51 protein-coding genes and 1 pseudogene (2 of these 52 running past the window's edge) are annotated in these 57671 nt (G+C 33.5%); 19 read left to right on the top strand and 33 right to left on the bottom strand.

Features of this window, described 5'->3' with window-relative positions:
- Together ACNQF9_RS09165 and ACNQF9_RS09160 are read right to left on the bottom strand one after the other, a co-directional pair.
- A protein-coding gene (locus tag ACNQF9_RS09165) for a hypothetical protein (RefSeq protein WP_417959818.1) crosses the window boundary here: on the bottom strand, positions 1–136 show its beginning. The gene continues 293 nt to the left of window position 1, outside the view; only the first 136 of its 429 coding nucleotides appear in the window; it begins with the start codon at positions 134–136; the stop codon falls past the left edge of the window.
- A 1095-nt stretch (positions 137–1231) separates the two neighbouring features.
- Complete coding sequence (locus tag ACNQF9_RS09160; protein WP_470303282.1) at positions 1232–2116, bottom strand: IS982 family transposase; 885 nt, start codon at positions 2114–2116, stop codon at positions 1232–1234.
- A 624-nt stretch (positions 2117–2740) separates the two neighbouring features.
- Between ACNQF9_RS09160 and ACNQF9_RS09155 the strand changes: the two genes are divergently transcribed.
- From ACNQF9_RS09155 to ACNQF9_RS09100, 12 genes are all read left to right on the top strand, one after another.
- Positions 2741–3541: a sulfite exporter TauE/SafE family protein gene (locus ACNQF9_RS09155; RefSeq protein WP_417959820.1), complete on the top strand. Its 801-nt coding sequence runs from the start codon at positions 2741–2743 to the stop codon at positions 3539–3541.
- A 338-nt stretch (positions 3542–3879) separates the two neighbouring features.
- Positions 3880–5280 carry an MBL fold metallo-hydrolase gene (locus ACNQF9_RS09150; protein WP_417959822.1) on the top strand — a complete coding sequence of 467 codons (1401 nt, stop codon included), beginning with the start codon at positions 3880–3882 and terminating at the stop codon, positions 5278–5280.
- Positions 5281–5291: 11 nt separating this feature from the next.
- Positions 5292–5609 (top strand): rhodanese-like domain-containing protein, encoded by a 318-nt coding sequence (locus ACNQF9_RS09145; protein ID WP_417990100.1) that lies wholly within the window; start codon positions 5292–5294, stop codon positions 5607–5609.
- A 204-nt stretch (positions 5610–5813) separates the two neighbouring features.
- Positions 5814–6194 (top strand): DUF202 domain-containing protein, encoded by a 381-nt coding sequence (locus tag ACNQF9_RS09140; RefSeq protein WP_417959824.1) that lies wholly within the window; start codon positions 5814–5816, stop codon positions 6192–6194.
- A gap of 67 nt (positions 6195–6261) precedes the next feature.
- Positions 6262–7476: an MFS transporter gene (locus ACNQF9_RS09135; RefSeq protein ID WP_417959825.1), complete on the top strand. Its 1215-nt coding sequence runs from the start codon at positions 6262–6264 to the stop codon at positions 7474–7476.
- A 67-nt stretch (positions 7477–7543) separates the two neighbouring features.
- Positions 7544–8113 (top strand): TlpA family protein disulfide reductase, encoded by a 570-nt coding sequence (locus ACNQF9_RS09130; RefSeq protein WP_417959826.1) that lies wholly within the window; start codon positions 7544–7546, stop codon positions 8111–8113.
- Positions 8114–8209: 96 nt separating this feature from the next.
- Positions 8210–8779, top strand: coding sequence for a YeeE/YedE family protein (locus tag ACNQF9_RS09125; protein WP_417959827.1), 570 nt, complete (start codon positions 8210–8212; stop codon positions 8777–8779).
- A gap of 10 nt (positions 8780–8789) precedes the next feature.
- Entirely contained in the window at positions 8790–9287 is a 498-nt protein-coding gene (locus ACNQF9_RS09120) for a DUF6691 family protein (RefSeq protein ID WP_417959828.1), read from the top strand.
- A 93-nt stretch (positions 9288–9380) separates the two neighbouring features.
- Positions 9381–10367 (top strand): c-type cytochrome, encoded by a 987-nt coding sequence (locus ACNQF9_RS09115; RefSeq protein WP_417990099.1) that lies wholly within the window; start codon positions 9381–9383, stop codon positions 10365–10367.
- 16 nt (positions 10368–10383) lie between these two features.
- The gene (locus tag ACNQF9_RS09110) at positions 10384–10809 is read left to right on the top strand and encodes a DsrE family protein (protein ID WP_417990098.1); all 426 of its coding nucleotides are present in this window, start codon (positions 10384–10386) and stop codon (positions 10807–10809) included.
- A gap of 103 nt (positions 10810–10912) precedes the next feature.
- On the top strand, positions 10913–12607 hold the full coding sequence (locus ACNQF9_RS09105; protein ID WP_417959831.1) for a bifunctional metallophosphatase/5'-nucleotidase: 1695 nt from the start codon (positions 10913–10915) through the stop codon (positions 12605–12607).
- A gap of 121 nt (positions 12608–12728) precedes the next feature.
- On the top strand, positions 12729–14159 hold the full coding sequence (locus tag ACNQF9_RS09100) for an OprD family outer membrane porin (protein ID WP_417959832.1): 1431 nt from the start codon (positions 12729–12731) through the stop codon (positions 14157–14159).
- A 9-nt stretch (positions 14160–14168) separates the two neighbouring features.
- On the opposite strand, the gene ACNQF9_RS09095 is transcribed toward ACNQF9_RS09100, so the two are convergent.
- A complete protein-coding gene (locus ACNQF9_RS09095; protein ID WP_417990097.1) occupies positions 14169–14861 on the bottom strand; it encodes a LytR/AlgR family response regulator transcription factor in 693 nt (230 codons plus the stop codon).
- Entirely contained in the window at positions 14858–15889 is a 1032-nt protein-coding gene (locus ACNQF9_RS09090; protein WP_417990096.1) for a sensor histidine kinase, read from the bottom strand. Before ACNQF9_RS09090 ends, ACNQF9_RS09095 begins: the two co-directional genes overlap by 4 nt.
- Positions 15890–16052: 163 nt before the next feature.
- Here ACNQF9_RS09090 and ACNQF9_RS09085 point away from each other — a divergent pair, with 163 nt between their 5' ends.
- From ACNQF9_RS09085 to ACNQF9_RS09075, 3 genes are read left to right on the top strand one after another with little or no spacing between them, the layout of a single operon-like run.
- On the top strand, positions 16053–17438 hold the full coding sequence (locus tag ACNQF9_RS09085) for a TolC family protein (protein ID WP_417959837.1): 1386 nt from the start codon (positions 16053–16055) through the stop codon (positions 17436–17438).
- 12 nt (positions 17439–17450) lie between these two features.
- A complete protein-coding gene (locus ACNQF9_RS09080; protein WP_417959839.1) occupies positions 17451–20735 on the top strand; it encodes an efflux RND transporter permease subunit in 3285 nt (1094 codons plus the stop codon).
- Complete coding sequence (locus ACNQF9_RS09075; RefSeq protein WP_417990095.1) at positions 20725–21816, top strand: efflux RND transporter periplasmic adaptor subunit; 1092 nt, start codon at positions 20725–20727, stop codon at positions 21814–21816. The genes ACNQF9_RS09080 and ACNQF9_RS09075 overlap by 11 nt, the downstream gene beginning before the upstream one ends.
- A 496-nt stretch (positions 21817–22312) precedes the next feature.
- Here the strand turns inward: ACNQF9_RS09075 and ACNQF9_RS09070 are convergent, their stop codons facing one another.
- The 27 genes and pseudogenes from ACNQF9_RS09070 to ACNQF9_RS08940 form a co-directional block, all read right to left on the bottom strand.
- On the bottom strand, positions 22313–22756 hold the full coding sequence (locus ACNQF9_RS09070; RefSeq protein WP_417959841.1) for a universal stress protein: 444 nt from the start codon (positions 22754–22756) through the stop codon (positions 22313–22315).
- Positions 22756–22854 (bottom strand): annotated as a pseudogene (locus tag ACNQF9_RS09065) (heavy metal-binding domain-containing protein); the annotation flags it as partial. The gene ACNQF9_RS09070 and the pseudogene ACNQF9_RS09065, both read right to left, overlap by 1 nt.
- Before the next feature lie 39 nt (positions 22855–22893).
- On the bottom strand, positions 22894–23316 hold the full coding sequence (locus ACNQF9_RS09060) for a membrane or secreted protein (protein WP_417959842.1): 423 nt from the start codon (positions 23314–23316) through the stop codon (positions 22894–22896).
- A 75-nt stretch (positions 23317–23391) separates the two neighbouring features.
- Positions 23392–23727, bottom strand: coding sequence for a four-helix bundle copper-binding protein (locus tag ACNQF9_RS14345; protein ID WP_470303281.1), 336 nt, complete (start codon positions 23725–23727; stop codon positions 23392–23394).
- Between the two features lie 205 nt (positions 23728–23932).
- Entirely contained in the window at positions 23933–26587 is a 2655-nt protein-coding gene (locus tag ACNQF9_RS09050) for a multicopper oxidase domain-containing protein (RefSeq protein WP_417959845.1), read from the bottom strand.
- 38 nt (positions 26588–26625) lie between these two features.
- Positions 26626–27111 carry a DUF305 domain-containing protein gene (locus ACNQF9_RS09045; protein ID WP_417959847.1) on the bottom strand — a complete coding sequence of 162 codons (486 nt, stop codon included), beginning with the start codon at positions 27109–27111 and terminating at the stop codon, positions 26626–26628.
- A 27-nt stretch (positions 27112–27138) separates the two neighbouring features.
- A complete protein-coding gene (locus tag ACNQF9_RS09040) occupies positions 27139–28008 on the bottom strand; it encodes a DUF2911 domain-containing protein (protein ID WP_417959848.1) in 870 nt (289 codons plus the stop codon).
- 47 nt (positions 28009–28055) lie between these two features.
- Complete coding sequence (locus ACNQF9_RS09035; protein WP_417959849.1) at positions 28056–28766, bottom strand: PepSY domain-containing protein; 711 nt, start codon at positions 28764–28766, stop codon at positions 28056–28058.
- A 115-nt stretch (positions 28767–28881) separates the two neighbouring features.
- Entirely contained in the window at positions 28882–29946 is a 1065-nt protein-coding gene (locus ACNQF9_RS09030) for a YncE family protein (RefSeq protein WP_417959850.1), read from the bottom strand.
- An 11-nt stretch (positions 29947–29957) separates the two neighbouring features.
- A complete protein-coding gene (locus ACNQF9_RS09025; RefSeq protein ID WP_417990094.1) occupies positions 29958–31202 on the bottom strand; it encodes a hypothetical protein in 1245 nt (414 codons plus the stop codon).
- A 34-nt stretch (positions 31203–31236) separates the two neighbouring features.
- Entirely contained in the window at positions 31237–33825 is a 2589-nt protein-coding gene (locus tag ACNQF9_RS09020; protein ID WP_417959852.1) for a heavy metal translocating P-type ATPase, read from the bottom strand.
- Between the two features lie 77 nt (positions 33826–33902).
- Complete coding sequence (locus ACNQF9_RS09015) at positions 33903–34463, bottom strand: helix-turn-helix domain-containing protein (protein WP_417990093.1); 561 nt, start codon at positions 34461–34463, stop codon at positions 33903–33905.
- A gap of 29 nt (positions 34464–34492) precedes the next feature.
- Positions 34493–35707 carry a heavy metal-binding domain-containing protein gene (locus tag ACNQF9_RS09010; RefSeq protein WP_417990092.1) on the bottom strand — a complete coding sequence of 405 codons (1215 nt, stop codon included), beginning with the start codon at positions 35705–35707 and terminating at the stop codon, positions 34493–34495.
- Positions 35704–36957 carry a heavy metal-binding domain-containing protein gene (locus ACNQF9_RS09005; RefSeq protein WP_417990091.1) on the bottom strand — a complete coding sequence of 418 codons (1254 nt, stop codon included), beginning with the start codon at positions 36955–36957 and terminating at the stop codon, positions 35704–35706. The genes ACNQF9_RS09010 and ACNQF9_RS09005 overlap by 4 nt, the downstream gene beginning before the upstream one ends.
- Before the next feature lie 2 nt (positions 36958–36959).
- Positions 36960–38213, bottom strand: a complete 1254-nt coding sequence (locus ACNQF9_RS09000) for a TolC family protein (protein WP_417990090.1) — start codon at positions 38211–38213, stop codon at positions 36960–36962.
- The gene (locus ACNQF9_RS08995) at positions 38200–40137 is read right to left on the bottom strand and encodes an efflux RND transporter permease subunit (protein WP_417990089.1); all 1938 of its coding nucleotides are present in this window, start codon (positions 40135–40137) and stop codon (positions 38200–38202) included. Before ACNQF9_RS08995 ends, ACNQF9_RS09000 begins: the two co-directional genes overlap by 14 nt.
- Positions 40134–41432 carry an efflux RND transporter permease subunit gene (locus tag ACNQF9_RS08990; RefSeq protein WP_417990088.1) on the bottom strand — a complete coding sequence of 433 codons (1299 nt, stop codon included), beginning with the start codon at positions 41430–41432 and terminating at the stop codon, positions 40134–40136. The genes ACNQF9_RS08995 and ACNQF9_RS08990 overlap by 4 nt, the downstream gene beginning before the upstream one ends.
- 8 nt (positions 41433–41440) lie before the next feature.
- Positions 41441–41911 carry a heme-binding domain-containing protein gene (locus ACNQF9_RS08985; protein ID WP_417990087.1) on the bottom strand — a complete coding sequence of 157 codons (471 nt, stop codon included), beginning with the start codon at positions 41909–41911 and terminating at the stop codon, positions 41441–41443.
- 1 nt (position 41912) lies between these two features.
- Positions 41913–42647 carry a DUF3347 domain-containing protein gene (locus tag ACNQF9_RS08980; RefSeq protein ID WP_417990086.1) on the bottom strand — a complete coding sequence of 245 codons (735 nt, stop codon included), beginning with the start codon at positions 42645–42647 and terminating at the stop codon, positions 41913–41915.
- A 98-nt stretch (positions 42648–42745) separates the two neighbouring features.
- On the bottom strand, positions 42746–43555 hold the full coding sequence (locus ACNQF9_RS08975) for a hypothetical protein (protein WP_417990085.1): 810 nt from the start codon (positions 43553–43555) through the stop codon (positions 42746–42748).
- Positions 43555–44085 (bottom strand): heavy-metal-associated domain-containing protein, encoded by a 531-nt coding sequence (locus tag ACNQF9_RS08970; RefSeq protein ID WP_417990084.1) that lies wholly within the window; start codon positions 44083–44085, stop codon positions 43555–43557. The genes ACNQF9_RS08975 and ACNQF9_RS08970 overlap by 1 nt, the downstream gene beginning before the upstream one ends.
- 116 nt (positions 44086–44201) lie before the next feature.
- Positions 44202–45254 carry a YncE family protein gene (locus tag ACNQF9_RS08965; RefSeq protein ID WP_417990083.1) on the bottom strand — a complete coding sequence of 351 codons (1053 nt, stop codon included), beginning with the start codon at positions 45252–45254 and terminating at the stop codon, positions 44202–44204.
- Positions 45255–45273: 19 nt separating this feature from the next.
- Positions 45274–46146, bottom strand: coding sequence for a DUF3347 domain-containing protein (locus ACNQF9_RS08960; RefSeq protein ID WP_417990082.1), 873 nt, complete (start codon positions 46144–46146; stop codon positions 45274–45276).
- Positions 46147–46303: 157 nt separating this feature from the next.
- Complete coding sequence (locus ACNQF9_RS08955) at positions 46304–46672, bottom strand: hypothetical protein (RefSeq protein WP_417990081.1); 369 nt, start codon at positions 46670–46672, stop codon at positions 46304–46306.
- A gap of 1096 nt (positions 46673–47768) precedes the next feature.
- Positions 47769–48137 carry a hypothetical protein gene (locus ACNQF9_RS08950; protein WP_417990080.1) on the bottom strand — a complete coding sequence of 123 codons (369 nt, stop codon included), beginning with the start codon at positions 48135–48137 and terminating at the stop codon, positions 47769–47771.
- A 208-nt stretch (positions 48138–48345) separates the two neighbouring features.
- The gene (locus ACNQF9_RS08945; protein ID WP_417990079.1) at positions 48346–49074 is read right to left on the bottom strand and encodes a hypothetical protein; all 729 of its coding nucleotides are present in this window, start codon (positions 49072–49074) and stop codon (positions 48346–48348) included.
- Between the two features lie 128 nt (positions 49075–49202).
- Positions 49203–50237: a hypothetical protein gene (locus ACNQF9_RS08940; protein ID WP_417990078.1), complete on the bottom strand. Its 1035-nt coding sequence runs from the start codon at positions 50235–50237 to the stop codon at positions 49203–49205.
- A 228-nt stretch (positions 50238–50465) separates the two neighbouring features.
- Here ACNQF9_RS08940 and ACNQF9_RS08935 point away from each other — a divergent pair, with 228 nt between their 5' ends.
- From ACNQF9_RS08935 to ACNQF9_RS08925, 3 genes are read left to right on the top strand one after another with little or no spacing between them, the layout of a single operon-like run.
- Positions 50466–50987 (top strand): RNA polymerase sigma factor, encoded by a 522-nt coding sequence (locus ACNQF9_RS08935; protein ID WP_417990077.1) that lies wholly within the window; start codon positions 50466–50468, stop codon positions 50985–50987.
- Between the two features lie 45 nt (positions 50988–51032).
- The gene (locus tag ACNQF9_RS08930; protein WP_417990076.1) at positions 51033–51932 is read left to right on the top strand and encodes a FecR family protein; all 900 of its coding nucleotides are present in this window, start codon (positions 51033–51035) and stop codon (positions 51930–51932) included.
- A gap of 8 nt (positions 51933–51940) precedes the next feature.
- Positions 51941–54478, top strand: a complete 2538-nt coding sequence (locus ACNQF9_RS08925; RefSeq protein WP_417990075.1) for a TonB-dependent receptor — start codon at positions 51941–51943, stop codon at positions 54476–54478.
- 511 nt (positions 54479–54989) lie between these two features.
- Here ACNQF9_RS08925 and ACNQF9_RS08920 read toward each other — a convergent pair.
- Together ACNQF9_RS08920 and ACNQF9_RS08915 are read right to left on the bottom strand one after the other, a co-directional pair.
- Entirely contained in the window at positions 54990–55316 is a 327-nt protein-coding gene (locus ACNQF9_RS08920) for a helix-turn-helix domain-containing protein (RefSeq protein ID WP_417990074.1), read from the bottom strand.
- Between the two features lie 389 nt (positions 55317–55705).
- Positions 55706–56470: an XRE family transcriptional regulator gene (locus tag ACNQF9_RS08915; RefSeq protein ID WP_417990073.1), complete on the bottom strand. Its 765-nt coding sequence runs from the start codon at positions 56468–56470 to the stop codon at positions 55706–55708.
- 88 nt (positions 56471–56558) lie between these two features.
- Here ACNQF9_RS08915 and dinB point away from each other — a divergent pair, with 88 nt between their 5' ends.
- Positions 56559–57671: the 5' portion of a DNA polymerase IV gene (dinB, locus tag ACNQF9_RS08910; protein ID WP_417990072.1), read on the top strand. Its footprint extends 48 nt past the window's final position; 1113 of the gene's 1161 nt are visible here — the first part of the coding sequence; it begins with the start codon at positions 56559–56561; its stop codon lies beyond the right edge, outside the window.

Here is a 57671-nt window from a genome sequence, read left to right as displayed (position 1 = left end):
TTTTGTAGTCGCCTGAATTTTGTATTATTCCACCGTGTGGCGTTTTGGAATGATTTTCGTTTACTTGTGCATTAGAAATTGTTGTTCCTGCCACTAGCAAGAATATGCCTATTGCGATTGATTTAATTGTTTTCATTATGGATGTTTTTAGAGTTAAAAAAGATTGATTGCATTACAGATCGACACTAAAAACGCTATGAGAGTTTTGTGAAGTCTAAAAAGATTTTAGTTATGGAGTAACCTAAAACTCTTAAACGTCTAGTTAGTGATGAATGGTAATGGAATTGATACAAGGTATCGTTCGCTATAAGTAAATAGCAAAGTATATTTTAAAATAGCAATCAGAAATATTTAAGATATAACTAATTACGATTAAAAATAAAATTAATTAACTCAACTTAGGGGGAAGCCAGATAGAGGCAAAAACGCTGGAGATGTAAAAATCCTGACTAAAAGATACAGTACTATTTACAGAAATAGTATTTGGTTTACGAAATGAAAACTGGGTTATGTTTTCAAAAGTAAGTACAGTATTAACAGATGGGTTAATAGTTTTAAAAGGCAAACTTTGGTGATTGTCTTTTCCCTGATTAGAATGATGTTCACTATCATTGTAATGAATTACTAAGAAATCAAGTAATGAAATATACTGACCACTAGTATCCTCTTGGTGATTTGAAAAATGTTGTATTAAGTTGGGTAATTTCAATAGCTGTCCTATCTCTGTGTTAGCACACAAAAAAACAAAAAGGAATGATATGGTAATTATTTTTTTCAAGATTGTAAAAGTAATAAATTTTATTGATTACCAATAAATTAAAAAATAAATAGTAAGTAAATCTTAATTTACTAAAACATTGAAAGGAACTTTGACTAAGAAGTATAAATTTTATTGATTATTAGATCTCATATGATATCATCCTTTTAAATTTTTGTTTGATGTTGTTTCTGTTATTCAATAACTGTCTTTTATCTTTTTTTGAAAAGTGACTCTTGGCAGTAGCTACTGTTTGATCTTTTGGATATGCATCTATTTTGAATAATTGTTCTAAATTATGAAGCGGTCACATAAATGCGAAAACAATATTTCGATTTTATCCCTTAATTTTTTGAAAATGTAAGCTTTGGGTTTGCAGTCTTTTTATTTTTTTTTGAGAGTCGAGAAAAAAATTTCCATCCGTCCCACATACTCTTTTAACGAATAATAATAATAATAACCCGTTGGGTTTAATTAAATGATTTGATTTTTGATATTATTTATTGGTCTATCAAAGATAAATTTATTGATATATTGAACCAATGTTAATGCTGTTATTTTTGCTAAAATTCTTGTTTTAAAACCTTCAAAAGTTTTAGCATAATTATTTCTAATTCTGAACTGGTCACATAATTGCGAAAATAATGTTTCGATTCTTTTCCTTGACTTTCGAAAAATATAAGGCTGTGGTTTATAATCTTTTTGATTTTTCCTTTTTGGCGTTTCTAATTTGATGTTTACTGTTTGAAATAAATCTAATTGAATGCTTTGAGATAAATAACCTCTATCTCCAAGCAACACGCAATCAGACATTTGTTGTTTTATATTTTTTAAAAAATGAACATCATGAACCTCTGCTTTTGTAATATCAAAGGAATGAAAAATCCCATTAATGGAGCAAACTCCATGTAATTTATATCCGTAAAACCAGCTGTTTTGAGAAGCACAAAACCCTTTTGAAGGAGCTGTTTCGAACTCATTTTTACAGATTTTAATTCTCCTATGACGAGCAAATTTACAAATCTCCAACGGCATACTATCGACTATATAATAATCTTCAAATTCTAAAAACCGTGAGGCTAATTTTGTTCTTACTTCTTCTGAAAATAAAAACAATTTTCGTCTTCTTTTATTGAATTGACTTCGCTCGATTAAATTAGGAATTTGTTGCTTATCAATCTCTTTAAATAAAGAATTCTCACTATCAATTGACATAAATTCAGCTGTCAAACTCAATGCAACTACTTCTAAATCAGACATTTTTTGTTTTCTACCAACATCCCATTTATATTCTATTTCACAATTCAAAGAACTTATAACTTCTAAAACTCTAAAATTTTTTTTTACTATATTTGACATAGATATTGGTTGTTTGGCGACTTCAATATGCTGAATTTCAGTATCTTGACCAATATCTAATCAATTTATTTTGCTTTAAATAATTACACCCAACGGGTAATAATAATAATAATAATACAAATGACATACAAATAGTTTTTTGCTGCTTCAGATATTCCATCCTGTCGAATCAGTAAATTAAAATCACGGTATTAGTTTTTGAGCGGTAAAATAAAAATCTATGGAAAAGATGAAGAATGTAGTGAATTTTTATGTATTATTTACATCCTGGTAAAACCTCTGCTGCTGCTATAATTTGTGCAACCAAAAATTAAAAAAGCCAAATTATGGCAAAAGTAGCTGTATAAGTTGAGTTAATTATGCTACCACTGCAATTAGTGGATGTTGCAATATCACAGTGGGTATGAATTTGTACTTAATACATATTTACGTATGCTTCAGTAAGTCTTGACTGTTTACGTATAGAGAAGCTATTTCTAATTTACTCAAAAAAAGTAGAACAGCTTTGAGTCATAAAAATGCATCGGAATAATACTAAACTTTTAGATTTAATCTTTCTATGTGATAAATGTTACAAACTGTAAAATTTTAACTAGCAATATTTGCAGTATAAAATTTATATTTATGGACTTTATAGGTTATTTTTCGTCGATTCTTATTGGCGTAGCTTTAGGACTAATCGGGGGAGGTGGCTCAATACTTACTGTGCCCGTTTTAGTTTATTTATTTGCAGTTGAACCAGTATTAGCAACAGCTTATTCGTTGTTTATTGTTGGTTTAACCAGTGCAGTAGGAACTGTTGGCTATTTCAAAAAAGGTTTGGTTAACATAAAAACAGCAATTGTTTTTGGTATCCCATCAATTATCGCCGTTTTTACAACAAGAGCAATAATAGTTCCTGCAATTCCTAAAGAGCTGTTTTCTGTGGGAAATTTTATTTTGACTAAAGACCTTTTTTTAATGCTGTTTTTCGCTGTTATAATGATTATTGCTTCTTATAGCATGATTAAAAAAGATAAAAAACTCGCTTCTGAAGAACCACACGAACAAAAATTCAATTATCCACTTATACTTATAGAAGGAGTAATTGTAGGAATAATTACCGGATTTATAGGAGCTGGTGGTGGATTTTTAATTATACCGGCTTTGGTTATTTTGAGTAAACTTCCTATGAAAGAAGCGGTTGGGACTTCATTAGTAATCATTGCTGCAAAATCATTAATAGGTTTTTTTGGCGAAGGTGGAAAAAGTCTTATTGACTGGCAATTTCTATTTACAATTTCAGGTTTTGCAATTGCTGGAATTTTTATTGGAACGGCAATGTCTAAAAAAATAGATGGTACTAAATTAAAACCTGCATTTGGATGGTTCGTTTTGGTGATGGGAATTTATATTATTACTAAGGAGTTATTTCTAAAACAATAAAAGTCAAAGTGATACAGAAGCAAATTAAAATAAAATTATTTTCTTGTTTTTAAAACAAATCCAAAAAAAATGGCTAATCATTATCAAATATTAATTATTAAAGATGGAGGAATCCGGGAATTTCTGTCACTGCACAATTACTTATTAATAGAAATTTAATCGAACAAAATCATATTGTACAAGAAAAGCAGACAAAAATTGTATCCATTTGCCACGATGCTCATATTGGTAAAATCGTACAATTATAGTTGTCAACCGCTATGTAACATTAGTCACCAATTTTAATAAAATCATGACCTAATTTTGTCCAATAAATTAGAAACTAAAAAAAAAACGATATGTATTTTCAACACATTTATGACAAGAGTCTTGCTCAGGCAAGTTATTTTATTGGTTGTCAAAAAGCAGGTGTAGCCGCAGTTATCGATCCTAAAAGGGATGTTGACACCTACCTTGAAATTGCCAAGCAGAACAATATGAAAATTACTCATATTTTAGAAACACACATTCATGCTGATTTCCTTGCAGGTTCCAGAGAATTAGCCGCTTTGACGGGAGCAGGAATGTACCTTTCAGCGGAAGGCGGGCCCGATTGGAAATATGAATTCCCTCATGTTGACTTGAGAGATGGTGATGTTCTAAAAGTAGGAAACTTAAAAATCGAAGTAGTTCACACGCCAGGACATACTCCGGAAAGCATCAGTTTTCTGTTAATAGATACTCCCGCAAGCGATGAACCCGTAATGTTATTTACCGGTGACTTTGTATTTGTTGGAGACATAGGAAGACCAGATTTGCTTGAAAAAGCAGCAGGAATGAAAGGAACACAAGACATTGGTGCCAAACAAATGTATCAATCCATTAATAAATTTGATGCATTACCTGATTATATTCAAGTATGGCCAGGTCATGGAGCAGGTTCCGCTTGTGGAAAAGCATTAGGAGCCGTTCCAAGCACCACTGTAGGATATGAAAAAATAAGAAACTGGGCTTTTCAGCATAAAAATGATGAAACTGGATTTGTAAAATATTTATTGGAAGACCAACCGGAACCGCCAAAATATTTTGCGATGATGAAAAAACTAAATAAAGTTGATCGTCCGCTTCTTACAACTGTTCCAAAATTAAAACAACTGAATTATAGCGAATTAACAGCAGTTTTAGAAAAAGGAATCAAATTGATTGATGCAAGAGATAAAACGAAATTTTCTAAAGGATTTATTCCGGGAAGTATCAACATTCAGGGTAATAATTCATTTGCCACTTGGGCAGGATGGTTTCTTACGTATGAGGAACCTTTTATGCTGCTTGCCGATGAATCACAATTAGATGATTTGACCAGAAAACTAATGCGAATTGGATTAGACAATATTCACGGGTACATTTCTTCTACGAAAATATGGGAAGAAAATGGCGGTTCTTTGGAGAAAGTAAATCAAATTACAATAGAAGAATTTAAAGCCTTACAACAAGAAAAAGATGTTCAAGTTGTGGACCTTCGTGGTGTTGCGGAATACAATGCAGGTCATATCAAAGGAGCTGACAATGTATTTGTAGGTACTTTAGTAAATAATCTGGACAAAATAAGTAAAGATAAAAAAGTATTAATTCATTGCCAAGGCGGTGACAGGGCAGCAATTGCCTATTCATTATTAGCGCGAAATGGTTATAAAAATGTGCTCAACTATTCTCCGGGAATGAATGAGTGGATGAGCCAAAATAATCCTATTAAATACTAAAAACCTCAATTATGTTCGGAATTTTTAAAAATATATTTTCAAAAAAAGACACTACACAAATGGAAAAAATAATAAATGAAGGTGCTTTCCTAGTGGATGTTCGCACACCGTCAGAATTCGCAGAAGGTCACGTAAAAGGTTCAACAAATATTCCTTTGGATCAAGTGGCAAGCCAATTAGAAAAATTCAAAGAAAAAGATCATATTATTGTTTTCTGCCGAAGCGGTAATCGAAGCGGTCAAGCCAAAATGATTTTGGAGCAAAATGGTTTCAAAAACGTTACAAATGGCGGTACTTGGCAAGATGTAAACGAAGTTATAAGTAAATAAGCAGCGATAGTTTTAAAATAGTGTGCAGTTTAAAATAAGAGATTTTTTGTTTTAAGCTGCATTCTTATTTATGCAGCAGCAGAGATTTAAGGGAAATTAATGCGATTGGATTGCTAACGGATTCACTAAAAATCGTTACAGCATTTGAATTTTCAAATTGACTTAAATAAAGTGTAATTTTGATAGTCTTTTTATAAAAAATTAATGCTTTTTAACTTTTTAAAAAACAAAAATGACTTTACTACTTTTTACAAACAATTACACACATACAATGCTATGGAAGAGAAAAAACCAGCAAACAAAGACTTAATTTTAAGAGAAAAATTAGCGTTGCAACGAACAACTTTGGCCAATCAATCCACATTTCTTGCCTTTTTGAGAACGTCAATGTATTTTTTGATTGCAGGTTTGAGTTTGAGAAATCTGCTCAAAATTGAAAATAGTTTACTGATTGAAATCGCACTTTTTGTCACTTCATTTATCATTTTTGTTTTTGGAATCGTGAACTATTTTAAACACAAAAAATCCATAGCAGAAAATAAAAAACACATAGGTGACTACCAATTAGAATATTACAAATTATAAGAACTTACACTTTTTTGTTCCTAACTTCTTTTTCAAACGAAGATTTTAAATTAATAAATTACCTCAATTGAAAACAAATACAACCAAACTTGGACTGAAAGAAAATTGGAAACAGTTTACTATTTTGGTTATTGTCAATGCCTTTGTCGGCGGAATGATAGGAATGGAACGAACCATTATTCCAAAATTTGCTGAGATTGAATTTGGCATTGCTTCAAAAACGGCTATTCTCTCTTTCATCGTTGCTTTTGGAATTACAAAAGCCATTACCAATTATTTTACAGGCAAACTGGCGAACCGTTTCGGGAGAAAAAATTTGCTTTTATTCGGTTGGATTCTGGCCATTCCCATTCCTTTTATTTTAATTTATGCAGAATCTTGGAACTGGGTGATTTTTGCCAATATTTTATTGGGAATTAGTCAAGGACTTACCTGGAGCAGTACAGTGGTGATGAAAATTGATTTAGTTGGAGAAAAAGATCGTGGACTTGCGATGGGACTCAACGAGTTTGCCGGTTATTTTGCCGTTGGATTAGTTGCTTTTCTGTCAGGCTACATTGCACAAAAATATGGCATTACGCCCTACCCTTTTTACTTGGGAATTGGGATTTCGATAATTGGTTTTTTATTGACTTTGTTTTTTGTGAAAGACACCCGAGTATTTGTTCACCAAGAAAACACAACGAATAAAACTGAAAAATTAGATAATATTTTTCTCGAAACCACTTTCAAAAACAAAACATTAAGCGCCATTACACAAGCAGGATTAATCAATAACCTGAATGATGGCATGATTTGGGGACTTTTACCTATTGTGTTGCTTTCTTTGAATTATGATTCACAGAATATTGGAATTATAACCGCTATTTATCCTACTGTTTGGGGTTTTGGACAATTGGTAACCGGAAAAATATCTGATGTGTATTCGAAAAAAAAGATGTTGTTTTGGGGAATGTTACTTCAGGGAATTGCGATACTTTTTATTCCTTTTGCTGTAGCATTCTATCAGTTGGCCGCCATTTCAGCATTTTTGGGTTTCGGAACGGCGTTAGTTTATCCTACTTTTTTATCCGCCATTGCACAGGCGACAAATCCGCATCAGAGAGCAGAAAGTATTGGTACATTCAGGCTTTGGAGGGATTTAGGATATGCGATAGGCGCGATTATTTCAGGAATAACAGCTGATTTATTCGGTGTAAATTATGCCATTATATTGATAGGAGTTATCACCATTGCATCATCACTGATTATTGAAATCCGAATGCCGAAAGACTCTTTATAAAAAACAACCCGCTAATTTTAATCTAAAATCGTTTCTTTTTAGAAAATAATAATAATAATTTAAAAAAATGGAGCCAAAAAAATCAAAAAAATCGACTGTTCAAAATATTGTTTTTATCGTATTAATAGCACTGCTTCTGTTCAGTCCGTTGGGCACTTTTGTAAAAGTACAACTGAATCGATTAATTGCCTTTTCACCTAAAACAATTTCCGTTATGGATCAAAAAGAATTGTCAACTTATCAATGGCAATTAAAAGACGCCACCGGAAAGACGGTGTCATTGGACGCATACAAAGGAAAAATAATATTCATTAATTTCTGGGCTACTTGGTGTCCACCTTGTATTGCTGAAATGCCAAGCATTCAAAAATTATATGTTGATTATCAAGACAAAATAGTCTTTTTGTTTGTGACAACGGATTCCTTCGAAAAAGCAAATGCTTTTATGATTAAAGAAAATCTGACGCTTCCTGTGTATCAATCGGTAACCAATCCTCCATTAGAAATGCAATCGGCAACAATTCCGGCAACCTATCTTATTAATCAATCAGGAAATGTAATCGTAGCCAAAATTGGAACAGCAAATTGGAATAGTAATTCGTTTCGAGAAATGCTAAACGAGTTATTAAAAAAATAAAATTACTGTCATTTTTCACATTTTTTTTCTTGTGTGACAAAAGTAACACAACTACTCATTTATAAATATAACCTTTGTTATAATAAAAAAATAAATATGAAATTTTTAGAATTAATCAGAGAGCCTTGGCCTTGGTATATTGCAGGCCCATTAGTTGGACTTACAGTTCCGGCTTTGTTAATCATTGGAAACAAATCATTTGGAATTAGCGCCTCATTACGTCACACTTGCGCCATGTGCTTACCGGCAAACATAAAATTTTTCAAATACGATTGGAAAAAAGAAATCTGGAACATGTTTTTCGTTTTCGGTATTATATTGGGTGGTGTTATCGCGTACAGCTTTTTGTCAAATCCAAATCCAATTAATATTGATGGAAATCTAAAAACCGAATTGGCAGGCTACGGCATAACTGAAATTTATGGAATGTTACCAGAACAATTATTCTCGTGGGAAAGTTTATTTACACTCAAAGGCTTTTTTATGATGGTTATTGGTGGCTTTTTTATTGGTTTTGGTTCTCGTTATGCGGGAGGTTGCACCAGCGGTCACTCTATTTCCGGTTTATCTAATTTGCAAATGCCATCGCTTATAGCAACATGTTGTTTCTTCATTGGAGGATTGATTATGGCAAATGTTATTTTACCATTTATTCTTTCACTTTAAATTACGAATTATGAATATTAAAGATCAAAATACAGATTTCGAAACGCGTTCTTTAGATACTTCTTGTATTAATGAGAGTCAATTAGAACATAAGTGGTACCACAATTTAAAATATTTAATCATTGGTATTTTGTTTGGTATTGTTTTCATTAAAGCAGAAATTATCAGTTGGTATCGCATTCAGGAAATGTTCCGTTTCCAATCTTTTCACATGTATGGTGTAATAGGAAGCGCCGTTGTGGTGGGTATAATATCCGTTTTCCTAATTAAAAAATTCAATATTAAAACCATTTATGGAGAAAAAATCGAGTTCCATGACAAAACGTTCAACAAAGGTCAAATCTACGGAGGATTTATCTTTGGATTGGGTTGGGCAGTAACAGGTGCTTGTCCTGGACCATTATTTGCACAAATTGGAACGGGTGCAACAGTAATGATTGTAACTCTGTTTTTTGCAATAGTGGGAACTTGGGTATATGGTTATTTTAGAGATAAACTGCCTCATTAATACCCTATGAATCCAGAAAAACAAAATACAGTCCAATTTAAATCGCTCATAAAAAGGCTAATTTATCTGTTTACAACCATTATCTTCCTAATAATGGCTTTGTTCGTTGTTTTGTTTTTTAATACATCAATCACTGCCTGGTTTCAAAAAAATGATACGCAAATTGATTCACTTTTTGTAGATGCTGAGAAAAAAGTGATTTTGCAAAATGAAACGGCAAAATTCTGGAAACCGGCTGATATCGCTCTGATTAAAGATTCAACTTTAAAACAAGAAGTCGAATATGGAAAAGATCTAATTGCGCATACGGCTAAATACTTGGGTCCAAATGGTAGTGTGAAACAGATCACTAATGGGATGAATTGCTCCAATTGCCATCTGGACGCCGGAACAAAACCTTGGGGAAACAATTATGGTTCCGTATATTCGATGTATCCAAAAATGAGAGCGAGAAGCGGCCAGGTGGAAAATCTATACAAAAGAGTGAACGACTGTATGGAAAGAAGCTTAAACGGTCAACCGCTAAAAGAAGATAATAAGGAAATGAAGGCCATGATAGCGTACATGGAATATATTGGCAGTAAAGTTCCTAAAGGAATAGAAGCAAATGCGTCTGGAATCTATGATTTGGAGTATTTAGATCGCGCCGCTGATCCTGTAAAAGGAAAAGCACTATATGATGCCAAATGTGCCAGCTGCCACCAAAAGAATGGTGAGGGGATTTTGGCAGCGGATAAAAAAGAATATACGTATCCACCACTTTGGGGTAAAAATTCGTATAATAGTGGTGCAGGATTGTTTAGAATCAGTCGTTTTTCGGGGTACATAAAATACAATATGCCATTGGGCGCCTCCTATGAAAACCCTCAATTATCCGATGAAGAATCTTGGGATATTGCTGCCTATGTAGAAAATCTGGAAAGACCGTCGAAAGATTTAAGTCAAGACTGGCCCGATATTTCCAAAAAACCGGTGGATCATCCTTTTGGTCCATTTTCAGATTCATTTACGGAAACACAACATAAATTTGGACCTTTCAAACCAATAAAAGCCGAAAAAAAGAAAAACGAAAAAAAATAATCTTAAAAACCCAATTATGAAAAACCTAACCATTTTATTTGTTCTTGTATTAAGTATGATTTCCATTGTTTCGATGGCACAAAAAAAGCCGAATAAACACAAAATCGTTTTTCAGTTTACCAATGCTGCTGATACTTTACAACAAAAAGCAATAATAAACCAGCTGACAAACCTAACAACGCATTGGCCAAAGTCAAAATACGAGGTGGTGATTCACAGCATGGGTTTACCATTTGTAATGTCAGGGAAATCAAAGCAAATACAAGCTATAAAAGTACTTCGGGCTAAAGGTGTTCGTTTTTTAGTATGCGAAAACACCTTAAAAAGTCAAAAAGTAACTAAAGAACAATTGATTTCAGAAGTAGAATATGTACCAGTAGGAATAGCAGAAATTGTAGAAAAACAAGAACAAGGCTGGACGTACATTAAGGGCGGATTCTAAAGTAAAAATGTAAAATATGTTTTGTACCCTGCTACACTATAAATTTGGCTGTAGTTTTTCCTGTAAAAATCTTCTAAAAACCAAACCTGAAAACCTAAAAAAGATGAGTAATAACCGAAGAATTTTCCTAAAATCAGTTGGAACATTAAGTCTGGGAGCGGCGATTATTTCGCCCCTTTCTGCTATTGCAAATACAAATCAAACGGAAGAAATGATACTGCGGAAAGAAATTGACCGAAGCAAACCGCAAACGATTTCTATTCTTCAAACCACCGATGTGCATTGTCAGATTCATCCGCATGATGAGTTATTTTGGGAAAATGGGAAAGCTGTTTTTAGAAAAACGGGCGGTTATGCCTACATGGCAACTTTACTGAAACAACTCAAAAAGAAAAACCCAAATACCTATACCATTGACACTGGCGACATGTTTCAAGGTAGCGAATTAAGCGTAGAAACTACCGGTGAAGCTTTTGTTCCAATTTTAAATGCGTTGAATTACGACTTATATCTTCCCGGGAATTGGGAAGTGATTTACGGCAAAAAGAGAATGCAAACCCTTTTAGGTTCTCTGAATGCGCCAAAAATCTGTACCAATATGTACCATGATTTAGGCGAAGGGAAAAGAGGAGAACTTATTTTTCAACCCTATACGATTTGGCATATTGCCGGCGCAAAAATTGGTTTTTTAGGCTACACCGATCCATTGGTACCCTTGAGACAGAGTCCAAATTATAGCAAAGGAATTTTATATACCAATCCCGAAGAAAATCTGGCCCATTATGTAGATGTGTTACGAAATCAGGAACAATGCAGTTATGTAATTATAATTGCACATTTAGGTTTATCGCAGCAAATAGCATTGGCAAACCGACTGGAATGTGAAGGTGTAAACTACATTCTGGGTGGCGACACACACGAAAGAGTTCGTAAACCAATTGTTTGTAAGTATTCAAAAGTGGTGGAACCGGGAGCATTTGGTTCATTTATTGGAAAATTAGATTTGACCATTTTAAACGGAAAAGTGGTTAGTGACAGTTATGAATTAATAGAAGTCGATTCTCCAAAAATAAAACCCGACGCTAAAATCGAAAAATTATTAAAAGAGAAAGAATCCGTTTATCAGGAACAAATCAATAAGGTTATTGGATACAGCACAATTCCTTTGTATCGCTATTTTGTAGTGGAAAATCCTATTGACACAATGATTCTGAATGCCTTAAACTGGAAATTTCCTGATATTGCAATTAATCTTTCTAATGGATTCCGCTTTTGTCCACCAAAAACTACAGCAGATCAAACCGGAAATATTCCCATCACAAACGGTTTTATTTTTGATATGTTACCCGTTGACAGCACCGTAAGAACAGCAAAAGTAACCGGAAAGCAATTGAAAAACTGGCTGGAAAAAGAATTAAACAATGTTTTTGCTGATGAAGCTTCAAAACGTTTTGGTGGCTGGGTGGTAAAATTCAAAGGAATGGAAGTGCGCTTTAATGCTTTTGCCGAAATGGACAAAAGAGTTCAAAGTATTACGGTGAAAAATATGCCATTATATCCTGAAAAATTATATTCAATCATGGCCTGCGAGCGTGACGGAGATCCTGTGGATATGCTTTGCAGAATGAAAGGCGTCATGGATGCCAAAAACACAAATGCAACCTTACATTCGGTAATGCGAGATTATTTAAAACAAAATTCTCCTGTTACACCTACACCGCAAAAAAACGCAATAATTCTTGATGCTCCTGAAACACTCTTAACTCAAGTTACCGGTGTTGATTATACTTTCACATAGTACTTAAGTCATAAAGTCGAATGTTTAAACATTCGGCTTTATTTTTTGGGCCAATGTGATAAAAGTTACCTCCCATTTATAGGACTCAGATTATTTTTGTAAAAAAATTAAAGACTTACAAATGAAATCTTTTTTCTCTATATTAATCTCAACTTTTTTACTTTTAATAAGTTTCCATTCCTCGGCACAACATCAGGAAGTTTCGGATAAGCCAGCCGTTTGGAAAGAGAAAAATAATGAAAAAATTGATTCCACCTCGATTTTAAATGCTTTCAAAAACGGAAACTTCAGTGGCCATTTTCGCTATTTTTTTATGAGTACCAACAATGAAAGTGGCTTATCTGATTATTATGCCAATGCTCTTGGTGGCGGCGTAAAATTTGAAACGGCTAAATTTCATAATTTTCAATTTGGGGTCAGCGGTTATTACATTTATGATATCGGTTCTTCTGATTTTTCTAAAAAAGATCCGGTAACAAATTTATCCAACAGATACGAAGTAGCGCTTTTTGATTTTCAAAACGTATCAAGTAAAGGCAATTTAAGTAGGTTAGAAGAATTATATTTAAAATACAACTACAAAAATTCTAATGTAACCCTTGGAAAACAACTGCTGAATACGTCTTTCATAAATCTGCAGGACGGCAGAATGCGGCCTACTGAAGTCGATGGAATATGGATCGATTTTAATGAACTCAAAAAAACTAAAATAAATGTAGGTTACCTATACGGAATTTCGCCACGAAGTACCATGAAATATTTCAGAGTTGGAGAATCCATAGGAATTTACCCAACAGGTGTCAATCCCGATGGAGCAAAATCCGATTATGCAGGGAATTTAGACAGTGACGGAATTTATATAGTTGGTATACAAAATGAATCGATAAAAAATTTAAAAACACTTTTGTGGAATCAGTACGCAGAGAATATATTCAATTCGGCACTATTCCAAATGGACTATAAATACAATTTAAATCCAAACTCGACACTGCTTTTCGGATTTCAGACAATTTACCAAAACGCCTTGAATTTCGGCGGAAATGAAAATCCACGCAAAACCTATTTTGAAAAAAATGGCAATTCGCAAACTTTTGGAGGAAGATTAGGCTGGCAGAATAAAAAAATAGAAATTACTTTAAATTACAACCGAATAACTGCAAAAGGAAGGTATTTAATGCCCCGAGAATGGGGACGAGACCCGTTTTACACCTTTATGGCCAGAGAACGGAATGAAGGTTTTGGAGATGTGCATGCGGTAACGACCAAAATACAATATACGAATCCTAAAAAGACATTCAAATCACATTTGGCGGTAGGTTATTTTGATTTACCGGATGTGAAAAACGTTGCATTAAATAAATACGGATTGCCTTCTTATGTGCAGACCAATGCTGATTTTCGCTACCAATTTCAGGGAATGTTAAAAGGGTTTGATGCGCAATTATTGTATGTACACAAGTTCAATGCGGGTGAAACCAATACTAACAAAAATTATATTTTAAATAAAACGAATATGAGTAATATCAATTTTATACTCAATTTCAATTTTTGATTGTAAAAACTATATTAAATTTAACCGCTCCGTCAATGCCCTTCTATAGGTAATGCCAACCGGAATTTTCTCATTATTGATGACAACCGTATTCCGTTCCCAATCCTTAATTTTAGCAATGGCTATTATGTAGGATTTATGAACCCGCATGAAAAGTTCCGAAGAAAGACTATTTTCCAGTTCATTTGTGGTCATTGAGGCAAGATAAACTTTTTTTAATGTAAAAATTTTGACATAATTACCGCAGCTTTGGGCAAAAAGAATGTCATTTACATTCAAATCAAATAGGAATCCATCAATTTTTACTGCAATAATAGGATTCATTATTACCGTCTTTTCATCAGTGTACGTGGCAAAAAAGCGTTCTATCGATTTTAAAAAACGCGGGAAATAAATAGGCTTTAATAGGTAATCAAATACGCCGAATTCATAACTCTCCAATGCAAATTCTGAATAAGCAGTGGTCAATATTGTTTTGGGCGAATCATTCAGCGTTCTCAAAAGCTCCAGTCCAGTAATCTCAGGCATATCAATGTCTAAAAACATCAGATCAACCGTATTGAATCGAAGATAATTTAAAGCTTCAATGCCATTGTAACACTGCTGCACCAGTTCCAATTGCGGGTTTTGGCTGATATAGTTCACCAACACATAATGAGCGGCAGGTTCATCATCAACAATAATACATTTTCTTACGTTCATGTTTGGCGTAGTTCAATTACTAAATTAACGGTATAATCATGCTCGTTTGGAGTGATTTCTAGACGGTGTTTTTTTAAATATAATATTTTCAATCTTTCTCTCGTATTTTTCAAACCAATATTGGTAGAAACAACTTCTTTTTTTTGCTGTGGAACCGAATTGGATACATTAATATACAATTTTCCTTTGTTAACCCTTATATGAATAGTTACAAAACACTTTTCTATGGTAGCGGCTCCGTGCTTGAAAGCGTTTTCAATAAAAGTGATCAAAACCATGGGTGCAATTTCATACTGTTCTTCATGATCGCATTCGTAATCAAAAATAATACTGCAGCGGTAACCTACTCTTTCTTTTTCGAGCTGAATGTAACTGGAAATAAATGCAATTTCATTTTTTAAAGAAACGAATTCTTTGTTGCCCTGCTCCACCTGATACCGCATCAGCTGCGACACTTCCATAATCATTTCCGAAGTGCGTTCAGGATATTGCAGGCTAATTCCATAAAGCGTATTCATCGTATTAAACAAAAAATGCGGATTAAACTGATTTTTTAATGCATTAAGCTGAACCTGATTGGACAACAGAGCCTTGTTAGTCTTGTTCTTTTGGTCCCGATAATGTTCTAAAATCTGTATAGTTCCCAAAATACAAACTAGGGTTCCGGACAAGGTAGCAAACTGAAACTGATAAGTTTTTTGATGGGATGATTTATATAAAAAGCAGTTTTTATAAATAAACTCGGTTGATACTTCATATAAAAAGACAGTGAACAACGCAATCAACCCAACGGTAAGAATTAGATATAAAACCGGTTGATGTTTTTTTAATAAAACCGGAAGTAGAAAAACACGATTAAGTTGTGCATGAAAATACAGCACGAAAAAATAGAGCAAACCGTTACTAAAACCTTTCCAACTTTGTATAAAAACCCAGTCGTTGAGTGTAAAAAGAATAAAAGAAAAAACTAAAATAGCCGTTTCCTGTTCCCATTTATTTTCTAAAATCGGTTTAAATTTCCATTTCATTTCCAGTTAATTAAAGTTCCAAAGGAACGACATATAATTTGAATAGGCACCGATTGAGTGACCAATTCAATTCGTCATTTATAAAAAGTGTACGTCATTTATAACTGTCAAAAAAGAAGTAATCAGGCTAGATTTGCAGATCAAATTTATACTAAATACAACAATGACAACAAAAAAAATAACTCTTTTTATATTTCTGATTTTCTTTTCCCAAGGATTTTCTCAGACGCTTCCGCTAAAAGAGGCGCTGGAAAACGGAATTGCTAATTACGGAATGATAAAAGCAAAAAGCAACTATGCCGATGCTTCCAAAGAAACGATCAAACAGGTTCGCAGAGAATATCTGCCCAATGTTACGCTCTCAGGCCAACAGGATTACGGCACCGTTAACGGGCAAAACGGACCGCTCTATGGTTTTGGTGGTCTTGGAGCGGCTTCTTCAGGCCTTCCGTTGGAAAAGCAAAATTGGAATGCAGCTTTCGGCGCCTTGTATTTGGTCAATGTCAATTGGGATTTTTTCTCTTTTGGAAAAATGAAACATAAAATCAATCTATCCAAAGCGGATTCCCAGCGTTACGAAAAAGATCTGAATCAGGAAAAATTCCAACATAAAATTAAAATTGCAGCCGCTTACCTCAACTTATTGGCGAGTCAGCGATTGTTGATTTCCCAAAGAAAAAATCTGGAGCGCGCCATGGTCTTTCAGAATATTACTGCAGTGAGAGTAAAAAACGGACTCTTGGCCGGAGTAGATTCCACACTGGCTTCCGCCGAAGTCTCCCGATCCAAAATAACCCTGAACCAAGTGAAAGATCAGATTAAGGAACAAAACAACAAGCTCACTGCGTTGATGGGCGTTTCCATTCAGGAGTTTGTACTCGATACTACATTTGTCACAACAATACCAAAAGCAATACTATCACAGGAAACTTCTAATGAGAATTTGAATCCGATATTGGAATATCATAAAAGCAGGGTAGCTTTCAGCGAACAACAGCTTCGCTTTTTTAAAAAGGAATACTATCCCACCTTCAGTTTATTTGGTATATACCAGGGCCGGGCTTCCGGTTTTAACTCCGATTATGCTGTAAATCAGAATTCTTTTTCCCAAAATTATTCAGACGGCATTTATCCCTCCCGACAAAATTATCTGTTCGGCGTTGGCGCTACCTGGAACCTGACCACTATTGCTCGGGTAAGTAAAAAAGTTAGTGCCCAGAAATTGATTTCCGAAGGTTTACAGGAAGAATACAATGTAATCGACCAGCAATTAAAAACACAGTCGGATGCGGCTGATGCCAAAATAAAATATGCATTGGAAAATTATGTTGAAGCTCCAAAACAGGTTCAGGCAGCGCAACAGGCCTATTTGCAAAAAACCACTTTGTATAAAAACGGAATGACCAATCTTTTAGACGTTACACAGACTTTATACACGTTGAACCGTGCGGAAACCGACAGCGATATTATTTATACCAATGTCTGGCAATCCCTTTTGATAAAAGCCGCGGCCACGGGAAATTTTGACTTATTTATGAATGAATTTTAATTATGTAAAACAATGAATTTAATACGTTTTGCTCTTCGCAAACCCATCTCAATAATGGTACTGGTTGCCGGACTATTCTTTTTCGGAATTGGTGCTGTACGTGATATTAAAGTAGACATTCTGCCTGAAATGAATCTGCCCGTTATTTATTTAGCCCACTCATTTGCAGGTTATACGCCCAATCAGATGGAATCCTATTTTGCCAAAAATTATGTCAACGTGATGATTTTAGCCAATGGTGTAAAAGATATCGAGACCAAGAATATTCAGGGGCTCACTCTGATGAAAGTGACCTATTATGAAGGCACTAATATGGCTCAGGCCGCTGCTGAAATCAGTGCGCTGTCCAACAGAATCCAGTCCAGATTTCCGCCAGGTTCCCAGCCGCCCTTTATCATTCGGTTTGATGCTTCCTCGTTGCCCATCGGTCAATTGGTTTTGAGCAGTAAAACCCGTTCCAATAATGAACTTCAGGATTTGGCAAACGTATATGTTAGGGCTTCGTTCACGGCAATTCCGGGATTATTATCACCGCCTCCTTTTGGCGGAAGCCCCAGAACCATTGAAATTAATGTAGATCCTGATTTGCTTCGTGCGCATCAACTGACAGCGGATCAGATTGTGGAAGCCATCCGTACCAACAATCAAACGGCTCCTTCGGGGAACCTAAGAATTGGGGACATAAATTATATCATTCCGACAAATAATACCATTAAAGAAGTAAAGGATTTTGAAAAAATACCTTTACTCAAAGGCGGTGTCCAGAATTTATATCTTGGCGATGTGGCTCAAGTGAAAGATGGCGCCGATATTACTGCAGGATACGCTTTGGTCAATGGAAAACGTTCTGTATATATTAGTATTGCCAAGGCCGGTGATGCTTCGACTTGGGATGTTGTTCAAAAATTAAAATCACAACTCCCTAAAATCCAGAGTACTTTACCCGATGATGTTACACTGTCGTATGAATTTGACCAGTCGGTTCATGTGATTAACTCGCTGAAAAGTTTAATTATCGAAGGGATAATCGGTGCCGTTCTTACAGGGCTAATGGTTTTATTGTTTCTTGGAGATCGGAGAGCAGCATTGATTGTCATACTCACAATTCCCATTGCGATTATTTCGGGTGTATTATTCTTAAAACTATTCGGACAAACCATCAATCTGATGTCCTTAAGCGGCTTGGCTCTTGCGATTGGAATCCTGGTCGATGAAAGCACGGTAACTATCGAGAATATCCATCAGCATTTGGATATGGGGAAACCCAAGGCCTTGGCTATTTGGGATGCCTGTAAAGAAATAGCCATGCCCAAGTTGTTAATCCTGCTTTGTATTTTGGCCGTTTTTGCACCCGCATTTACGATGACCGGAATTCCCGGCGCCTTGTTTCTGCCATTGGCATTAGCGATTGGATTTTCGATGATTGTCTCTTTTTTACTTTCGCAAACCTTTGTTCCGGTGATGGCCAACTGGCTGATGAAAGCACATCCCAAAAAACCGCATCCATCGAATATTACCGATAATGAAGCCGAATTTAATATATCCGGTCTGACTATAGAATCCGAAGAAGACACTTTTGACCAGAAAAAAATCCTAGTACAAAGAGCCGATTTTAACGATGATGGCAAAATTAACTTTTTTGAACGATTCAGAAACTGGTACATGCGATTCGTCAATCGCCTTTTTGACTATAAAAAACCCGTTGCGCTGTTGTATCTTTTCCTATCAGCCGGTTTAGTAATTTTGCTGTTGAATATTATCGGACAGGATGTATTTCCAAAAGTCAATTCGAGTCAATTCCAAATGAGACTTCGGGCGCCGGATGGAACCCGTCTGGAAAGTACCGAAGATAAAGCAGTAACAGTGTTGACCGAACTGGAAAAAATGATTGGTAAAGAACATGTTGCAATATCCTCCGTTTATGTGGGTCAGCATCCAGCCATTTTTTCCGTTTCACCGATATATTTGTTTACTGCCGGACCTCATGAAGCCGTCTTCCAAATTGGATTAAAAGATTATCATGTGGATATGGATGTTTTTAAAGATGAATTCCGTCAGCGCATTAAAAAATTACTACCCAATGTCAAAATTTCTTTCGAACCCATCGAACTGACGGACAAAGTGCTGAGTCAGGGTTCTCCTACTCCTATTGAAATCAGGATAGCCGGAAAAAATAAAAAGCGAAATGAAGCCTATGTCACGAAACTCATCGCAAAACTGAATAAAATTGACTATCTGAGAGATGAGCAGATTGCCCAGCCCATAAAATATCCGGCGCTTGACATCACGATTGACAGAATACGTGCCGCTCAATTAGGGATTGACATGAACGACATTTCGCGTTCCCTTATTGCTTCCACATCTTCGTCCCAATATACCGAGAAGAATATCTGGGTAGATGAAAAAGCTGGATTCTCCTATAATGTTCAGGTTCAGGTTCCTTTAAACAAAATGAAAAGTAAAAATGATCTGAAAGAAATTCCGTTGCTTAAGAACGCATCCCGTCCAGTTTTAAGTGATGTGGCTACTATTACACCTTCTTTCACTTATGGAGAAAATGACAATATTGGAGCCATGCCTTATATTTCTGTGACGGCAAACATAGATCACGTTGATTTAGGAACCGCTACCAAAGCTGTTCAGCAAAGCATTGAATCTCTTGGCGAACTTCCGCGAGGATTGTTCATAGAGCAAATTGGTTTAAGCACGGTTTTAAAGGAAACCATGACCAGTCTGCAGACTGGTTTACTGATTGCAATAATGGTTATTTTCCTGATGCTTGCTGCAAATTTCCAGTCTTTTAAAATCTCAATGGTCATCTTAACTACGGTTCCCGCCGTCGTTTTAGGTTCCTTATTGCTATTGGTGAGCACTGGTTCCACTTTAAATTTGCAATCCTACATGGGAATTATTATGTCGGTGGGTGTTTCTATTGCCAATGCCGTGCTGTTAATTACCAATGCAGAACAGCTTCGAAGACAAAATGGCAATGCTTTGCAGTCAGCACGTGAGGCCGCTTCGCTGAGGCTGCGTCCCATTATTATGACCAGTATTGCCATGATTGCCGGAATGCTCCCGATGGCCATCGGACATGGGGAAGGCGGCGATCAAATTTCTCCGTTGGGAAGAGCCGTGATTGGCGGATTGGTATTTTCCACCTTTACAGTACTTCTTATTTTACCGCTAATTTTTGCGTGGGCAATGGGTAATACTCCAGTACACTCTTTATCCTTAGATCCAGAAGACAAAGAAAGCCAACATTATATCTCATCTTTACACCCTCAAAATGAAAAATAAATTATTTAAAAAATCGTTTCTGCTTTTAGTCTTGGCCACTGTTTTAACTGCCTGCAATACTTCTGAAAAGAAAGAAATTGCAGCCATAGAAACCGCTCCGGTTATTGAAACATTTACCATCAGCAAAGAAAAATTAGCTACTGTAATTCGCATTCCGGCGGAACTGACCGGTTTCCAACAAGTGGATATTTATGCCAAAGTAAGCAGTTTTGTTAAAGAACTCAAAGTTGATATTGGCTCGCAAGTTAAAAAAGGGCAGTTATTAATAATTTTAGAAGCACCGGAAATCAGTTCGCAATTGGCGGCAGCCCAATCCAGACAGCTTTCGCAAAAAGCTATTTATACGGCAAGCAAAAGTACTTTCGACAGGCTCTTTCAAACCAGCAAAATAGAAGGAACGATCTCCAAAAATGATCTTGAACAGGCTGCATCCCGAAAAAATTCCGATTACGCCCAATATCTAGCAACTCAAGCAGCTTATAAAGAAATTGCGATTATGAAAAGTTATTTGGTGATCCGCGCGCCTTTTGACGGAATCATCACAGCCAGAAATGTAAATCTAGGCACCTTTGTTGGATCTTCGGGAAAAGGATCGGAATTTCCTTTGTTTACGCTTCAGCAACAGAAAAAATTACGTTTATCGGTATATGTACCTGAGATTTACACTGGTTATTTGACTATTGGTGATGAACTTATTTTTAATGTGAAATCCATCAATAACAAGACTTTCCATGCAAAAATAGCCCGTATGTCCGGCGCTTTAAACAGCAAATTTCGATCTGAACGTGTAGAATTAGATGTTATAAATACCACTAAAAAACTGTTGCCAGGAATGATTGCCGAAGTGCTTTTGTCTTTAAAATCAAAAGACGATAATTATGTGGTACCCACATCGGCTGTGGTAACCTCCAGTGATGGTGTATATGTATTTATAGTAGACAATAATAAAACGAAAAGAACTCCCGTTCAGAAAGGTCGAGAATTGGAAAATCGCGTTGAAATTTTTGGATATATTCCTGAAAATTCTATACTGGTAAAAGTGGCTTCAGAGGAAATGAAAGATGGTGTGGCGTTGAAGTAGTAAGAACAAGTAGTTTGCAATCATTTAGGTCCAAACATTTTAATTTTTGATGTTCTTTCTTAGAAATAGTACTTTAAATTTAAAACTTTTATTTAGCCTTTTTTATCAAATAACAATACAATCCGTTGGGTGCAATTATTTGAAGTAAAACAGATAGATTAAATATTGCTAAGAAAATGAAATTCATCATTCTAATATATCAAAAATAAACCAATACCTATCTCAAATATAGTAAAAATCTATTTTTTTTGAAGTTATAAGTTCTTTTAATATGGTTTTAAACACAGAAATACAAACTGAAAAAAAACATAGTTGTATCGTTTAACAATAGCGCATCGAGCCTAAATTATGAATATATATGAACTAAACTTATACTACTAGTAAATCAATACAATAAACTCCTAACTCTCGAACATCATCACATTATTACTAGTTTTTTTCTTGAACACAACAATGAAGTCAAACTATTTTACTACAGGAAGTATTGTTAAGTTTTTTATTTACGTACAATCTCTACAGAACATTTTGCATGTAATGCCACCGCTTGCGAAACCGAGCCAAGTAGAAAGCCTTCTATATCCCCATGACCATGAGAACCAACGATAATCAAATCAGCACCGAATGTTTCAGCTTCTTTGAGTATTGCACTTTTTGGAGAACCACCAATAACCATTGTAGTTACAATTAAAGGCGGATTTTTATCACGCAAAATTTTTGCGGCACTTTCCGTAATTTTCTCTGCGCCTTTAAAAGCGTTGTGATCAGCTTCGGCATAATATTCATGTGAAACTCCCATTGGCTCAAGAGTATTTATTAGCGACATTCTTTCATAAACAGAAACAATACACACTTCGGTTTTGGGCGGAAATGGTCTGTTGGCAATTTCATTAATTGCTGTTTTACTATATTTTGAACCATCAGTTGCTAGTAGAATTTTCATTCTTTTTCCTCCACTAAATTCATTCCGCATTTGGAACATTTTCCTGGTTTATCCGAAGTAACTTCTGGGTGCATTGGGCAGGTGTACGTTTTTTGAGTTTCCATTTTTTTTACATTTTAATATTGTTTGTATTTGTATTATTTGGACATATCCATATTTTTATCCATTCCAGTCATTTTGTGTGATTGCATTTTTTTATCTTTCATCATATCCATCATTTTAGGATTATCCATCATCGATTTACACATTTCAGACATCATCGTAGTATCTGTTTTAGATGCTTCCATCATTTCGGTCATCATTCCTTTCATCATATCTGGATTATCCTTCATCATTTTCATCATGTTTTCGTGATTTGTCATCATCATTTTTCCTTTACTACTGTTCATCATCGCTTGCATCATATCTTTAGACATATCGCTATTGTTTGCAATAGTATCCATGATTGCCTTTTTTGTATCTGAATTTGAAAGAATTTGATTTACATCAGTTTTGGATTGGCAGGATGTAAGCAAACCAATAGATACTATAATTAATGTAATTTTTTGTAATGTTTTCATAGTTTATAATTTTTATTGTTTAAAATCTCTTAAATAATTCCTCTAAACGAAACTTTATTTAAGAGATTTAAATACTCACATTTCACTCATATTACTGCACTCAACAGCACATTTCCGACAGGCTTCCGCACAATTTTTGCAATGCTCCATGTGCGAATGTTTTTCACATTCCTCGGCGCAAGCTGTACAAATTTCGGCGCATAATTGGCAGATTTTTTCCGTAAATTCACTTCCGCTTGCCATAGCCTGCATTGCAAATAAACAAATAGCTGCACAATCATGATCTAGTTTTATGCAACGCGCTAACATTTTTACGTCTTGCTCATTCAAGCATTCACTTTCGCAATGTGAACATTCTACTGCACATTCTGAACATGCATCGATACAATCTTTAAATTTTTGATGACTCATCTTATTAAATTTTAATTGCAAATTAATTTTCGCAGTTTAAAGGTAGCTTTTTAGCTTGAAAAAGCATTGTTAAATTCTAATAAAAATTATATAATTGACACATTATCAGTGATTTATTTTGATTTTATAAAAAATGTAATTGCAAAAAAAGGACACTTGTCTTTTAGAACAAGCATCCCTTGTACAAATTTTAAATTTGAGTTTCTTAATAATTAAATGTAGCACCTAATCCAATTCCCATATCACTATCATAGTGGGTTGTAAATCCAAAGTTTCTTTTCACAATGTATTTTAAACCAGCCATATATTCTTTGTCGGTGTTCCACATTAAACTCATTCGTAGTCTTTTAGAAACCGGGATGTCTTTTCGTTCAAACTGTAAACGAACATTTCCATCGGTGAATACTTCGGCTTGTGCCACTATAAGCATTGGTAAAGTATAATTAACCCCTGCACTAAAAACAGCTCTTTTGTCTTTAGAATTGGATTGCCCAAATAGATTTCTTTCTTGCACGTCTATTCCCCCTTTTCTATATCTCCAATCAAAACCTATAAAAGGCATTAACCATTGCATTTTGCCAATGTATCTTCCAATATGGGTTTCGGTTTCATAACCGTGATGGTCGTTGTAACCCAAACGCCATTCGGTGCCAATACTCCAACGTGTGCTTTGATACATCGCTTCTCCATCGTTTCCGTTTGTTGCAAAATCATTTTCTGCCATAAAGTGAAATGCTCTATCGTCAGCGAACAATTTGCGTTGCGCCAATTTAGGGTTTGGAATTAATGGATTAGCAGGGGAGTTTTCATAACTAAAAACCCTGCCCATTCCGCTCATCATATGATATAAAATATGACAATGAAAAAACCAATCGCCACTTTCGGTGGCTGCAAATTCGAGCGTATCAGTTTCCATTGGCATGATGTCAATAATGTTTTTCATTGGAGCGAAATCTTCTTGTCCGTTGATGACCCTAAAATCATGTCCGTGCAAATGCATTGGATGACGCATCATAGAATTGTTATGAAGTATCATGCGTACGATTTCTCCTTTTTTAATTAAGATTTTATCACTTTCTGAAACTACTTTGTTATCCAAACTCCAAACATAACGATTCATATTCCCGGTAAGTTCGAACTTTAATTCTTTTACTGGTGCGTCTTTAGGAAGGGTTGTCGTGAATGGAGATTTCAACATGGCATAATTCAAGGTCACGATATCAGAAAGTGCATTGGAATCATATTGACTGTCCATGCCGTGCATTTTATGGTCGCCCATATTCATCATATCTTTTTTCTCTTGGCCTTTCTCGTTGTCTTTCATCGCCTCTTTATTCATCTCCATTCCATCCATTTTATCGCCCTCCATATTCATATCCAGCATTTTATCTTCGCCTTTTTTCTTAAGCTCGCCAGTTATTTCTGGATACATAACTACGTTCATATCCATTTGGTTAAGCGACATTTGCATTCCCATATCGTCTAAATCTCCGTTCATTTTCATCATGCCGTTCATCATCTTCATTCCTTCAAAATATTTTAACTTGGGTAGGGGAGAGGCCAATTGCTTAATACCATCACCTAAATATAATGAGGCTGATTTTGTGCGATCTTCGGATGTAACTAAAAATTCATACGCCGTTTTATCGGCAGGAATGGTAACGATAACATCGTAAGTCTCGGAAACCGCAATGATTAACCGATCTACTTCAACGGGTTCTACATCGTTACCATCGCTTGCTACAACTGTCATTTTACCTCCAGCATATGTAAGCCAAAAATAAGTAGATGCACCGCCATTTGATACACGTAATCGCACTTTATCGCCTGCTTTAAATTGTGAAAGTTGGCTTTCACTTTTCCCATTTATCAGGAATTTATTGTAGTACACATCGCTCACATCCATCGCATTCATTCGCTTCCATTCGTTATTAAGTTTGGTTTTAAAATAGCCGCTTCTTATGGCTTCTGCATAACTTTGGGTTGTTCCTTTTTTGATAGCAAACCAATCCGAAGCATTATGCAACATTCGATGTACATTGTTGGGATTCATATCCGTCCACTCACTCAAAACTATAGGCACGGTGGGAATGTCAAGTTCTTCTCTTTTATTCATAATAAAAGAGCCGTACATTCCTATTTGTTCCTGCAAACCGGTATGGCTGTGGTACCAATGAGTTCCATGTTGAATAATAGGAAAGGTATACAAATGCGTTGTATGTGGTTTGATTGGCATTTGTGTTAAGTTTGGTACACCATCTTCTTTGTTGGGTAAAAACAAACCGTGCCAATGCAACGATGTTTCTTCGTCTAATTCATTGTGTACATAAATTTCAGCGGTATCGCCTTCCGTAAATGTGAGCGTTGGCATTGGTATTTGTCCGTTTACAGCAATGGCTCTTTTAGGTTTACCCGTGAAATTTACGATAGTGTCTCGCACATATAAATCATATCTAACTGTTCTTGGCGGTGTGTTGTTTACAATTGTCTTTATGGATACTAAGTTTGCTTTAGGCATATCCATATTATGATTTTGATGTGAATGATTAGCATCCGTTTTCATATTGTCCATGTTGCCCTTCTTTTTAGAAGTCTTTTTCATGGGCATTTGCATTTCATCATGCTTCTTCACCACCGTTTTTTTACTCGTTTTAGCTTTCTCTTTTATCAACGTCATTCCGCATTTAGGACATTTTCCCGGTTTGTCAACGTGAATTTCGGGGTGCATTGAGCAGGTATACGTTGTGGGCTGCACCTTTTGCGCCTTTTCCTTTTTTGACATATCCATACCTTTCATATCCTGTGCATGGGCAAAGGAATAAATAGACATAATGAATAGTAATACTATAATTTTTCTCATTTTTTTAGTTTAAAATTGATTTACTAATTCTCATGGAGTTATTTGTCTAATTCTTTGAGCTTTGCTTTCATCTGTTCAATTTCTGCCTGTTGGCTGGTAATAATATTTTTAATTAATTCCTTTATTTCAGGGTCGGTAACCGATGCTTCTTTTCCCATTAGTATTGCTGCAGCATGGTGTGGTATCATTGATTTTAAAAATTCTTTATCCCCAACAGCTGCCTGTTGTCTAATTCCTGTAAAAAATAGAATCAAACCAATAAAACCTGCGACAACCAGTGAAATATTTAATTTTTTGTTGCCATACATGCTACCCATTACTAGAAGTTCAATTATGAGCATCGGCATGGTCATCAGTCCAGCCATGTAAAATTGGTTTATATTGGGTATTACATTGGCAAAAACATCTACCATTGAATACATTAGTATGTACATAGCTATAAATGATACCACTATCATAATCGCTAATTTCTTGTACATAGTTAAACTTAATTCTTGTGTATGCTCTTCTGTTGTGTGTTTCATTTTCATAATTTTTGATTTAAAATTAATTTATTTGTTCAATAGTAACTCCATCTCTAAAATTTGTTTTTTGAGTGATTCTACACTTTTCATTTTTTTTAATTCTGCTATAGATAAAGCTTTTTTACCGGCTTCAATTGCACTTGGATAGTCTTTTAATTCCGTTGCTATTTTTTGTCTCAAATTAGGATAATAAAAATTATCTGGATCCAATTTTGCGGCTTCTAAAAGCCAAGCTACTGCTTGTTCGTAATCTCTGTTTGTACTGTAATAATAGTTTGCTGCTTGAAATAATAAATTAGCATCAAGGGTTTTTTCTTTAATGATGTTTTTATCTATTATCGCAAAAATAGCTTCATCTGCTTTACTTTTTATTGGAATTTTCACCATCGAATTTTCCCATATTATTTTTAGAAATCCCTCTCCTTTGCTGTTAATGTCATTTATTTCGATTGTAAATGTTTCATAGAAATTGGGTACGCTTTCTACTGGAACTGTTAAACGAAAAACATCTTTTTTGGCATCATATCCAGTTTCGCCGTGTAATGTTGTATCTGCATTTACAATTATTGTCCACTCCTTTGTAGAAGGTATTGTGAATATTGAGTAGCTACCCATTTTTAAAGTAGTATTTCCAAATACAATATCTTCGTTAGTAGTTATTAAAGTACAATCACTAGCGCCAGTTCGCCAAAGTTTTTCAAAAGGCACTAATTCACCAAATATTTTTCTGCCTCTTGCTAATGGTCTGTTGTAAGAAACTTTGATTATTGTGCTTCCCAATTCTTGTTCAAATGATGCCGATGGACTTGCCGAAGTTAGTTTTATTTGAACTTTTTCTTGTGCCGAAATTACTAATGCTTGTAAAATAAAGAAATGTATTAGAATTATTTTTCTCATGGTTTTTGATTTTAAATTAATTTTATGGTTTGTTTTATTATGTTAAATTATTTTTTTATTTTCCTCCAGATTATTCTAATGGTAGGCGAAGAGATATACCAAAGTAAAAAACCACTTAAAACAGTTATTAACCCTAACAATGAAAATAGTCGCAAAACAATATTATTCATATTATCTCGACCTTCATAATCCATGGTATGGGTCATCCATAAAAAGTCAAACCATCGCCAATTTCTATGTCTAATCGTCTGAAAACCTCCATCATTTACTGAAATATAAGCTTTTAAATTATCTGGTTCTTGGTATGAAATAACATAGGCAGGTAATAAATGTTCTCTATATTCATGGTGTTTCCCTACTTCTTTAATGAGTTGTATTTCTTTTACTTTTAAACCTGATATAATGTATTTATCTGCAATTGACAATGCTTCTTTTTTAGAGATCCCATTTTTTAATTTTCCATTTTTCGCATTATAAAGCATCTTCTCATTCACCCAATAAAAAGGTTGATTATTTATTTTCCTTAATTCGATAGATTGAATTGCTATCGAAGGATGAAGAAGTGAAGGACTAATTAAACCCGAAAACGACTCAGCAACAATTCCTTTTTTATGAAATTGCATTCCATGAATGTCATCAATGTTAGACCAACTAAAATACAGACCACTAATAGTCCACATTAAAAATTGAAGACCCAAAAATATCCCTAAATATCGGTGAGACTTTCTAATCCATTTTGCTTTTTTTCCTTTAATCATTTACCTTTTAATTTTTTTTTTGAAATTGTTAAATAAATTGAACTAACCTTGAAAATTGCATTAAAATTGCAATTATATAAAACAGCATATATTTGAATATTCATTGCTTAATTTTCTATTCCATTCCGCCAGTTTCGAACCAATAACTTATACCATTCGGTTTTTTGCCTACTGCAATTGTATTAATTACTTTTTGAGTTGCCACCTCTATTACTGAAATAGTATTGTCGCCACCATTGGTTACATAAACTGTTTTTCCGTCTTTGCTAACCACTACACCATGCGCTTTATTGCCTACGGTTATGGTTTTAATAACTTTGTTACTGGTTATGTCAATTACAAAAACTTTATTTGAAACAGGTCTACCCATTGTTTCCCCTTGATCGGCTACATATAAAAATTTGCTGTCTGGAGTGGCATATAATTGAATTGGACCTTGTGCATCATTTGGCAATTTTATTCTTGTTAGTTGACCATTTTTAATATCATATTTTACTACTTCTTTAGTATCATACAAACTCGAAAAAATAAATTTTTCATCTTGTGTAGTTGCAACTTGCACAGCCACTCCTCCTAGTGGAATGTCAGTTATTGTGCCATCAGCAATAGTAATAATAGACATACTTTTTGCATCCATATTTGCAACATAAAGTTTTCCGTTTTGATGTCTAAAACCGTGTGGTAAATATCCTTTTCCTAACTCAAAAGTTTGAGTCATTTTATATGTTTTGGCATCAACTTGAAATATCTGATTTGTTTCATTTGCACTTGCATAAGCATATTCTGATTTACTATCTAAAACTACATGAGCTAGATGCAAATCCTTACCAAGTTCAATACGCTTTTTTATTGAATTAGTGTTTGGATCGATAACTATCAATTGGTTTGTTGCTGTACTATCCATTGGTATTGCCGTCACCCAAACGGATTTTCCATCAGGTGCAACTTGTACGTTATGAGCCATAAACATCATTCCTGAAGAGTCACTAATTGATATTTCTGTATTTTTTGTACTGTCCTGAAAATTTATAACAGAAATACTACCTCCATCCTCATTGGCTACGTATACTTTTGCTAATTGCATTGTTTTTTTTGGATTATTGCAACTGCCAATTATTAAGCCAGCCACTACTAATACTACCATAATCTGAAATTTTTTGAGTACTACAAGATTTTTCATTTTTTTATTATTTAAGTTGATTTTGCAATTTTTTCCATTATTGAATAGTCTGAACCATATTTACAAATCGCATCACATTGACTTCGCAATTCTGAAAACAGTATGTATTTGATATTCATTTTTGAATTTTTAATCACTGGTCTGTTAAGTTGTTGAATTACATCTTTTTCGCGACTGTCCGGAATAATGATATAGAAAACTTCTTCTCCGTTTGAAATACTAAAATATAAATCGGAAAGGCGTAATATGCCAGAATAAATACTGGTGCTTTTTTCTACTTCAAATGCTCCAATGATATTGTTTGTTCCTTTTTTAAACCAAAGCACGTCAATGAGTTTAATCGTATTTTGGGTATCTTTATCAGTTGGTAATTCTGGAAATTTACTAATGGATATAAACGAAAAACTTTGATCATTGAATGCTTTACTTTTATCATTACTAGCTGGTGTAACATCATAACCTAATGAAACTCCAATTTTAAGCAAATGGTATTGCATTTCGTTATGAAGATTTTCTGCCAATTTTTCTTCCTGAATTTCTTTTTGTCGTTTTAAAATATTCTTTTCAAAACGCGTACGTTCGTCTTCGCTTAAATATTCATCATTACCAATTAGCATTTTTTGGGTTCCAATTTCAAAACACAAACCTGCAATTGCTCCTAAATCATTTGATAATTCAGATTTATGTTTGCTGTTAGTTTCGATTAATGTTTCTCTAATTTTTAAATATTCTGTCCAACTTCCTAACTTCTTTTTGTCCTTAAATAGAAAATTAAATCCGTTGAGAATTGCCGTATTAAATGGCGGAAACCAAGTGGGATGCAAAAAATATAAAATACTCGCTACCGCTGGGCCTAAACCTTTTATTTTTAATTCATCCAATTTTACAATTTCTTTTACAACTTGTTCCTCAGTTTTTGCATTGATGCAGTTTTCGAGAAATTGCCCGAAAGCGATTTTATTGTTTGGATTTTCGTAAATATCAGGAATTCGCAATTTTGGTTTCCAATAAAAAGGATGTGCCACTCCAACAAATATTTGTTTTTGCTCTGCAATACAACTCAACACAAATTCTAAACTACTCCCTTTAAAATCATTTGGAAAAGTCTTGTTTTTGATATCGTCAATGACTTGTAAAATTCCTCTACGAATGGTTCGAAACGCTTTTAGCCTTTGGTTGTTATCGACAAACCAAGTATTATAAACACTTTCCGTATCGGTTTTGTATTGTTGAATGATTTGAGTAAGGTTATTCATTTTAATTCAAGATATAAATTTCTATTCTTATTTTCTAAAGTTTCAAACGTCTTAATCTTAACGCATTTACAATTACCGATACTGAGCTAAAGCTCATTGCCAAAGCTGCTATCATAGGAGAAAGTAAAATCCCGAAAAATGGATATAAAACTCCGGCTGCAATTGGTACACCTAAAACATTGTAGAAAAAGGCAAAAAACAAATTTTGTTTAATGTTACTCATTACTGCGTGGCTCAAATTTTTGGCTTTCACAATACCTTGTAAATCGCCTTTCACTAAAGTTATTTTAGCACTTTCTATCGCCACGTCAGTTCCGGTACCCATGGCAATTCCAATGTCTGACTGTGCTAATGCAGGGGCATCATTGATACCGTCTCCTGCCATCGCGACAATTTTCCCGAGGGATTGGAGGCGTTTTATTTCATTTAGTTTGTCTTCGGGGAGGGCTCCTGCGATGAATGAACTAAGACCGAGTTCGGCGGCAACGGCTTTTGCGGTGTTTTCATTGTCGCCCGTTATCATTATTACTTCAACACCCTGACGCATCAGTTCTTTTATTGCTTCTTTGCTTGTTTCTTTTATCTTGTCTGCAATGGCAACAAAACCAATTACAATTCCATCTACAGCAATATAGGAGACGGTTTTTCCTAGTTTTTGTTCGGCTACAATTTTATTTTCCAATTCATCAGAAACTGTGGCGTTCACTTGCTCCATTAGTTTTTTATTTCCGAGTGCCACTTTTTTATTGGTTACCGTCCCAATAACTCCTTTTCCAGCAATAGCTTCAAAATCCTTTACTTCGATTAATGAAATGTTTTTAGCTTTCGCAAAATTGACTACGGCTTGCGCCAATGGGTGTTCGCTGTATTGATTTAACGAAGCGATGTTTTGTAATAGCCCATTTTCGTCATTTTGTAAGGAGAACACTTTTTCGACAGAAGGCTTTCCTTCGGTAATGGTACCTGTTTTATCGGTTATCAAAACATTTACCTTGTTCATGTTTTCTAATGCTTCCGCATTTTTTATCAGCACTCCAGATTGTGCCCCTTTGCCTACACCGACCATTACCGACATTGGTGTGGCTAATCCCAAAGCACAAGGACAGGCAATTATTAATACTGCAATGGCATTGATAAAACCATAGACCAGGGCAGGTTCCGGTCCAAATTTTGCCCAAACAAAAAAGGTTAGTACAGAAACTACAACTACAATCGGTACAAAATATTTAGCAATGCTATCCGCGAGTTTTTGAATGGGTGCTTTAGAGCGGCTTGCATCATTTACCATCTTAACAATTTGCGAAAGCAAGGTTTCCGAACCTACTTTCTCGGCAATCATTACGAATGATTTGTTTCCGTTGATCGTTCCCGCTATAACTGAATCATCTCTCTTTTTATCAACAGGAATAGGCTCTCCTGAAATCATAGATTCATCGATAGTACTTTCTCCATCGGTAATTTTTCCATCAACAGGAATTTTATCTCCGGGTTTGACACGCAATAAATCTCCTTTTTTGATGTCGTGAATCGAGATTACTTTGTCCCCTCCTTCGATGACCAAAGTCGCTTCGGTGGGGGCTAATTTCAATAATTCTTTTATGGCACCACTGGTTTGACTGTGTGCTCTTGCTTCTAACAGCTGTCCTAGCAGAACCAATGTTAAAATGACTGTTGTGGCTTCAAAATAGAGTAGTACTGTTCCATGTTCAGTTTTGAATTCGCTTGGGAATAAATTTGGAAAAAACATTCCGACTAAACTAAATAAAAAGGCAACTCCCGTACCAATTCCAATAAGGGTAAACATATTTAAATTCCATGTAATTATGGATTTCCATGCACGGACAAAAAATATCCAACAGGCATAAAAAACAACAGGAAGCGAAAGCAACAGTTGTACCAAATTCCATTTTGAGGCATCCATTATTTTCAATAGAGGATTGTTATGCGCCATCTCTATCATTGCTATTGCAAAAATGGGAACCGTAAATACGACCGCTATTTTCATTTTTTTGACCAAATCTTTATAAGTCTTTTGGTCTTCGCTCTCACTTGGCTCCATTGGTACTAAGTCCATACCGCAAATTGGACATGAGCCTGGACCGTCTTGAATAACTACAGGATGCATAGGACAGGTGTACAACGTTTTGCTAACCGTTAACTCAAATTCTTTTATCAAATCCATTCCGCAAACCGGACAATCACCGGGTTTATCATATACTTTTTCGCCTGCGCAATGCATCGGACAATAGTATTTACCTTGAGCATTATCAGATAAGGACATTGTATCTTTATTGTCATGCACTTTAGTACTGCAACATGATTTTTCTGCCGGTTTATCGGCAATCTCATTTGTTTTAGAGCTACAGCACGAATTTTGCGTTGGCTTGTCTTTTGCTTCAGATGTTTTGTCAGCAGCAGCCTCCACGGTTATAGTGTATTTTCCAACGGCTGATAATGCTTGCTGTAATTGTGTAATTGGAATATGTTCTTTCATTGTTATGGTTGCAATTGGCGGTTGCAATGAAACAGAGGCTTGAATCCCATCAATAGCATTCAATGTTTTTTTTACTTTAGATAAACAACCATCGCAGGTCATCCCGGTAATGTTATAAGTATGTATCATATTTATTTTATTTTAATACAAATTTCCAGTATAACTTCTTCTTTGAGTTGCACAATTTTGGGTTTGATTTGCAAGATTTATAAATCTTCGATTTGCTTCCTTTTCATGGACTTTAAATTCTTGAAATAGGTTGGCGAAAAGCCTGTCGCTTTTTTAAATTGGTTACTCAAATGCGAAACACTATTGTAATTTAAAGAATAAGCAATTTCGCTTAGTGACAGTTCGTCATAAATAATCAATTCTTTAACTTTCTCAATTTTTTGATTAATGAAATACTTCTCGATAGTTGTATTTTCAACTTCTGAAAAAAGGTTGCTCAATGTATTATAATCCTGATGTATTTGTTGCGATATAAAATCTGATAAGTTCGTTTTTAAATCATTATTTTTGTTTTGCACTAAATCAATGATCAGCGTTTTAATCTTATCAATAGTTTTACTTTTTTTATCGTCTATTAATTCAAAACCAATTAAGCGAAGGCTTTTGAGTAATTCCTGTTTTTGCTCTTCCTGAATGTCATTTTTCAATTCAACTTCACCCAATTCAATCGAAATAGTATCAATACCTATATTTTCAAATATAGACTTTACTACCATTTTGCAACGGCTACAGACCATGTTTTTTATATATAATTTCATTCGATGTTCGTTGTTATTTTTAAGACTTTCTACATTTCCATTCCCGCCATAGGATCACTTCCTTTACGAAATTTGTATTCACTATTTATGGCGTACGCCCCGGTAATTACCACTTTTTTGGTTGGATCCATTTCTGATTTAATTTCAATCATCCCATTAATTTCCAATCCAGTTTCAACCATAAGGCTTCCAAATACTCCCGGTCTTTTTTCAATCCAGATGTACGAAGCATTTTCTTCTCTTATAACAGCATCACTAGGTATAAATACGCCTTTTATATTGGATTGTGTCAATCTTGCAATTGCCTGCATTCCGGGTTTTAACAGCAAATTTTGATTGGGTATTTCCATTCGAATTAAAATCAGTCTGGTATCTGGATTTATTTCAGGATTGATGAAGGTAATTTTTGCAATTATTGTTTTATCAGGATAATCAGTAAATGAAACTGTGGCGTTTTGTCCAAGTTGCATGCTTTTTGCATAATTTATATTTACCTGTGTTTCGAGCCAAAGACTATTTAAATTTGCCAATTTAATAATACCAGCACCTTCCATTGCATAACTGCCTTCTGTTGCTATTATCTCTGAGATAGTTCCACTGCTATTACTATAAAAAATAGTGTACGGAGAAATTTCTTTACTCGATTTTATAGTTTCAATTTGGGCATAGGATAAACCAAAGAATAATAATTTTTGTTTGGCAGCAATAAGCATCGTACGTGCATTTTTCCCAAAATCACCCGGCATGGTTAGTTGTTTGTATGCTGTGAAGTAATCTTGTTTAGCAATAGCAATATCTTCGCTGTACAATTGATATACTGGTTCGTTTTTAGCAACATAATCTCCCACTGTTTTGAAGTATAATTTTTCAATTCGCCCCATTGCTCTGGCAGAAATGGTGTTAATTTTCTCTTGATTCATTGTTAAAACTCCTGTATAATTTTGCTCTAAACTACTTTGAGTTGTTGCAATCGTTTGTATGGTGATGTTCCCCAATTGTAACTGCTGTTTACTCAAGCTTATCTCATTTACAGCTGTGTCGTCACTTTTTATAGGCGTTAAATCCATATGACAAATGGGACATTTTCCTGGTTTATCTTCCTTTACTTGAGGATCCATAGAACAAGTGTAGAAAATTGTTTCTTTACCATTATGGCCACTATGGTCTTCTTTATTTTTGGTATTGCAAGCTATAAATAAGGTAAGTAGTAGTGATAGCATGCCTATTATTTTTATGGTTTTCATAATTTTTCGGTTTTAATAAAGCTTTCGCTATCAATTAAATATTGTGCATTTTTAGCGAGGGTATCTTCAACGGAAATTCCACTGACGATCTGAATAAAATCATCTATTTCAATTCCTGCTTTTATTTCGGTCGCTTTAAAGCCATTATTCATTTTTATAAAAACTATTTTCTTGCTGCCAATGCTTACCAGTGCTTGTTTTTCTAACCAGATGGCTTTCGTCGGATTTGTTTTTATAATGCCTTGCAATCGGAGACCTATGGGAAATTTTAGTTTATTGTTGTTGAGGTATACCCTAATTCTATTGGATTTATCTGCTGCATTAAACTGAGTTTCAATAAAATTTATTTGTGCATCGATAAATTCATTTTTGTCTAATTCTGTCGTAATTTTGATTGATTGATTGGTTTTAATTAGACTATTGTATCCCTGGCTAACATTAAAGATGCCCCATACTTTATCGGTATTTACTAATTTAAAAATGACTTCTCCCTTTTTTATGTAGTTACCTTCCTTTATGTTTAATATTTCGGTATTGTTACTTGCATTTAGCATCGTAGAATTGCTTGTATTATCCATTTTTTCTGTTCCTTGAACAATTCCAGAAGCTGGACTGTAAATTGAAACTCGAGGATTTACTTTTTTGGAAGAAGACAATGTGTTTATTTGATTATTTGTCATTCCATATAGCAATAATTTTTGCTTTGAGGCTTTAATTATTGCGGTGTTTTCGGAATCATTGGAAACTAAATAAATAAAATTTTGCTGTTCTGTCAATAATTCGGGGCTGTATAAATCAAATAATTTCTGTCCTTTAGTTACTTTTTGATACTTGTAATTGACATACATTTTTTCTATTCTTCCACTTATTCGAGCCGCAGTATTTACGGAGGAATTTGGATCGTAGGACAGTATTCCGGGTAAGTTTATCTCACTGCTTAATGTCGTGTCTTTGGCTGTTGTAGTTTGATAATCACCGACGATAAAATTATCAGTAGGTTTCAAAAGATTGTCAATAGAATTGTCTTCCTCAGCCTGGCTTTCTGTTATTTTTTTCACCAAAGTCATTCCGCAAATCGGACAGTTTCCTGGTTTATCTCTAATGATTTGGGGATGCATCGAACAAGTATAAACCTCGTTTTGATGTTCTAATTCCGAATGACTCTCTGATTTTATTGTAAAGAAATAGACAGCAAATCCTATACTAGAAATTACGATTAAAATTAAACTATATTTTAAATATTTATTCATAATTATTTGATTTCTAGTTGTTTTTCGATTTCTACTTGTGTGCTTAAAATATTTTGTAATTTATCCAGAAGATCAATTTGGGCCATATTTAATGCTTCCCAAGCACCCAAAACTACAAACAGATCTCCCGTATTATTCTGCCACGCCAATATTGCCGTATCATAATTTCGTTTTAAGGCAGGAATGATATTTTTTTCAGCAATATCATATTGTTTTTTTAGGTTTATTAGTTCGGTATTCATACCCAAAATCATTCCTGATGCTTCATTCAAAATCATTTGCTTTTGCCAGTTGAGACCTTCATTCTTAATTTTAAAACTGTTGATATTGGCTTCATTCATTTTTGTTGACCAAGGCATCGGAATAGTAATCATTCCCATCAAAGTGAATTGTTTTGGTTGTTCTCCAAAGGCAAACATATGGTCGTATTTAACACCAAATTCCGGTAATAATTTTGCTTTCTCGGTTTCAATTTTTAATTGATTTAATACCATTGTTTTTTCAATCGCTTGAACATCACTTCGGTTTTGAGAAAGTGAATTTGTATCTGCTTTTATGGCATCAAAATCATGTAATTTATAGGTTTCATCTATTTCAAACGAAGTGTTTTTATCTCTAGCCATCAATGTATTCAGCATAATTCGCTTCTGGGAAATATCGTTTTGTAACATTACAATCATACTTTCTAATGCACCGTATTGCGATTTTGCTTTGTAATAAGTTGGCAATTTATCCATATTATACTGATAGCGTATTTCCATACTTTTTATCATATATCCTAAGAGCAATAAATTATCATCCGCTATTTTTATTTTTTTATTTAAAACCAGCCATTGGTAATAATTTGTTTTTGCCAGTGCCTTTAATTGATTAATTGTATACTCTTTATTTTCTTTTTCAACAGATGACATGGCGTTCATGTAATTGAAATCAGACTTCAGTTTTCTGGCATTCGGGATCATTTGTGTAACGCCCACCATGTAGGATCCCATACCCGGAGACATTTCACTTGCTTTCCACATTTTGGTATTATAAGGTGTCATAAAAAAACCCGTTTCCACTTGTGGTGCCATCCAACTTTTGGCGCCTTTTGCAGCAGCATCCATACTTTGAATATCAGCATCATACATTTTTAGTTGAGGATTATTTGTTTTGACATTCGTCAAAACAGCATCCAACGAAAGCGTTTGCGCCACCATATTAGTAGTACTTAAAATCAAACAGCTTATTGCGATATAACAGTTATTCTTTAACATCTATAAGTTCTATTTTGCCTTTTGTTTTTAATTCTCGAAGTTTCACCATCTCAAAAACTATAGGGGTTACTAATAATACATAAATTGTTGAGGTAATTGTACCCCCAATGAGTGGAACCGTAATTGGCAGCATCACATCGGCACCCGTTCCTGTTGCCCAAAGAATAGGAATTAATCCAAATAACGAAACGGAAACGGTCATTAGTTTTGGTCGCAACCTTTTGGCAGAACCGTCAATAATGTACTGTTTCAAAATTGCTTCTGTAATTGTTGCTGCACTGTTCCCGTGTTTTTCTACCATTTTATTCATTGCCTCATTTAAATAAATAGTCATTAACATCGCGGTTTCGATTGCCATTCCAAATAGTGCAATAAAACCAACTGCGACTGCAACGGATAAATTTATTCCATAAAAATAGACCATAAAAATCCCACCAATTAAAGCAAACGGTACGGTTATCATTGTAATCAGTGCTTCTTTCATAGAATGATAAGTGAAGTAAAGAATAAGGAAAATAATGATGACAACTACAGGTAAAATCAGGCGTAATGTTTTATTGGCTCTGATTTGATTTTCCCACTGTCCGCTCCACTCCACATAATAGCCTTTTGGCATTTTAGTGATCATTGCATTCAATTTTTCTTGCGCTTCTTTTACTGTACTTCCCAGATCACGATCTCGTACATTAAACAATACACTTCCTCGTAACATTGCATTTTCGCTATTTATCATTGGAGGACCATCGCTTATTTTTACATCGGCAACAGCTTCTAGTGGAATAGGACCAAACTCCATTGTTTGCACTTGAAGTTTTTTTAATGCCTCAATACTATTTCTGTATTCTTGAGCATATCTTGCATTTACCGAAAATCGTTGTCGTCCCTCAATGGTTGTGGTGAGTTTCATGCCACCAATAGACGCTTCTACCACGTTGTTTATATCATCTATTGTAAGTCCGTATCTGCCAATAGCCTCTCTTTTTGCCTTGATATCGATGTACTTTCCGCCAGTAATCGGTTCCGCATATAAATCTTTTACGCCAGAAGTACCCTCGAGGGCTTTTTTTATTTTTTGAGATAAAACATTAATAGTGTCTAAACTTGCTCCATAAATCTTTATTCCTACATCGGTTCTAATACCAGTAGCAAGCATATTAATTCTATTAATGATGGGCTGTGTAAAACCATTTGTAACTCCAGGAATTTGAAGTTTATTATTTATGTCATTAACAATATCGGCTTTCGTTTTGTCTTCTCTCCATTCGTGTTGGGGTTTTAGTAAAACAATCGTTTCAATCATGCTTATAGGACTGTTATCGGTTGCTGTATTAGCGCGTCCGGCTTTGCCTAAAACATGCGCCACTTCGGGTATTGATTTTATCAATTTGTCTTGCACTTGTAAAATTCTTTTGACCTCAGAATTGGAAACATCGGGTAATGTTACAGGCATAAAAAGCACGGAACCTTCATCTAAAGGGGGCATAAATTCGGTCCCTAGACGTGTAAACATTAAAACGCCAATCAGGAGTGCAATTATATTAATACCTAATACTGTTTTCCTCCATTTTAAGCAAAAAATTAAAATAGGAGTATAAACGCTTTCCAGTTTTTTGTTAATTGGATTTTTGTTTTCTGGACGAAGTTTGCCTTTAAGCAGAAAACTAATTAGAACTGGGGTTAGGGTAATGGCCAAAAAAGCATCTACTATTAGTATAAATGATTTTGTCCAGGCCAATGGGCTGAACAATTTGCCTTCCATACCCGTGAGAAGAAATACAGGTAAAAAGGAAGCGATCACAATGAGTGTTGAATAAAAGACACCTGGACCAACTAATTTTGAAGACTTTTCTATAAGTTGTAATTTTTCTTCAGAAGATAAGGGGTCGTGTTCTTTTTTGAATATATTTTTTATTTTATCTATCATTTTATTTCCGAATTATTCTGATTGCTCTCCATTTCTTCCTGTTTCTCCGAAATTGTCCGATACGCATTTTCCACCATTACAATTCCGTCATCGACGACAACACCGATAGCTAGTGCAATCCCAGTTAATGACATGATATTAGATGATATCCCAAATGCTTCAAGCAAAATAAAGCCAATTGCCACAGATATAGGCAATTGTATTAAGATAATTAAAGCACTTCGCCAATGAAAAAGAAAAAGTAATATAACAATTGAAACAACAATCATTTCTTCTATCAAAGTTCCTTTAACCGATGCGATAGCTTTTTCAATCAATTCACTTCGGTCATAAGACGTTTTAAAAGAAACGCCGTCAGGCAATCCTTTTTCGACTTCTTTCATTTTTAATTTAACCGCTTTTATCACTTTATCTGCATTTTCACCATACCGCATGACTACAATTCCTCCCACCACTTCACCTGTTCCATTTTCGTCAAAAATTCCCAAGCGCAAATCGCCTCCCATTTGTATCGAACCAATGTCTTTTACTTTTACTGGAACGGAATTATAATTTTTTACAGCAATGTTTTCTACATCTTTAATGTTTTTTATGTAACCCAAACCTCTCACGATGTAAGACATATTGCTCATCTCAAATTTTCGACCACCAACATCATTGTTATTTGCTTTCACTGCATTCATCACTTCCATCATACTCACCTTGTAGTATTGCATTTTTAATGGATCTAACACTAATTGGTACTGTTTTTCAAACCCACCAAATGATGCTACTTCAGCAACGCCGGGAACAGTTTGTAATGCAAATTTTACGTACCAATCTTGCAAGGCTCTTTGTTCTCCCAAGTCCATACCGTTAGTTTCTAAATGATACCAAAAAATATGTCCTACTCCAGTTCCATCTGGTCCTAATGTCGGCACTACATTTTGAGGCAACAATCGCTGGGCATAATTTAATCTTTCCAATACTCGAGTTCTTGCCCAATATATATCGACATCATCTTCGAAGATGATATATACGAAACTCATTCCAAACATAGAGGAGGCACGAATATTTTTGATTTTTGGGATTCCTTGTAAGTTGGAGACCAATGGATAAGTGACTTGATCCTCGATGACCTGTGGACTTCTTCCCATCCATTCTGTAAATACAATAACTTGATTCTCCGATAAATCAGGAATGGCATCAATAGGGTTTTGTTGCACGCTGTAAATACCCCAAGCGAGTAAGCAAGCTGAGACGAGTAAGACTACAAATCTGTTTTTTAGTGAAAATGATATTAATTTTTCTACCATAATTTTTATTATTCTACTGAAAGACTATCTTCCGTTTTTTCAATCCAATTGATTATTTCCTCTTTTTGAGTTGACGTCAAAATGGCATTTTTATGAATTAATGTGTAAGATGCCAAAGGCATTTCATCTGATTTTATTTGTTTGATAATAGCTTCTAATTTGTTTCCTTGCTTTCGTTTGGAATATCTACCAAACTCATTAAAGTTCAAATCTTTCTTACCATCTTTAATGTGTTCTTCCATAAAAAACCGTGCGGGCTGCATGTAAGAATATAATGGATAATTGGTATTGTTACTGTGACAATCGTAGCAAGATGTCCGTAACGTAGTTTCAACGTTTTTAGGAACATCGTACATTGTTGTGAAATTTGCAGTTACATCAGCCTGTTCATAACTTTCATTACGAGCAGGCTGATATAATTGCATCAACAAAAAAATGACAAACCCAATTATGAGTATTTTCTTGATGATTTTTTTCATTTTATAATTGTTTTTTCATAGAACCACAAGTAAGCATTTTTGAACCGTAGTAAGGATTTTTTATTTCTTTGCTTTCACTTATCCAAATAGCACCTTTTCCTTCATTATACATAGGACAAAAGTCTTGATATAGTTTTTGTTTTGCTCCAAATATTTTTATCAAATCATTCACATCTTTACTCAACATTGCAAAATGTTCTCTTTGGTGGTCAATTTTTCCAACATTATCACCAATGTGTTCTGAGTGTTCTTTAGCATCATCAGCAATATCAATATATTCTGTTTTTAATTTTGGATCTATTGTATTGGTATTGAATTTATTGAAAGTTGCATATAATGCTTTACCCGCATTGGCTGCTTCTTTTGTATCGTCTTTTGTGAGTGCGTTTTTTAGTTTTAAATAATCAGAAATTATTTCATTTGTAGAGAATGTTGTTTGGGTAACTGATTTAGCTTCATTATTAACTTCAACTGTTGTTGCATCATCGTGACTATGACTACCATCAGTATGATCATGAGCGGCTTCATTTTGTAAAACTGGTTCGGTTAATTCCATTCCACATTTTGAACAATTTTCGCCTTTTTTTCCTGTCACTTCGGGGTGCATCGAACACGCATACAATTGTGAAGTAGTTTCTGTCGTTTCAGAATTACTGGTTTGAGCTTCTTTGTTTTTTTGGTTACAAGAAACTAGGACAACTGCCATTACTATGGCTGAAAGAATTAAATTTTTCATTTTATTAAATTTAAATTGTTAGAAATTGTGTTATTATTGGCAACATTTTTTGCTAAATATTTTTTTGAAAACCCACTTAGCAATGTTCATCACTTTTTTTATTTTGACACATTGAAAAAAGTATATTCTAAATTCAGATAAAAACCATTCGGTGCTGAACGTAACATAGAACTATACAATTCTTGTCTGTAAGCAACATCAATACGTGCTTGACTGTTTATGATGAATTGAATTGATGGTACAATATCTAAATATGATTTCCCATTTTCGTTTAATGTTTGTCCAACAAACTCAACCATTGTGTTGATGTTTGTTTGCTTAAAGTTAGTGTACTTTTTTGGATACATTAATTTACCAAACGACAATGTATAATTTGTGGCGTTGTCACTTTGTGATGCTGGAAATTTGTAATTAGGCTTGTTGTCAAAAGCTTTTTCAAAACTAACAGAAGCACTTATAGCCACTTTTTTTATAAGCTGTGTGGCTACAATTCCAGTTTCAAAACCGGTATTGTGACCCATTATTTCTATTTGCTCCTGGTGAATATCAGCATTATTAAAACTATATCTGCCAAATGCTGCCATACGGAAATGACTGTGTAAATCATCAGTAGAAAGGAAACGATATTTGGTATAAAAACTAGCACCTTCGGTGACTAATTGATTATTTCTGTTACTCACAAACACTGAGGAGCGAACCATCAAATTTTTATTGATGCCCCAAGTAATTTCGGGCATTAAATGATAATTATAACCTGATTCAAATTGTTCTTTGAACAGAGATTGTCCCATACGGACCCCTAGCGAACCAGCAGGGACATTACTTGCAGGATCTGTTACAACAAATAGTTCTTGAGCTGTTATTTCTTGAATAAGAAAAAGCGAAATTAATATTAAAAATCTTTTCATTATTTGATAATTTTCATATGATAATCGTCTTCATTCTCTAATGAATACGAAGCTGTTTTTGAAAAAGTTTTTAGTAATTTTTTATGCTCTTTTTGAGTAATATACCCTTTGTCATAAATTTTAAATTTTGTTTCTCCATCATTTTTTTGGTTCTCTTCATCCAAGAAAACAAAAGTAGAACCACCAAGTGAAGAGGTTTTATTATCATTCGTTTTCAAATTGTCCGATGGCATTGTTATTACAATTGAACCCACAAAAAAGCCAGCTTTTTCAACTCTTTCTTTTAAAACTCTTGGTTTTATGTTATTGCCTTTTTTTAGAAAAACGGTAAATGTATTTGTATTCAAAGCGGTAGCAACACTATCAACTTCAGTTAATGATTTAAGTTGTTTGTTTATAGCATTAGAACACATGGAACAAGTAAGTCCTGTTGCTATTATTTCTGCTTTTGCAATTTGTGCATACGATTTTATGCTCGTTGTCATAACTAAAATTGCTACAATTATAAATTTAAAATTTGCTTTTTTCATTGTTATTATTTTTTAATATGATTACTAATTTCTTGTTCTGTTGGATTAATGGTTATTAAACTGATTCCATTTAATCGATTATCAAAATTTCATTTGATATTTTAGAAATTAATAGTTTACATTTTTATTAAAACTCCATTTGGTTTTTTACCAACATTTATTGTTTTAGTAACGGTATGATTGGTAACATTTACAACAGAAACTGTATTGGCTGTTTGGTTGGTTACATAGGCATTGTTTCCGTCTATTGTGAAAGAAATTGCGTGAGCACCAGCACCAGTATTAAAAGCGCCGCCGTGCATCCACATCATCATTGCAGTATCCCAAGTCCAATAATGTACTTTTCCAGCCATTGGGTCTGAAACCCATAATTCACTTTTAGTTCCGTTGTGGGAAGCAATACCTGGCATAAAACCTAAAACAATGGTTTGATCAACGGCATTTGTAGCCACATTGATAACAGAAACAGATTGTCCGTCTTCATTATCAACATACATTCTACCATCGCTACCAGTCCAAGCACCAACAGGATTGTTACCAACTGTAACCGTTGCTACTACTGATTTTGATACTACATTAATTATTGAAACGTTATCATCTTCGCCATTAGCAACATAGGCTTTTGTCCCGTCCGAAGAGAAAGTTAATTCTGCTGGCATCATACCTACAGTAATTGTACTTTTCAGCGCATAAGTTGTCGCGTCATAAACCAATACTTTTCCGTTCATATCCATTTGAGGCACCCAAATTTCTGTGCCATTTGGAGAATAAATAGTATTGTGGTTCATTACAGGTAAACCAATGTTTTTAACAATTGAACCAGTTGTTGCATCAATAACAACAAGTTTACCCGTCATAGTTCCTGTCACTGCGTGTCCAGCACTTAAATCCATTCCCGGAACTCCAATTGCAAGATGATTTAAATGTACAGAAATATGGTGTGGCCACATTATCATATCTGTGACGGTTCCCATCAATGGAATAGTTCCAGTAACTTCATTAGTTGATAATTTGATTACTGAAATTGTTGCGTCTTCGCCATTGACAACATAAGCTGCTGGATAATTTACGTTTAATGCTGGATTTGTCATATCCATATTGTCGTCTTTATTACAAGATGATAAAAGCATAACTCCAAGTATTGATGCGGTATAAAATATATACTTCATTTTTTAAGTTTTAATTTTATTATTTTATTGTCTCTAATGTTTTACCACAACTCAACATTTGTGAACCGTAATAAGGATTTTTAACTGTATTATCTTTACTTAACCAATTAGCACCTTTACCACCATTATACATTGGGCAGAATTGAAAGTAAACTGGCACTTCATATTTTGCAACTTTTACTAATGTGTAAATATCTTTTGATAATGTAGTAAAGTGATCACGTTGGTGCTTTATATCTTTAGTATCTGCAATATGTTCAGTATCTTCTTTGATTTGATTTACTACTTTCATCCAAACCATATGAACATCCATTTCTAGTTTGTCCATTTTAACATTGTTGATTGCTGTAAATAATTCCTTTGAAGCAATTGAAGTAGCATTACCATCAGAAGAAATCAATGCATTTTTTACTACAAAATAATTGTCAAAAACAGATTTTAATTGGTTCTCATTTTGCACTGCAGTTGTAGTCGTTTCTGGCTGATTATTGTGATTCGCATGATTTTCATTACTAGCAATAATTTTAGTTTCCTCTTTTACCGGAACTTTTGCCTCTCTATCATATTGACAACAGCCATGAAGATTGTTATACACATCATCTGGAGCAATAAATTTTTCACTATCATAACCTGCAAGTGCAATACGTTTTAAGATTTCATCCTGATTGGTTTTCTTTGTATCGTAGGTAAGTGTAGCGGTTTTGGTGTTCGTGTCCCAATTTACTTTGGCAACTTTATCAATGTTTGCAGCCGTTTCAATAGTTTTTTTGCATATACCACAATTACCATTGATTTTTACGGTTTCGGTTTTAGCGTTTTTAATTTGCGCGTTAGCGACTACGACTGATAGCAATAGAGTCATTGCCATCAATAATTTTTTTATTGATTTCATATAAAAATATTTTGAGTTGAATTAGCTACAAACAATATTTTGGAATCAAGACATAATATTGCCTATGATTAAAATAATGCTTTTAGCTGTGAGATAAATGATTGTAAAGCAATAATTGCTTTCAATTTGATACAATTATGGCTATCAAATTTGAAATTTAGCCTATTTTAGGTATAAGCCATAAAGAATTGAAACCAGTAGAAATAGAGGTTTCGTAATTGTAAAAATTATGTTTTTCTGAAAAGAAATTAAAAATATTTTTATTAAATTTTAATTCATTAATAGAAACGGATGTGTTGCAAGAAGAAGCACAACTACATTTAGAATGGCTACATTTTCCTCCGCAACCCTCGTCGTTTTTAGTTTTTGAATGACTATTGTCTTTACAACAATCATCTTTGTCCATTTTTGAAGAAGTCTCTTTTGAAGAAGAATGTTTAGATGAATTATTTTCACACGCAAAAGTTACTGCTGGCATCAAAAGAAAACCAAGAATAACGATTAATAAAATGTGAAACTTTTTCATTTATACAAATAAATCTAATTATTGTACCAAAGGTAAAGAAATAATATTAATACACTCTAAAGACTTACGGATTTTTTTTCCACTACTTAGCTTTAATTTTTATTCTCATTAAAAGTATTATTAGGCAAGCGAATAGATAAAGACTAAATACTTTAATCTTTGTTATTTAAAAAAAGAAATAACTTTAAAATGCTTTAATTTTAGTGAATTGATGGTCCAAACTCCTTACTGATCGCCATAATTTGCAAACCTTTAAGGTCATTTGATCTTGGAGTTTTTTTTTCATGGTTCGAAAATTACTTCGAAATTTTTATAGTATTTATGATTGTCTAGATTTCTAGGAATTGCTGATTCGATTACAGTAACCGTAAAAAACTATTTGCAATTGATTTTTATAGCTTTTCAAATCCTATTAAATTTTTATTTTAGTTCTTGCATATACAACAAATCCATATAGTAGAGCATAAATATCATTAAACACACTATTTGCCTTTCGTATCTAAATAACTATTAATGTTTGCAAACTGATAGATAATATTGGGAAATGGAGTTAACATAAACGCACTATCAACATTCGTATAAAAGAATAATTGATTCAATGTTAAAGATATATTTTCAGTTAAATGAATTAAATAATTAACCTCAAAATTACATCATAACTTTTTTTAAGTTTATTTAGGTTACAGTTTATAGGCATCACATTTAGATACCGAATACGTTCGCTTTCCTCTATAAAAATGGTTGGTGTTTTATAACTAAATCCGCCACCAATTCTTGATATTTCCTTAGAATTGATTTTAAATGGAGTCAGAATTCTTAGTATGATAGAAAATCCGTAATCAGCAATATAATCACCTCTGTGACCTGTTTTGATATCTGACCATTCTTTAGCTTTTACAATATTTTGTACAAAAGCTCCGTAAGTATATTTAAAACTTTCTAATTAATAGAATAAAATAGATTTTAATCCATAAAAAAAGCGCAAAGTTTGTGACCTTGCGCAGCTTTTAGAGAAATATATTTTTTGGAAAGTACACCTTTGTAGAGCTAAGGTCAGATTCTCCTGCTAATATAATTAAAAAGGTAATTCCTTAAATTAAGGACGAATTAAAAATCGTACTGTTGTTTTATCATTAGCTTGATTATAAATATCAACAATTAGATAGGTGTTAGTAGTAACACCTGTAATCAAATACGCAAAACTATAGTCGGTTTTATTTTTTGCAGTTGTATCATCCGTTAAAAATGGAGTACTTGATCCCTCTTTAGTAATTATAACCTTAGAAAGCGCAATCTCAGATTGGATATTGCCGCTCACTGTATATTCGCCTTGTGAGTTAGCTTTACCCTCGGTCTGATTAAAAGTTATTGTTGGAAATGCAGCATCATCCTTTGAACATGAATTCAAAAATAATCCGCTCGCTAAAACCAAAATTGCAGTAATAAATAAATATTTCATTCTCATAATTATTTGTATTTAAATTGTTGTTATGTGTGTAGTAATGCAACTTTCTTTTCTTGAACAATATGTTAAAGTTGTAAATACCCTCGTATATAACAAAAATGACTTCGAAACATACAGACTAATTTATTATCAATTGCCAGAGAGTCGACTTACAAAGAGACTATCTTTTAAATATAGCCTCTTTTTTAATAAATCGGTTCTAATTTAATTAATCCTTGTCATCTAAATCCGCTTCTTGTTCAATCAAGTTTTTTATTTGTTCTCCAATATCATGATTTCCATCATCGTTATCTGTACTAATTTCGATGACTCCATCCCCATCTGTATCTACCAATAAATTTTGATTAGATAATGTTATTAGTCTTGCCATAATGGCATCAAGATGTATTTTTATATTAAGTGTCATATCGGTACCATTAACTGTAAAATCTTTAGTTGGATCTGCAAAATCCATTTCAAGTTCAGCATCTTTTCCACTCCAGATGATAAAGTTTTTACCGTTTATTGTCCCTTTAATTAAATAAGTTTTACCTAACATTTCGCCAGGCATACTACTTTTTTCAAATTTAAATTTAATTTCCTCATACTTGGCATTCGGAATAGTAACAGAAGTAATAAATTGAGTCAAAGTTTGGTTAGGATCTAAAATATCTACTAAAAAAGGACCTACAAGTTTTACATCATCATCATAAAAAGGATCTGAAAGATATTTATCATCTTCTTCATCTAATTCAAATTTTATCTTTCCAATGTTTATTTTAAATTCCGTAAACACCACTGTTGATGCAGCGGTACGAGCAGTTGTAGACGTTTTTCCTGTAGCAGAAACGGATGAAGCTTTTAAGGTAACATTACCGCTTGTAGATGGATCATTCGTGCAAGAACTCATCATAATGACAAGTAGTGCTAAAATCGATGTTTTTTTCATTTTTTTCATTTTTTTAAGGTTAAATAATATATAATTAGGGGTTAATAATTAATGGTTTGAAATACAATTTTAATAATTGTATTAATAAAAAAAATTTCTTTAAAATATGCAGTAAATAGGTTTATATTCCGTTATAATTAATTCTTGGTGAAATAAAGATAATCAGTTGCTCCATCGCTGCTGGTGCTTTTATTTTTCAGTCTTACATTGGTGGTTGTAAATTCTGTAATTTTCCAATCGTCCTCTAATTCATCTAATTTACTGTCATCAAATTTTAACAGAAATATATCTTGACCACTATTTACAAAAGTGGACCAATTTCCGGCGATAGTATTTTTTTCTTTTATAACCACAACAGTTCCATTAGAATTGAAAGTGAAATTATATCCTTTGTAATTTAAAGTTTCATCACTATCATCAAAATAATAAGATACATGCCAGGTTCCATTTGTCAAAATCGAAGCGAAATTCTGGTTTACTCCAGATCCTGAAGTAGTATTACACTCTTTAATCCCATCTTCAATAGTGCTTTCAAAAGTAGAGTTGTTTGTAATTACAACATTTTGACCCTTAAAATTTGTAATAGAAACCGGATAATTAATGGATATAAACACATTACTTTCTATATCTTTTAAAAAGTTATATAAATCTTTATCGTTTTGAATAATAATAGTCTTTGCAATTTGATTCACTGCATTGTAAATATTAATCTTTATTGGATAATTTATATATAGGCAGTCAATCTCATCAAACCCATCATCATCCTCACAATTATCAATAACATCCTCTAATTGATCCGAATTTGTAATCCGTTCGGTTTTAAAATTTTGAAACTGAATTGTTATTGGATACACAAAGTTCACTACATCATCATCATTTGAAAAAGCATCTAATGCGTTTTGAACCACTTTATAATCATTTTGGCTAGATACTGTAATATGTTTTCCATTAACAATAACACTAACCGGCAACTGAACATTAAAACAACTTGATTTATCCAAAATATTATCCTTAGCCGTAGGGCTTTGTGATACCCTGGAAATCAAACTCGCAAGAGGAGATTTAGCTGTTAAGTTTTGTGTAATGTCTTCAATAACCAATGTTTCCTCATCTTGACATGAAATAAATACCATTACAGCAACGCACATTAATAAATATTTAATTGTTTTCATATGTAGCTACTTATTAATATGTAGAATAACGAACTGATATTTTTTATATTGTATTTGTGGCATTGAACTCCATTTTGCGTATTCGCTTCAATGTTTATAGACCGTTTTCATTTCTGTATTTCATTTTAAAAGAGTAACGGTATAATAGTAAAACAGTTTAGATCTATATTACCCTACCAAAATTTAAAAATAAAGATATCTTTGTAGAGCAAAAAAATTACGAAATAAATGACAATATATTCATTATCAAACACTTGCGATAAAATTATTTTTTCAATATTTTTCAAAAGTCATGCGAAAGCGCTTCGCAATTTTCTATTTTATAAATATGGGAACAAAGACCAAGCCGATGATATAACGCAAGAAGCTTTCATTAAACTCTGGCAAAACTGTGCTGCAGTACCCATTGAAAAAGCGAAATCTTATATATATACCATTGCAAATAATAGCTCTCTTAACGAAATTGCACATCAAAAAGTAGTTTTGCAATATGAAAAAAATTTTGTTGGTCATGATAATACAAATGAAACACCTGAATTTATACTCGAAGAAAAACAATTCAAAAGTAAGCTCTTAAAATCAATTGAGAATTTAAAAGAAACACAGCGAGTTGCTTTTTTGATGCATCGTATAGACGGTAAGAAATATAGCGAAATAGCAGCTGAATTAAACATAAGTGTAAAAGCAGTTGAAAAGCGCATCCACTTGGCTTTAGTAGAATTACGAAAAGAAATTGATACAATAAAGTAGGGTAAATTTGTTTTTACTTGTTTTAAATATAATACGATTAATGCAATGGAAAAGAATCACATTTTAGCAAAATGGCTAAACAACGAATTAACAGAAGATCAATTAGCTGAATTCAAAGCTAATCCTGATAACGAAAGTTACGAACAAATTAAAAACTACACTGCACATTTAGAAGTGCCCCCATTTAATGAAGAAAAAGTTTTAGAGCATGTTATTAATCACAAAAAAACAACAGCTAAAGTTATTCCTTCCTACAAAAAATGGTTATTCAAAGTGGCTGCCGTTTTTGTTATTGGCTTAGGAATTTTATTTATGATGCAAAATTTTGCGTTACAAACACAATATGCTCTTAATGGTACAAAAACCACTTTCACATTACCGGATAATTCTAAAGTAGTTATGAATGCCGGATCTGAAATTAAATATAAAAAATGGAATTGGGATAATAATAGAAACCTTAAGTTAAATGGGGAAGCCTATTTTAAAGTAGCAAAAGGTAAAAAATTTGAGGTTACAACTGTCCTTGGCAAAGTGGCTGTTCTTGGAACTCAATTTAATGTAAAAGTACGGAAAGATCGTTTTGATATCACTTGTTTTGAAGGAAGGGTACTCGTAAAGTACCAAGAAAAAGAATTGATTTTATCACCCGGACAAAGTGTTTATTTTGAAGATGGAAAACAAATAAACACAACCGTTGCTTCTGTTAAACCAGAATGGATGGGAAAAACCATTGCTTTTAATAAAGAAAATTTACGCAACATCTTAGATGAAATTCAAAGGCAATACAATGTTTCTATTGAAGTGAAAACAAAATATTCGAGTGCATTATTCACTGGAAAAATCCCAATTGACAATCTTGATGTTGCCCTTCAAATTATTGCCACAACCTATCATTTAGAACCAAATAAAAGTACTGCCAACAAAATAATTTTTGAAGGAAAATAACTATTTTAATGAAATACACTTCTGTTTTATTCTTTTGCCTTGTTTTTGTCTTGAGTATGACAGCTCAAAACAGAAGTAAAGCAAATGCATTAAAAGATATCCTGCAATCTATTGAAAAACAACATCTTATTTATTTTAATTATATTGACAATGAGATAGTTGACCTTAAAATTATACCGCCTAAAAAATCGTTGTCTTTAAACAAGAAGATGATTTATCTTGAAAAAAAAACGAATCTTTTATTTGAAAATATCGATAATAAATTCATTACCATTCATAGCAATAATAAGGTAAACACAAAGAATATTTGTGGATATGTGTTTTCTAAAGAAGATAATTCTCCGCTGGAAAATGTGAATATTAAGTTTGAAGATGGTTTTAGTACTTCAACCAATAAAAAAGGATATTTTGAACTAAAAAAAGAAAAGTCAACTGATTTAATAATTAGTAATATTGGGTATACTAGTGCAAAAATTTCTGGTTCTGATTTACAAAATAAAAATTGTTTGAAAATTTACATTGAAGTAGAAGTTTCTGAATTAAATAATATAATAGCGAATCATCTTTTAACATCTGGAATCTCAAAAAAAATTAATGGAACATTTGAAATTAAACCAAAAAAACTTGGAATATTACCAGGCTTAATTGAACCGGATGTTTTACAAACTATGTTGCAAATTCCCGGTATTTATAGTGCCGACGAAAGCATTTCGAGTATTAATGTCAGGGGAGGCACGCATGATCAAAATTTGTTTTTATGGAATGGGATCAAAATGTATCAAACTGGACATTTTTTTGGACTAATTTCGGCGTTCAATCCTAATTTAGCCCATACCGTTTCTATAACTAAAAATGGGACTTCTGCTTTTTATGGAGAAGGTGTCTCAAGCGTTGTAGATATTTCCTCAAACACCAATAAATTTAAAAAAAATAGTTTTAGTGCAGGAATAAACATGATTAATGCCGATGTATATTCGAAGTTCAAAATCTCCGAAAAAAGTTTCATAGAAATTTCAGGAAGAAAATCCATAACCGATTTAGTAAAAACACCTACTTACAAAGAATATTATAATAAAGCCTTCCAAAATACAAGTATTACAAATTTTTCCAGTAATCAAAATATAGATTATTTAGGTGACGAAAAATTTAATTTTTACGATATTACGGCTAAATATTCTCAACAAATTGGACAAAAAGACCATTTTATTTTAGATTTTATTACAATTAACGATCAACTTAAAATTTTTCAAACAACCAACGTCAGTTCTCAAATTCAGTCTGAAAATAATATTTTATATCAAAAAAATTACGGAAGTAATCTCTCATTGATACGAAACTGGAATACTAAGAATAGCTCTCATTTAAATGTGTATACTTCGTCCTATGTGCTTAATGCCGAAAAAAACCAAATACAAGATAATCAAATTGTAAAACAAAAAAATGAAGTGTTAGACAATGGCTTCAAGCTTGAAAATAATCATACAATCAATTCGAAATTTACTCTTAAAAATGGATATCAATTCAATGAAATTGGTACCATAAATTCAGATGAAGTAAACAGCCCTATATTTTACAGAAGAATTAAAGAAGTTTTACGAATTCATGCACTCATAGTTGAAGCAAAATATAATGATACTTTATCCAAAATATATTATAATGCAGGATTGCGATTAAACTATGTTGAACAATTCAAAAAAAACCTTTTAGAACCTCGATTACAGTTTAATTATGCAATTACAAAATATTTTAATTTAGAAGTATTAGGAGAATTTAAAAGTCAAAATTCTTATCAGGTAATTGATCTGCAAAACGATTATTTTGGTATTGAAAAAAGAAGGTGGATATTAGCAAACAACACAACGATCCCTATTCAAAGAAGTAAACAAGCATCTATTAGTTTATTTTACAACAAAAATAATTGGTTATTCACTTTAGATAATTTTTATAAAAAAGTAACCGGAATTAATAGCTCGAGTCAAGAATTTCAAAACCAATTAGAATTTGTAAAAACTAATGGCGATTATGAAGTTTTAGGAATGGAAATGCTGGTTCAAAAAAAAATAAATCATTTTATTACCTGGTTTAGTTATACTTACAATACTAATAATTATCACTTTCCAAATTTAGAACAACCTGTATTTCCAAATAATTTTAAATTAGACCATATTATCTCTTGGGCTGGAATCTTTGAAAGAAAAAATCTAAAAATAGCATTGGGTTCAAAGTGGTATTCTGGAAAACCCGAGACTACTCCTATCAGTTCAACTATAAATTACAGTAATTCCTCCAATCCAAAGATTGATTACAATACCCCAAACAATAAAATACTAGATGACTTTTTTCAAGTTAATTTTTCGACAACCTACAAATGGGAAAGCTTAGATCAAATTCAATATAAATTGGGGTTCTCTCTACTGAATGTGTTGAATCGAAAAAATGAAATTAATGAATATTATAGAATAAATACGATTACCAATTCTATTGAAGATGTAAAAAATTTTTCACTCCGACGAACTCCAAATTTAAGCTTTAGAATAACGTATTAAACATTGACGTTTGTTGTTATTTGATCCTGTATGCTTACCACAAATGAAATCGATCGATTTCTTCCGTCAGATGACCATATCCCTGGACCCGGATAAAATAAAGTATTCTTAAACAATTATTGATCTAATTATTCCAAAAAAGTTTAATTTTAAATTCACATTAAAGGAGGTAGAGCAGAGAGAGAATTCCATTCACGAGAAGAAATAAAATCGATTTATTCAAAATATTTTTTAACCGTTAGACTGAATTGAGTTAAGGATATTTTGTTGTTTTACCATTCTTGCTCATATTCATAAAAATTCACTTTTCATTTATAAGCTAAAATCTAATAACTTTTTGTAAATTGTAGTATATTTACCTTCCTTGGGAAGTTTAGCAAATTAATATTGTAAAACTTACAATATGTTTAGAGAGTTACACTTTTAGCATGAAATCAATTTCTCCGTTTCTGATAAGTTTTAATGCCAAATTGATAAGTTTTTCATACCGCATAACACAAAAAAAAGATGCTTAAGCATCTTTTTTTGTGTTCGTTTTCAAAACAAAATCATCATTAATCTTAGAACCATATTTTTTTTCAATCAAATTGAAAAATTCGGATAATTCAATTTTTTTGTAAAAGCAGATAATTGCTAGTGTTGATAAAGGTATTCGGTAGCCATCATCATTTTTAATCTTAGTTAGAACATGAGGATGTATTCCGAATTCTTGACTTTGAGATAGATTTGATTTTTCATCTGAAATCCATTCTTTTTTAATGTAGTTACAAACAAATCTATCGAGCAAAAATATTTTTGCTTCATTACTTTTGTTGCTATTGCTTTTATTATTAACCATCACAGCAAAAGAAAATATTTTTTATGAATTTTACCGGCACGATAGTGCTAGTTTTGAATGACTTTGTTATGTTTGTAACATAATTTATATATTTGCGATTCTTCATATAAAATATTTGAAGCATTCGCTTAGAATCTCGTATCAGAAAATTGGCGTTTTATAACCACGAGATGATAAGTAAGATGCTCACGTCCCATGGCGTGGGCTCACTTATTTGTGGTTAAGGTATGCCAATGCCTCTGATGCAATACACATACCTCGACCGCCATTGTAAAATGAAACAGGAAAAACTCTTTCCGTCTTTTACCACTAAAAATTAGGAAATTAACACCGCTCCGCGAAGTCTCTCGAATTCAGTATTATTTTATATGGAAAGCATTCACTGACATCTACCGCTTTATTTTCAAATTATTAATATCCCTTTTCAACTCCAAAAAAAGATCTTTTACACTGGCAGTTTCCGTTAATTCTTGTTTTTCATCAGAGAGCCCAATGTTACACACGTATTCCCAAATTTCAAGGATGGAAGAAACCTTAACTTCATAAGGAGGATAAAAACTATTGTCTGAGGCTACAACAAGTGTGTTTTTTTTGTTTTTGTTCAATCGCTTGTACACCATACCTTCATTTTTGGTGATTAGAATATAAGTTTTACCATCCTTGACATCTCCTAACTTTTCAATATACCGCCCAACAATGATAGAGCCATCTGTATGTGGTGGCATCGAATCACCTTCAACAGGAAAGCCTCTATGTTTTCCTGTTCCCAAAAATGGCAATGAAATTTGCTGCAAACGCTCAACGTATTCTGGATCAGCATATCCATTCAAATAGCCGGCTTTTACTTTTTGCGTGACAACTTCAATAAAATTTTCTCCCTTATTGTCTACTGTGATTGGCAATACCAATCGATTATTTTCCAATTGCAACAAATCATCTACGGGAATTTTCCGAACATCAACAGAAAGCAACAGGTCAATACTGATATGGTAATAATGTGCAATTTTTTTCAATATTTCATAAGGAGCTTCAGAGGTTCCATCTTCATATTTAACGTATCGACCCCTGGTTATTCCTAAGGATTCAGCCAGCTTCTCTTGCGAAATTTTATGTTGCACCCTAAAATTCCTAATATTATCAGAAAATAAAGACATAGCGATTTTGTTATAATTTGTAACAACAAATATACATAAAATTGTTAGTATCTGTACTAATTTTGCAAGGTATAAAATAGAAATGATGATGAATAGAGAAATCGTACATATGGACTTAGATACCTTCTTTGTTTCCTGCGAAAGATTAGTAAATCCGCAATTAATAGGGTTGCCATTAATTATTGGTGGGAGCTCTGATCGTGGCGTTGTGGCATCGTGCTCTTACGAAGCTAGAAAATTTGGAGTTCGATCTGCAATGCCAATAAAATATGCCTTACGTCTTTGCCCTCAAGCTTCGGTTATCAAAGGAGATATGGAATACTATTCGAATAAGTCACACGAAGTAACTTCGATTATAAAAGAAGTAGCGCCAATTGTTGAAAAAGCAAGCATCGATGAATTCTATTTAGACTTAACTGGAATGGATAAGTTTTTTGGTTGCTACAAATGGACAACAGAACTTTCTAGTAAAATTCTAAAAGAAAGTGGTTTACCAATAAGTTTTGCCCTTTCGGTAAACAAAACAGTTTCTAAAATTGGAACAGGAGAAGCTAAACCTTTAGGCAAGATAGAAATTATTGGTGCTAATGTAAAACCTTTTTTAAATCCATTGCCTATTCAAAAAATTCCAATGTTGGGCGACGTTACTTTTCAATTACTGTCCAGAATTGGCATCAGAAACATCCAAACACTATCCGAAATGCCAGTTGAAGTTTTACAACAAATGATTGGTAAAAATGGAGTGGAAATCTGGAAAAAAGCAAACGGAATAGACAACAATCCGGTAGAACCGTACACCGAAAGAAAATCGATTTCAACCGAACATACTTTTGAAATCGATACCATTGACCTTTACAACATTAAATCCCTAATTACAGGAATGGTAGAAAAACTATCCTATCAATTGCGTTCAGAAAAATTTTTAGCATCAACAGTAGTACTTAAAATACGGTACAATAATTTTGATACAGAGACCAAACAAATTAAAATTCCATACACTTCTTTCGATCATATTTTAACTAAAACAGCAATAGACCTTTTTGAGAAAGTGTACACCAGAAGAATGCGCTTGCGGTTGGTGGGAATACGGTTCACAGGATTGGTTCGTGGGACCTATCAAATCAATATGTTTGAAGACACAACAGAATTATTATCGCTCTACCAAGCCATTGATAAAATTAAAAACAGGTTTGGTTTTGAT

The organism is Flavobacterium amylolyticum (assembly GCF_048284335.1).
Classification (GTDB): Bacteria; Bacteroidota; Bacteroidia; order Flavobacteriales; family Flavobacteriaceae; genus Flavobacterium.
This window is presented reverse-complemented; position numbering and strand designations above follow the sequence as displayed.

What these genes read in the sequence shown, in the direction of transcription:
- ACNQF9_RS09160 (WP_470303282.1), bottom strand. Translation starts at nt 2,116, where the DNA reads ATGTCAAATATAGTAAAAAAAAATTTTAGAGTTTTAGAAGTTATAAGT.
- ACNQF9_RS09155 (WP_417959820.1), top strand. Translation starts at nt 2,741, where the DNA reads ATGGACTTTATAGGTTATTTTTCGTCGATTCTTATTGGCGTAGCTTTA.
- ACNQF9_RS09150 (WP_417959822.1), top strand. Translation starts at nt 3,880, where the DNA reads ATGTATTTTCAACACATTTATGACAAGAGTCTTGCTCAGGCAAGTTAT.
- ACNQF9_RS09145 (WP_417990100.1), top strand. Translation starts at nt 5,292, where the DNA reads ATGTTCGGAATTTTTAAAAATATATTTTCAAAAAAAGACACTACACAA.
- ACNQF9_RS09140 (WP_417959824.1), top strand. Translation starts at nt 5,814, where the DNA reads ATGCTTTTTAACTTTTTAAAAAACAAAAATGACTTTACTACTTTTTAC.
- ACNQF9_RS09130 (WP_417959826.1), top strand. Translation starts at nt 7,544, where the DNA reads ATGGAGCCAAAAAAATCAAAAAAATCGACTGTTCAAAATATTGTTTTT.
- ACNQF9_RS09125 (WP_417959827.1), top strand. Translation starts at nt 8,210, where the DNA reads ATGAAATTTTTAGAATTAATCAGAGAGCCTTGGCCTTGGTATATTGCA.
- ACNQF9_RS09120 (WP_417959828.1), top strand. Translation starts at nt 8,790, where the DNA reads ATGAATATTAAAGATCAAAATACAGATTTCGAAACGCGTTCTTTAGAT.
- ACNQF9_RS09115 (WP_417990099.1), top strand. Translation starts at nt 9,381, where the DNA reads ATGGCTTTGTTCGTTGTTTTGTTTTTTAATACATCAATCACTGCCTGG.
- ACNQF9_RS09110 (WP_417990098.1), top strand. Translation starts at nt 10,384, where the DNA reads ATGAAAAACCTAACCATTTTATTTGTTCTTGTATTAAGTATGATTTCC.
- ACNQF9_RS09105 (WP_417959831.1), top strand. Translation starts at nt 10,913, where the DNA reads ATGAGTAATAACCGAAGAATTTTCCTAAAATCAGTTGGAACATTAAGT.
- ACNQF9_RS09100 (WP_417959832.1), top strand. Translation starts at nt 12,729, where the DNA reads ATGAAATCTTTTTTCTCTATATTAATCTCAACTTTTTTACTTTTAATA.
- ACNQF9_RS09095 (WP_417990097.1), bottom strand. Translation starts at nt 14,861, where the DNA reads ATGAACGTAAGAAAATGTATTATTGTTGATGATGAACCTGCCGCTCAT.
- ACNQF9_RS09090 (WP_417990096.1), bottom strand. Translation starts at nt 15,889, where the DNA reads ATGAAATGGAAATTTAAACCGATTTTAGAAAATAAATGGGAACAGGAA.
- ACNQF9_RS09085 (WP_417959837.1), top strand. Translation starts at nt 16,053, where the DNA reads ATGACAACAAAAAAAATAACTCTTTTTATATTTCTGATTTTCTTTTCC.
- ACNQF9_RS09080 (WP_417959839.1), top strand. Translation starts at nt 17,451, where the DNA reads ATGAATTTAATACGTTTTGCTCTTCGCAAACCCATCTCAATAATGGTA.
- ACNQF9_RS09075 (WP_417990095.1), top strand. Translation starts at nt 20,725, where the DNA reads ATGAAAAATAAATTATTTAAAAAATCGTTTCTGCTTTTAGTCTTGGCC.
- ACNQF9_RS09070 (WP_417959841.1), bottom strand. Translation starts at nt 22,756, where the DNA reads ATGAAAATTCTACTAGCAACTGATGGTTCAAAATATAGTAAAACAGCA.
- ACNQF9_RS09060 (WP_417959842.1), bottom strand. Translation starts at nt 23,316, where the DNA reads ATGAAAACATTACAAAAAATTACATTAATTATAGTATCTATTGGTTTG.
- ACNQF9_RS14345 (WP_470303281.1), bottom strand. Translation starts at nt 23,727, where the DNA reads ATGAGTCATCAAAAATTTAAAGATTGTATCGATGCATGTTCAGAATGT.
- ACNQF9_RS09050 (WP_417959845.1), bottom strand. Translation starts at nt 26,587, where the DNA reads ATGAGAAAAATTATAGTATTACTATTCATTATGTCTATTTATTCCTTT.
- ACNQF9_RS09045 (WP_417959847.1), bottom strand. Translation starts at nt 27,111, where the DNA reads ATGAAACACACAACAGAAGAGCATACACAAGAATTAAGTTTAACTATG.
- ACNQF9_RS09040 (WP_417959848.1), bottom strand. Translation starts at nt 28,008, where the DNA reads ATGAGAAAAATAATTCTAATACATTTCTTTATTTTACAAGCATTAGTA.
- ACNQF9_RS09035 (WP_417959849.1), bottom strand. Translation starts at nt 28,766, where the DNA reads ATGATTAAAGGAAAAAAAGCAAAATGGATTAGAAAGTCTCACCGATAT.
- ACNQF9_RS09030 (WP_417959850.1), bottom strand. Translation starts at nt 29,946, where the DNA reads ATGAAAAATCTTGTAGTACTCAAAAAATTTCAGATTATGGTAGTATTA.
- ACNQF9_RS09025 (WP_417990094.1), bottom strand. Translation starts at nt 31,202, where the DNA reads ATGAATAACCTTACTCAAATCATTCAACAATACAAAACCGATACGGAA.
- ACNQF9_RS09020 (WP_417959852.1), bottom strand. Translation starts at nt 33,825, where the DNA reads ATGATACATACTTATAACATTACCGGGATGACCTGCGATGGTTGTTTA.
- ACNQF9_RS09015 (WP_417990093.1), bottom strand. Translation starts at nt 34,463, where the DNA reads ATGAAATTATATATAAAAAACATGGTCTGTAGCCGTTGCAAAATGGTA.
- ACNQF9_RS09010 (WP_417990092.1), bottom strand. Translation starts at nt 35,707, where the DNA reads ATGAAAACCATAAAAATAATAGGCATGCTATCACTACTACTTACCTTA.
- ACNQF9_RS09005 (WP_417990091.1), bottom strand. Translation starts at nt 36,957, where the DNA reads ATGAATAAATATTTAAAATATAGTTTAATTTTAATCGTAATTTCTAGT.
- ACNQF9_RS09000 (WP_417990090.1), bottom strand. Translation starts at nt 38,213, where the DNA reads ATGTTAAAGAATAACTGTTATATCGCAATAAGCTGTTTGATTTTAAGT.
- ACNQF9_RS08995 (WP_417990089.1), bottom strand. Translation starts at nt 40,137, where the DNA reads ATGATAGATAAAATAAAAAATATATTCAAAAAAGAACACGACCCCTTA.
- ACNQF9_RS08990 (WP_417990088.1), bottom strand. Translation starts at nt 41,432, where the DNA reads ATGGTAGAAAAATTAATATCATTTTCACTAAAAAACAGATTTGTAGTC.
- ACNQF9_RS08985 (WP_417990087.1), bottom strand. Translation starts at nt 41,911, where the DNA reads ATGAAAAAAATCATCAAGAAAATACTCATAATTGGGTTTGTCATTTTT.
- ACNQF9_RS08980 (WP_417990086.1), bottom strand. Translation starts at nt 42,647, where the DNA reads ATGAAAAATTTAATTCTTTCAGCCATAGTAATGGCAGTTGTCCTAGTT.
- ACNQF9_RS08975 (WP_417990085.1), bottom strand. Translation starts at nt 43,555, where the DNA reads ATGAAAAGATTTTTAATATTAATTTCGCTTTTTCTTATTCAAGAAATA.
- ACNQF9_RS08970 (WP_417990084.1), bottom strand. Translation starts at nt 44,085, where the DNA reads ATGAAAAAAGCAAATTTTAAATTTATAATTGTAGCAATTTTAGTTATG.
- ACNQF9_RS08965 (WP_417990083.1), bottom strand. Translation starts at nt 45,254, where the DNA reads ATGAAGTATATATTTTATACCGCATCAATACTTGGAGTTATGCTTTTA.
- ACNQF9_RS08960 (WP_417990082.1), bottom strand. Translation starts at nt 46,146, where the DNA reads ATGAAATCAATAAAAAAATTATTGATGGCAATGACTCTATTGCTATCA.
- ACNQF9_RS08955 (WP_417990081.1), bottom strand. Translation starts at nt 46,672, where the DNA reads ATGAAAAAGTTTCACATTTTATTAATCGTTATTCTTGGTTTTCTTTTG.
- ACNQF9_RS08950 (WP_417990080.1), bottom strand. Translation starts at nt 48,137, where the DNA reads ATGAGAATGAAATATTTATTTATTACTGCAATTTTGGTTTTAGCGAGC.
- ACNQF9_RS08945 (WP_417990079.1), bottom strand. Translation starts at nt 49,074, where the DNA reads ATGAAAAAAATGAAAAAAACATCGATTTTAGCACTACTTGTCATTATG.
- ACNQF9_RS08940 (WP_417990078.1), bottom strand. Translation starts at nt 50,237, where the DNA reads ATGAAAACAATTAAATATTTATTAATGTGCGTTGCTGTAATGGTATTT.
- ACNQF9_RS08935 (WP_417990077.1), top strand. Translation starts at nt 50,466, where the DNA reads ATGACAATATATTCATTATCAAACACTTGCGATAAAATTATTTTTTCA.
- ACNQF9_RS08930 (WP_417990076.1), top strand. Translation starts at nt 51,033, where the DNA reads ATGGAAAAGAATCACATTTTAGCAAAATGGCTAAACAACGAATTAACA.
- ACNQF9_RS08925 (WP_417990075.1), top strand. Translation starts at nt 51,941, where the DNA reads ATGAAATACACTTCTGTTTTATTCTTTTGCCTTGTTTTTGTCTTGAGT.
- ACNQF9_RS08920 (WP_417990074.1), bottom strand. Translation starts at nt 55,316, where the DNA reads ATGGTTAATAATAAAAGCAATAGCAACAAAAGTAATGAAGCAAAAATA.
- ACNQF9_RS08915 (WP_417990073.1), bottom strand. Translation starts at nt 56,470, where the DNA reads ATGTCTTTATTTTCTGATAATATTAGGAATTTTAGGGTGCAACATAAA.